At 41.6% G+C, this 57,671-nt stretch carries 59 protein-coding genes (2 of these 59 only partly in view); 41 read left to right on the top strand and 18 right to left on the bottom strand.

Going from position 1 to position 57,671, the window contains the following annotated elements; translation table 11 throughout:
- Nucleotides 1–690, bottom strand: the 5' portion of a protein-coding gene (locus tag M2369_RS06600; protein ID WP_039165221.1) for an RsfA family transcriptional regulator. Its footprint begins 111 nt before the window's first position; only the first 690 of its 801 coding nucleotides appear in the window; its start codon is at nucleotides 688–690; the stop codon falls past the left edge of the window.
- Between the two features lie 242 nt (nucleotides 691–932).
- Between M2369_RS06600 and M2369_RS06595 the strand changes: the two genes are divergently transcribed.
- The 3 genes from M2369_RS06595 (at nucleotide 933) to M2369_RS06585 (ending at nucleotide 3,157) form a co-directional block, all read left to right on the top strand.
- A complete protein-coding gene (locus M2369_RS06595; RefSeq protein WP_003215259.1) occupies nucleotides 933–1,154 on the top strand; it encodes a YuzB family protein in 222 nt (73 codons plus the stop codon).
- Between the two features lie 170 nt (nucleotides 1,155–1,324).
- Nucleotides 1,325–2,626 (top strand): HD domain-containing protein, encoded by a 1,302-nt coding sequence (locus tag M2369_RS06590; protein ID WP_007497716.1) that lies wholly within the window; start codon nucleotides 1,325–1,327, stop codon nucleotides 2,624–2,626.
- Nucleotides 2,627–2,656: 30 nt separating this feature from the next.
- Nucleotides 2,657–3,157, top strand: coding sequence for a YwgA family protein (locus M2369_RS06585; protein ID WP_024719448.1), 501 nt, complete (start codon nucleotides 2,657–2,659; stop codon nucleotides 3,155–3,157).
- Between the two features lie 104 nt (nucleotides 3,158–3,261).
- Here M2369_RS06585 and M2369_RS06580 read toward each other — a convergent pair whose 3' ends face one another.
- The 8 genes from M2369_RS06580 to ssuE are packed head-to-tail and all read right to left on the bottom strand — an operon-like array spanning nucleotide 3,262 to nucleotide 8,776.
- The gene (locus M2369_RS06580; RefSeq protein ID WP_041507922.1) at nucleotides 3,262–4,005 is read right to left on the bottom strand and encodes an amino acid ABC transporter ATP-binding protein; all 744 of its coding nucleotides are present in this window, start codon (nucleotides 4,003–4,005) and stop codon (nucleotides 3,262–3,264) included.
- On the bottom strand, nucleotides 4,002–4,712 hold the full coding sequence (locus M2369_RS06575) for an ABC transporter permease subunit (protein WP_084231781.1): 711 nt from the start codon (nucleotides 4,710–4,712) through the stop codon (nucleotides 4,002–4,004). The genes M2369_RS06580 and M2369_RS06575 overlap by 4 nt, the downstream gene beginning before the upstream one ends.
- 16 nt (nucleotides 4,713–4,728) lie before the next feature.
- Entirely contained in the window at nucleotides 4,729–5,571 is an 843-nt protein-coding gene (locus M2369_RS06570; protein ID WP_058337045.1) for a transporter substrate-binding domain-containing protein, read from the bottom strand.
- Nucleotides 5,572–5,588: 17 nt separating this feature from the next.
- Nucleotides 5,589–6,350: an amino acid ABC transporter permease gene (locus tag M2369_RS06565; RefSeq protein WP_008343545.1), complete on the bottom strand. Its 762-nt coding sequence runs from the start codon at nucleotides 6,348–6,350 to the stop codon at nucleotides 5,589–5,591.
- A 13-nt stretch (nucleotides 6,351–6,363) separates the two neighbouring features.
- Nucleotides 6,364–6,927 carry a GNAT family N-acetyltransferase gene (locus M2369_RS06560; protein WP_008343543.1) on the bottom strand — a complete coding sequence of 188 codons (564 nt, stop codon included), beginning with the start codon at nucleotides 6,925–6,927 and terminating at the stop codon, nucleotides 6,364–6,366.
- Between the two features lie 34 nt (nucleotides 6,928–6,961).
- Nucleotides 6,962–7,216 carry a glutaredoxin family protein gene (locus M2369_RS06555; protein WP_024719443.1) on the bottom strand — a complete coding sequence of 85 codons (255 nt, stop codon included), beginning with the start codon at nucleotides 7,214–7,216 and terminating at the stop codon, nucleotides 6,962–6,964.
- Nucleotides 7,216–8,241 (bottom strand): LLM class flavin-dependent oxidoreductase, encoded by a 1,026-nt coding sequence (locus M2369_RS06550; protein ID WP_039165233.1) that lies wholly within the window; start codon nucleotides 8,239–8,241, stop codon nucleotides 7,216–7,218. Before M2369_RS06550 ends, M2369_RS06555 begins: the two co-directional genes overlap by 1 nt.
- Nucleotides 8,225–8,776, bottom strand: coding sequence for an NADPH-dependent FMN reductase (ssuE, locus tag M2369_RS06545; protein ID WP_039165235.1), 552 nt, complete (start codon nucleotides 8,774–8,776; stop codon nucleotides 8,225–8,227). The genes M2369_RS06550 and ssuE overlap by 17 nt, the downstream gene beginning before the upstream one ends.
- Nucleotides 8,777–8,926: 150 nt before the next feature.
- Between ssuE and M2369_RS06540 the strand changes: the two genes are divergently transcribed.
- Nucleotides 8,927–9,811: a LysR family transcriptional regulator gene (locus M2369_RS06540; protein WP_008343536.1), complete on the top strand. Its 885-nt coding sequence runs from the start codon at nucleotides 8,927–8,929 to the stop codon at nucleotides 9,809–9,811.
- A gap of 39 nt (nucleotides 9,812–9,850) precedes the next feature.
- Here M2369_RS06540 and M2369_RS06535 read toward each other — a convergent pair whose 3' ends face one another.
- Complete coding sequence (locus M2369_RS06535; protein WP_039165237.1) at nucleotides 9,851–11,179, bottom strand: LLM class flavin-dependent oxidoreductase; 1,329 nt, start codon at nucleotides 11,177–11,179, stop codon at nucleotides 9,851–9,853.
- 374 nt (nucleotides 11,180–11,553) lie between these two features.
- Here M2369_RS06535 and M2369_RS06530 point away from each other — a divergent pair, with 374 nt between their 5' ends.
- Nucleotides 11,554–12,366, top strand: coding sequence for a zinc-dependent metalloprotease (locus M2369_RS06530; RefSeq protein ID WP_024719439.1), 813 nt, complete (start codon nucleotides 11,554–11,556; stop codon nucleotides 12,364–12,366).
- A 52-nt stretch (nucleotides 12,367–12,418) separates the two neighbouring features.
- Here the strand turns inward: M2369_RS06530 and M2369_RS06525 are convergent, their stop codons facing one another.
- Entirely contained in the window at nucleotides 12,419–12,604 is a 186-nt protein-coding gene (locus M2369_RS06525; RefSeq protein WP_003214939.1) for a 2-hydroxymuconate tautomerase, read from the bottom strand.
- Nucleotides 12,605–12,711: 107 nt separating this feature from the next.
- Here M2369_RS06525 and M2369_RS06520 point away from each other — a divergent pair, with 107 nt between their 5' ends.
- Together M2369_RS06520 and M2369_RS06515 are read left to right on the top strand one after the other, a co-directional pair.
- The gene (locus M2369_RS06520; protein ID WP_047945771.1) at nucleotides 12,712–13,374 is read left to right on the top strand and encodes a site-2 protease family protein; all 663 of its coding nucleotides are present in this window, start codon (nucleotides 12,712–12,714) and stop codon (nucleotides 13,372–13,374) included.
- Between the two features lie 12 nt (nucleotides 13,375–13,386).
- The gene (locus tag M2369_RS06515) at nucleotides 13,387–13,905 is read left to right on the top strand and encodes a YwhD family protein (protein WP_012011599.1); all 519 of its coding nucleotides are present in this window, start codon (nucleotides 13,387–13,389) and stop codon (nucleotides 13,903–13,905) included.
- Between the two features lie 125 nt (nucleotides 13,906–14,030).
- Here the strand turns inward: M2369_RS06515 and M2369_RS06510 are convergent, their stop codons facing one another.
- Nucleotides 14,031–16,100: a transglycosylase domain-containing protein gene (locus M2369_RS06510; protein ID WP_100324671.1), complete on the bottom strand. Its 2,070-nt coding sequence runs from the start codon at nucleotides 16,098–16,100 to the stop codon at nucleotides 14,031–14,033.
- 225 nt (nucleotides 16,101–16,325) lie between these two features.
- Between M2369_RS06510 and speE the strand changes: the two genes are divergently transcribed.
- The 5 genes from speE (at nucleotide 16,326) to argS (ending at nucleotide 20,739) form a co-directional block, all read left to right on the top strand.
- Entirely contained in the window at nucleotides 16,326–17,156 is an 831-nt protein-coding gene (gene speE, locus M2369_RS06505; protein ID WP_017360074.1) for a spermidine synthase, read from the top strand.
- Between the two features lie 69 nt (nucleotides 17,157–17,225).
- Entirely contained in the window at nucleotides 17,226–18,098 is an 873-nt protein-coding gene (gene speB / locus M2369_RS06500) for an agmatinase (RefSeq protein ID WP_017360073.1), read from the top strand.
- Nucleotides 18,099–18,174: 76 nt separating this feature from the next.
- On the top strand, nucleotides 18,175–18,522 hold the full coding sequence (locus tag M2369_RS06495; RefSeq protein WP_024719436.1) for a hypothetical protein: 348 nt from the start codon (nucleotides 18,175–18,177) through the stop codon (nucleotides 18,520–18,522).
- A 124-nt stretch (nucleotides 18,523–18,646) separates the two neighbouring features.
- Nucleotides 18,647–19,069, top strand: coding sequence for a YwiB family protein (locus M2369_RS06490; protein ID WP_045033910.1), 423 nt, complete (start codon nucleotides 18,647–18,649; stop codon nucleotides 19,067–19,069).
- Complete coding sequence (gene argS, locus M2369_RS06485; RefSeq protein WP_041507914.1) at nucleotides 19,066–20,739, top strand: arginine--tRNA ligase; 1,674 nt, start codon at nucleotides 19,066–19,068, stop codon at nucleotides 20,737–20,739. Before M2369_RS06490 ends, argS begins: the two co-directional genes overlap by 4 nt.
- Nucleotides 20,740–21,265: 526 nt before the next feature.
- On the opposite strand, the gene M2369_RS06480 is transcribed toward argS, so the two are convergent.
- Complete coding sequence (locus tag M2369_RS06480; protein WP_259253687.1) at nucleotides 21,266–22,234, bottom strand: S66 family peptidase; 969 nt, start codon at nucleotides 22,232–22,234, stop codon at nucleotides 21,266–21,268.
- A gap of 150 nt (nucleotides 22,235–22,384) precedes the next feature.
- Here M2369_RS06480 and cls (M2369_RS06475) point away from each other — a divergent pair, with 150 nt between their 5' ends.
- The 3 genes from cls (M2369_RS06475) (at nucleotide 22,385) to M2369_RS06465 (ending at nucleotide 26,916) form a co-directional block, all read left to right on the top strand.
- Nucleotides 22,385–23,887, top strand: coding sequence for a cardiolipin synthase (gene cls / locus M2369_RS06475; RefSeq protein WP_025208143.1), 1,503 nt, complete (start codon nucleotides 22,385–22,387; stop codon nucleotides 23,885–23,887).
- A 105-nt stretch (nucleotides 23,888–23,992) separates the two neighbouring features.
- Entirely contained in the window at nucleotides 23,993–25,708 is a 1,716-nt protein-coding gene (locus tag M2369_RS06470) for an ABC transporter ATP-binding protein (RefSeq protein ID WP_041091393.1), read from the top strand.
- 209 nt (nucleotides 25,709–25,917) lie between these two features.
- Nucleotides 25,918–26,916 (top strand): S66 family peptidase, encoded by a 999-nt coding sequence (locus tag M2369_RS06465; protein WP_008343497.1) that lies wholly within the window; start codon nucleotides 25,918–25,920, stop codon nucleotides 26,914–26,916.
- Between the two features lie 211 nt (nucleotides 26,917–27,127).
- Here M2369_RS06465 and M2369_RS06460 read toward each other — a convergent pair whose 3' ends face one another.
- From M2369_RS06460 to cls (M2369_RS06450), 3 genes are all read right to left on the bottom strand, one after another.
- The gene (locus M2369_RS06460; protein ID WP_008343494.1) at nucleotides 27,128–27,382 is read right to left on the bottom strand and encodes a hypothetical protein; all 255 of its coding nucleotides are present in this window, start codon (nucleotides 27,380–27,382) and stop codon (nucleotides 27,128–27,130) included.
- 73 nt (nucleotides 27,383–27,455) lie between these two features.
- Nucleotides 27,456–28,418, bottom strand: a complete 963-nt coding sequence (gene uvsE, locus M2369_RS06455; RefSeq protein ID WP_259253686.1) for a UV DNA damage repair endonuclease UvsE — start codon at nucleotides 28,416–28,418, stop codon at nucleotides 27,456–27,458.
- Nucleotides 28,419–28,430: 12 nt separating this feature from the next.
- Nucleotides 28,431–29,627, bottom strand: a complete 1,197-nt coding sequence (gene cls / locus M2369_RS06450) for a cardiolipin synthase (RefSeq protein WP_019743242.1) — start codon at nucleotides 29,625–29,627, stop codon at nucleotides 28,431–28,433.
- A 143-nt stretch (nucleotides 29,628–29,770) separates the two neighbouring features.
- Between cls (M2369_RS06450) and M2369_RS06445 the strand changes: the two genes are divergently transcribed.
- The 14 genes from M2369_RS06445 (at nucleotide 29,771) to pyrG (ending at nucleotide 44,293) form a co-directional block, all read left to right on the top strand.
- The gene (locus M2369_RS06445) at nucleotides 29,771–31,882 is read left to right on the top strand and encodes a (Fe-S)-binding protein (protein ID WP_024718768.1); all 2,112 of its coding nucleotides are present in this window, start codon (nucleotides 29,771–29,773) and stop codon (nucleotides 31,880–31,882) included.
- Nucleotides 31,883–31,985: 103 nt separating this feature from the next.
- Entirely contained in the window at nucleotides 31,986–33,161 is a 1,176-nt protein-coding gene (locus tag M2369_RS06440; protein ID WP_259253685.1) for an acetyl-CoA C-acetyltransferase, read from the top strand.
- 19 nt (nucleotides 33,162–33,180) lie between these two features.
- On the top strand, nucleotides 33,181–34,044 hold the full coding sequence (locus tag M2369_RS06435) for a 3-hydroxybutyryl-CoA dehydrogenase (RefSeq protein ID WP_041507905.1): 864 nt from the start codon (nucleotides 33,181–33,183) through the stop codon (nucleotides 34,042–34,044).
- An 11-nt stretch (nucleotides 34,045–34,055) separates the two neighbouring features.
- Nucleotides 34,056–35,168 carry an acyl-CoA dehydrogenase family protein gene (locus M2369_RS06430; RefSeq protein ID WP_259253684.1) on the top strand — a complete coding sequence of 371 codons (1,113 nt, stop codon included), beginning with the start codon at nucleotides 34,056–34,058 and terminating at the stop codon, nucleotides 35,166–35,168.
- 16 nt (nucleotides 35,169–35,184) lie between these two features.
- Entirely contained in the window at nucleotides 35,185–36,327 is a 1,143-nt protein-coding gene (locus tag M2369_RS06425) for an acyl-CoA dehydrogenase (RefSeq protein WP_057078933.1), read from the top strand.
- A gap of 354 nt (nucleotides 36,328–36,681) precedes the next feature.
- Nucleotides 36,682–36,870, top strand: a complete 189-nt coding sequence (locus tag M2369_RS06420; RefSeq protein ID WP_019743244.1) for a hypothetical protein — start codon at nucleotides 36,682–36,684, stop codon at nucleotides 36,868–36,870.
- Nucleotides 36,871–38,005: 1,135 nt separating this feature from the next.
- Nucleotides 38,006–38,296 carry an uberolysin/carnocyclin family circular bacteriocin gene (locus tag M2369_RS06415; protein WP_008343460.1) on the top strand — a complete coding sequence of 97 codons (291 nt, stop codon included), beginning with the start codon at nucleotides 38,006–38,008 and terminating at the stop codon, nucleotides 38,294–38,296.
- Nucleotides 38,297–38,441: 145 nt separating this feature from the next.
- On the top strand, nucleotides 38,442–38,609 hold the full coding sequence (locus M2369_RS06410; protein ID WP_008343458.1) for a hypothetical protein: 168 nt from the start codon (nucleotides 38,442–38,444) through the stop codon (nucleotides 38,607–38,609).
- 35 nt (nucleotides 38,610–38,644) lie between these two features.
- Nucleotides 38,645–39,751 (top strand): hypothetical protein, encoded by a 1,107-nt coding sequence (locus M2369_RS06405; RefSeq protein WP_259253682.1) that lies wholly within the window; start codon nucleotides 38,645–38,647, stop codon nucleotides 39,749–39,751.
- A 13-nt stretch (nucleotides 39,752–39,764) separates the two neighbouring features.
- A complete protein-coding gene (locus tag M2369_RS06400) occupies nucleotides 39,765–40,286 on the top strand; it encodes a stage II sporulation protein M (RefSeq protein ID WP_008343454.1) in 522 nt (173 codons plus the stop codon).
- 39 nt (nucleotides 40,287–40,325) lie between these two features.
- Nucleotides 40,326–40,937 (top strand): ATP-binding cassette domain-containing protein, encoded by a 612-nt coding sequence (locus M2369_RS06395; RefSeq protein ID WP_008343453.1) that lies wholly within the window; start codon nucleotides 40,326–40,328, stop codon nucleotides 40,935–40,937.
- Nucleotides 40,916–41,419, top strand: a complete 504-nt coding sequence (locus M2369_RS06390) for a hypothetical protein (protein ID WP_008354991.1) — start codon at nucleotides 40,916–40,918, stop codon at nucleotides 41,417–41,419. The genes M2369_RS06395 and M2369_RS06390 overlap by 22 nt, the downstream gene beginning before the upstream one ends.
- Nucleotides 41,420–41,910: 491 nt before the next feature.
- On the top strand, nucleotides 41,911–42,447 hold the full coding sequence (gene rpoE, locus M2369_RS06385) for a DNA-directed RNA polymerase subunit delta (protein WP_041507902.1): 537 nt from the start codon (nucleotides 41,911–41,913) through the stop codon (nucleotides 42,445–42,447).
- A 238-nt stretch (nucleotides 42,448–42,685) separates the two neighbouring features.
- Complete coding sequence (gene pyrG / locus M2369_RS06380; RefSeq protein ID WP_017360053.1) at nucleotides 42,686–44,293, top strand: glutamine hydrolyzing CTP synthase; 1,608 nt, start codon at nucleotides 42,686–42,688, stop codon at nucleotides 44,291–44,293.
- A 41-nt stretch (nucleotides 44,294–44,334) separates the two neighbouring features.
- Here pyrG and M2369_RS06375 read toward each other — a convergent pair whose 3' ends face one another.
- Nucleotides 44,335–44,865 (bottom strand): DUF2529 domain-containing protein, encoded by a 531-nt coding sequence (locus M2369_RS06375; RefSeq protein ID WP_008343445.1) that lies wholly within the window; start codon nucleotides 44,863–44,865, stop codon nucleotides 44,335–44,337.
- A 180-nt stretch (nucleotides 44,866–45,045) separates the two neighbouring features.
- Here M2369_RS06375 and M2369_RS06370 point away from each other — a divergent pair, with 180 nt between their 5' ends.
- From M2369_RS06370 to M2369_RS06325, 10 genes are all read left to right on the top strand, one after another.
- The gene (locus M2369_RS06370) at nucleotides 45,046–45,420 is read left to right on the top strand and encodes a response regulator (RefSeq protein ID WP_003214681.1); all 375 of its coding nucleotides are present in this window, start codon (nucleotides 45,046–45,048) and stop codon (nucleotides 45,418–45,420) included.
- Between the two features lie 178 nt (nucleotides 45,421–45,598).
- The gene (locus M2369_RS06365) at nucleotides 45,599–46,456 is read left to right on the top strand and encodes a class II fructose-bisphosphate aldolase (RefSeq protein ID WP_007497678.1); all 858 of its coding nucleotides are present in this window, start codon (nucleotides 45,599–45,601) and stop codon (nucleotides 46,454–46,456) included.
- A 111-nt stretch (nucleotides 46,457–46,567) separates the two neighbouring features.
- Nucleotides 46,568–47,206 carry a fructose-6-phosphate aldolase gene (gene fsa / locus M2369_RS06360; protein ID WP_003215343.1) on the top strand — a complete coding sequence of 213 codons (639 nt, stop codon included), beginning with the start codon at nucleotides 46,568–46,570 and terminating at the stop codon, nucleotides 47,204–47,206.
- A 246-nt stretch (nucleotides 47,207–47,452) separates the two neighbouring features.
- Nucleotides 47,453–48,742, top strand: a complete 1,290-nt coding sequence (locus M2369_RS06355; protein ID WP_007497673.1) for a UDP-N-acetylglucosamine 1-carboxyvinyltransferase — start codon at nucleotides 47,453–47,455, stop codon at nucleotides 48,740–48,742.
- Nucleotides 48,743–48,774: 32 nt separating this feature from the next.
- Complete coding sequence (gene glpX / locus M2369_RS06350) at nucleotides 48,775–49,740, top strand: class II fructose-bisphosphatase (RefSeq protein ID WP_007497670.1); 966 nt, start codon at nucleotides 48,775–48,777, stop codon at nucleotides 49,738–49,740.
- 364 nt (nucleotides 49,741–50,104) lie between these two features.
- Complete coding sequence (gene rho, locus M2369_RS06345) at nucleotides 50,105–51,388, top strand: transcription termination factor Rho (protein WP_007497667.1); 1,284 nt, start codon at nucleotides 50,105–50,107, stop codon at nucleotides 51,386–51,388.
- Nucleotides 51,389–51,518: 130 nt separating this feature from the next.
- Entirely contained in the window at nucleotides 51,519–51,719 is a 201-nt protein-coding gene (gene rpmE / locus M2369_RS06340; RefSeq protein ID WP_003215407.1) for a 50S ribosomal protein L31, read from the top strand.
- Between the two features lie 87 nt (nucleotides 51,720–51,806).
- The gene (locus tag M2369_RS06335) at nucleotides 51,807–52,409 is read left to right on the top strand and encodes a thymidine kinase (protein WP_007497666.1); all 603 of its coding nucleotides are present in this window, start codon (nucleotides 51,807–51,809) and stop codon (nucleotides 52,407–52,409) included.
- 279 nt (nucleotides 52,410–52,688) lie between these two features.
- Nucleotides 52,689–54,389 carry an oxaloacetate-decarboxylating malate dehydrogenase gene (gene malS, locus M2369_RS06330; protein ID WP_024718762.1) on the top strand — a complete coding sequence of 567 codons (1,701 nt, stop codon included), beginning with the start codon at nucleotides 52,689–52,691 and terminating at the stop codon, nucleotides 54,387–54,389.
- A 91-nt stretch (nucleotides 54,390–54,480) separates the two neighbouring features.
- Nucleotides 54,481–55,437, top strand: coding sequence for an AEC family transporter (locus M2369_RS06325; protein ID WP_007497662.1), 957 nt, complete (start codon nucleotides 54,481–54,483; stop codon nucleotides 55,435–55,437).
- Nucleotides 55,438–55,471: 34 nt separating this feature from the next.
- On the opposite strand, the gene racA is transcribed toward M2369_RS06325, so the two are convergent.
- Complete coding sequence (racA, locus tag M2369_RS06320; protein WP_045033922.1) at nucleotides 55,472–56,023, bottom strand: chromosome-anchoring protein RacA; 552 nt, start codon at nucleotides 56,021–56,023, stop codon at nucleotides 55,472–55,474.
- Nucleotides 56,024–56,233: 210 nt separating this feature from the next.
- Between racA and prfA the strand changes: the two genes are divergently transcribed.
- Together prfA and prmC are read left to right on the top strand one after the other, a co-directional pair.
- Nucleotides 56,234–57,301, top strand: coding sequence for a peptide chain release factor 1 (gene prfA, locus M2369_RS06315; RefSeq protein WP_008343422.1), 1,068 nt, complete (start codon nucleotides 56,234–56,236; stop codon nucleotides 57,299–57,301).
- Nucleotides 57,291–57,671 carry the 5' portion of a peptide chain release factor N(5)-glutamine methyltransferase gene (gene prmC / locus M2369_RS06310; RefSeq protein WP_045033923.1) on the top strand. 507 nt of this gene lie beyond the right edge of the window, so the window shows 381 of its 888 coding nt (coding positions 1–381); the start codon lies at nucleotides 57,291–57,293; its stop codon lies beyond the right edge, outside the window. The genes prfA and prmC overlap by 11 nt, the downstream gene beginning before the upstream one ends.

Raw genomic sequence — 57,671 nt, 5'->3', positions numbered from 1 at the left:
GAGTGTTTCATAATCTTCTTGAATCGTGAGCTGATCCTTTTCAAGCTTTTTCACTTCAGCTTCTAGCTGCGACACTTTATGTGAAAGTTCATTGTTTTCTTGTTTTAACCGGCTGTTTTCCATGCGTAAGGCAGAAGATTGCTGTCCATCGCCTTCATAGCGGCGTAAGAAATCAATGATATCTTCAATGGTTAGCTCTTGGCGCTGCCCAAATGGATTGGTTTCTGGCTTTTTCTCTGTCACTTGAGAAGCCTGTGACAATAAATGTGATAAACTAGCTAACTCTTCATTGTAGCTTTGATCCACAAACTGAAGCTGTTCGGCTGTTTCGGCTGCAGGTGCAAACGTTTCTTCTTGCGCAGGTTCCAGTTCTTGAGAGAACTCTTCCTGTGTGATCGTTTCTTCAACTTGCGGCTGATAGAGCAAACGTTTTTTCGCAGGCTGCCCATTGCCGAGTGCACGCATGCGTTGTTTACGCTGTTTTTTGGCAAGTGCCAATGCTTTTTCATATTGATGCCTCACGACAGCATTCCATCTAAATCCGCATGCCGCTGAGGTACGGTTTAGCTTGTCTCCCACTTCTTCAAATGCGTTCAGCTGTGTACTGCCCTCTCTGACGTGACGTAAGACGGTTTCTGCCAGAAGGAGATCATTTTCCTCTGACCAAGCATCTTGTCTTTGTTTTGACATGTGTTTAAACCCCCATAAGATTTGATGGTATTAGATTAGCCAAGTTGAAGAAGGTTTATACAAGTTTGCTAAAAGGATAGTGGAAAATACTAGCTTTTATGTGAATACGTCTCTGTGCTGACAATGCATCTTGCAACTCCAGTCGCTTCGATGTACAATGTTGGGTGGTATATTATTCACTCTTAGTTGTCCAACTGTTTCATATAGAATGAAGTTTCATCATTGAAAGGAAGCGTAAGAACATGGCTAATGAGTTTCGCGTATGTGACGATTGTGATGCGACGAACCTAAAAACGTTATTGCCTCGACTTAAATCGGTTGACCCTGATGCAAAAATTGAGATTGGCTGTCAATCGTATTGCGGTCCAGGACGAAAAAAGGCTTTTGCGTTTGTGAACAATCGCCCATTATCCGCACCAACAGAAGATGAGTTACTCGAAAAGGTTCAAAAAAAAGTCAAATAAATGTCACTGAATGTGTTCAGTCGACCTAAAAAGAGGTCCGTCCCTGTCAGGTCGGGCTTTTTACGTCCGTTCAATCTATGAGAACACATTCGCCAGCAAATTCAAGGATGTTTTCGGGAAAAGTTACCCGATATAATAGAAACACGTCTTAAAAAAAGAGGGACGAAACGATGGCGTATCCAAAAGGGAAATTATCCGAAGAAAAGGTATTTAAAGATCCTGTGCACCGCTATGTTCACGTACGGGATGCATTGATATGGGATTTAATCGGAACGAGAGAGTTCCAGCGCCTTAGACGAATTAAACAGCTAGGCACCACTTATTTAACGTTTCATGGGGCAGAACACAGCCGATTTAATCATTCACTCGGTGTATACGAGATTGTCAGACGAATTGTGGATGATGTGTTTAAAGGAAGACCCGAATGGGATGAAGGGGAGCGTGAGCTTGTACTGAGTGCCGCCCTGCTTCATGACCTTGGACATGGTCCGTTTTCTCATTCCTTTGAAAAGGTCTTTCATTTAGATCATGAATCGTTTACAAGAGATATCATTTTAGGGCAGACGGAAGTAAATGAAGTGCTGCGCCGGGTTAGTGACGATTTTCCAAAGCATGTAGCAGAAGTCATTGCCAAAACGTATCAAAACAAACAGGTGGTCAGTTTGATTTCAAGTCAAATTGATGCCGACCGAATGGATTACTTGCAGCGTGATGCTTACTATACAGGCGTCAGCTATGGTCACTTTGATATGGAACGTATTTTACGCGTGATGCGTCCAAGAGAAGATCAGATTGTGATGAAACAGAGCGGGATGCATGCCGTAGAGGATTATATTATGAGCCGCTATCAAATGTACTGGCAAGTCTATTTCCATCCAGTGACACGCAGTGCGGAAGTCATTTTAACAAAAATTCTCCATCGTGCAAAAGAGCTGCATGAAACGGGATATATTTTCACACATGCCCCGGTGCATTTTTATTCGATTTTTGAAGGAAATGTCACCACAGAGGACTATATTAAGCTGGATGAATCCATTGTCTTATTTTATTTTCAGGCGTGGGAAGATGAAGAAGATCACGTGCTGGCTGATTTGTGCCGCCGTTTTATGAACCGCCGTTTATTCCAATATACAGAGTTTAATCCAAATGAAGAAATGACGAAATATTTCAAGCTGACGGCTTTGTTCAAAGAAGCAGGAATTGATCCTGACTATTATTTAGTGGTCGACTCTTCCTCTGATTTGCCTTATGACTTCTATAGACCGGGCGAAGAAGAAGAACGGCTGCCGATCCATCTCTTGACGCAAAGTGGTCATATTAAAGAACTGTCGAGACAGTCAGATATTGTTGACGCCATTTCCGGTAAACGAAGAACCGATCATAAACTTTATTTCCCGATGGACTTAATTGTAGATATGTCGGAAAAAGCTGAAGAAAAGAAGGCGATCATGAAGCTGCTTGGATTGGGATAAGGAAGTACTGAAAAAGGAGATGTCGGGAATTTGTTGAAAGAGCATGCAAAGTTGATGAAGGTGTTCTCTGAATCTGGGGAAATCGTTGGACGGAAGAAGCTGCAAAAAATGATTTACATAGCAAAAAAGCTAGATTTGCCTTTTTACGAGAAATACGATTTTCATTTTTATGGCCCTTATTCAGAGGAGTTGACGCTCAGAATTGAAGAGCTGTGCAACCTTGGATTCTTGGACGAAATGAAGGAAAAAAAGGGCGGATACTTTCAATATCGCTATTCGCTGACGGACAATGGGAAAGAGTTTCTCGATCAGTGTGAAGTGGACATGCCTGACCTCAAAGTGCTGACGCAGCAGATGAATGAGCAATCGTCTCGTTTTCTAGAGCTTGTCTCAACGATTTTATACTTTGACGATCTGCCAAAAGATGAGGTAAAGGAAAAGGTCTTCACCATTAAAAGCAAGCAGCGCTATACGGACGAAGAATTTGAGGCAGCCCTTGCGTATATTGATCAGTTGAAGGAATTGAACTAACGATAAGAACCAGTATGTAATAGCCAATGGCTAGAACAGACTGGTTTTTATTTTGCACGCATATAGAAACAGAAACAAGTCGACCTCATGGATCGACTTGTTTTTTAGGAATGATGATAAGAAAATCTCGCTAAAAATTGTTTTGTCCGTTCTTCCTTCGTCTGTTCAAAGACTTCTACTGGGGTGCCTGATTCAACAATGACCCCATCCTCCATGAAAATCACCCTGTCGGCAATATCATAGGCAAAGCTCATCTCGTGGGTGACGATGATCATGGTGACCCCGGTTTGTGCCACTTGTTTAATGACGTCAAGTGTTTCACCTACAAGCTCGGGATCTAAAGCGGAGGTCGGCTCATCAAACAAAATGACTTCCGGATTCAATGCAAGTGCTCTTGCAATGCCTACTCGCTGCTGCTGTCCGCCAGATAATTGATGCGGATAGGCATCTTTTTTCTCTAGTAACCCTACTTTTTTGAGCAATTGGAGTGCTGTGTCATAGGCCTGGTCTTTCGGTTGTTTACGGGCAATGACTAAGCCTTCCATGACATTCTCAAGTGCTGTCTTATGAATAAACAGGTCGTATTGCTGAAAGACCATGGCTGTTTTTCGGCGAATTGCTAGAATGTCTTTCGGTTTTGCTTGATTGAATGTGACAGTGGTGTGATCAATGCTGATCTCGCCTTGATCCGCACGCTCAAGAAAATTTAAGCATCTGAGAAATGTTGATTTCCCAGAGCCGCTCGGTCCTAAAATGACTACGACTTCGCCTTTTTCTACCGTTAAATCCATTCCCTTTAGAATCTGGTTTTGACCGAATGCTTTATGCACTTGTTTGATGTGAATCATGCCAATCGCCTCCTTTTGTTTTTGTGTCCATATTTCTCATATCCGGCTGTAATGGCTTCAATAGAGGCACACAGCGCCCAGTAAATAAGGGCAACAGCAATGTAGGCTTCAAGATAACGATAGTTCACATTGGCTTTGATTAAAGCGCCGTTTAAAATATCGACCACAGATACCATAGAGACGAGAGAAGAGGCTTTGATTAAACTGATGAGCATGTTGTTCAGTAAAGGAAGAGAGATGGGAAAGACTTGTGGAATGATCACTCTTCGCAACACCTGTCTGCCTGTGAAACCAACGGATAGAGCGGCATCAAATTGGCCCTTTGGGATGGACGCAAGAGAGCTTCGAAATATCTCTGATAACCCGCTGACGGCATATAAAGAAAGGGCGAAAATGGCAATCCATCTTCTATCTAAATCGCTAAAACGGATGGGCAGCGAAAGAGATACAGCCAATTGATCGAGCGAATCGGAAAAAATAAGATAAGATACGAGCAAGATTAATACAACAGGAATGGCTTTAAAAATCGCCACAAACCATTTGAACAATGGAGACAATATAGGCACTTGATAAAAACGAATAAGGGCAATGCCAAAGCCAAAGATGGAGCCGAATAATAGCGGGAGAAAACCTAATAGCAGCGTCGTTGGCAAATAATGAAGTGCGGCTAGAAAGGCCTGAAACATAAAAGCAACGTCAAAATCCACTCAGATCGCTCCTTTCTTATGATGTAGTAAAGTCTCCGCCCAATATTTTTTTAGACAATTCAGCGAGCTTGCCGTTATCGATCAGTTTTTGCAGGGCTTGATCAATGTCTTTTTGAAGTTTTGTATTGTTTTTTTGATATAGATAATACGTTTTAGATACGTTTACAGGCTTTCCGGATGTCACAAGATTGGCATTGAACTGTTTGTTTAGCTTATTGACGTCATACTTTGTGAGTAAGGCAGCATCGACCGTGCCATTCTGCAGGTTTTTGACTAAAATTTCGTTCCCGCCATCCCCGTAGACAATGTCAATTTTCCGATCATGCTTTGCGTTATATTGCTCTAGAAGATAAGCGAAATTACTTCCTGTAGAGGTGTGCACTTTGTGTCCAGCTAAATCGTCCAGGCTTTGAAAGTCATGACCGGATGCTTTATTCACCACAACATAGCTTGTATAATCTGTGTAGCCAACTTTTCCAAATAGATATTTCTTCTGACGCTCGTCATTGATTTCATATTGGTGGGCAGCGAGATCAACTTTACCTGCATCTAAAGCAGGCAGAATATTTTTAAACTCAAAGGATTCATATTTAAACTTATATTGTGGAAGCAGCTGATCCACTTCATCTAATACAGCCTTCTCGTAGCCTGTTAATTTGCCGTTTTCATCTAAGTAAACGAAAGGCTGATAGGCGTTCCCTGTCCCAATGACGATTTCTTTTGCATCTGGGTCATTATTGTTCGCTTCTGCTTTGACTTCATCCGATTGCTCATTATTTCCGCAGGCGGCAAGCAGCAATGAACCAAGTAGAAGCAGACCGATGATATAATTATTACTGAATATTCTGTTATTTTTCATGTAAATTCCTCCCCAGTTTATTTTGCACGTTTTTCTACAGTGAAGGCCGCTTCAGCTCTTTTTAAGGGAAGCAATGCCGTCTGACGCTGTTTTTTTGTTTTCGGTGTATTGATCCGTTTTTCCAATAGGTCAAATGATTTTTCTAACACCATACTTAAAATGATAAATATAACGGCAGCAATAAAGTATCCTTCTAATACGCGATAGTATAAAGCCCCTAATGTTTGAACCTTTCCGATCATGTCCATCACACCTAATGTAAAGGCGAGGGAGGTATTTTGTAATAAGTTGACAATGGCCACGCCGATATTAGGAAGGGCGATTCTCCCTGCTTGAGGAATAAGCGTTCTTCTATAAATCTGCCATTTCGTCAGTCCAATCGAGGCGGCCGCTTCATATTGAGATGCTGGGACACTCGATAGGGCAGATCGGAATATTTCTGAAAAATACCCAGCTGTATTGAGTCCATATGTAATATACAGAAAGATCAATTTGTTCCACATGGAGATATCAAGCCCAATTGTTGCAAGCACACCAGGCAGGCCATAAAACACAATAAACATTTGCACAAGGATAGGTGTTCCACGAATAAATGAGACATAAATTGCACTGAGCTGATGCAGGATGGGAATACGCTCAATTCGGAAATAAGCAAGAATGAATCCAAGAAAACTGCCAATCAAAGTGGCAAATAAAACGATCAGTAAGGTTGTTGGAAGGGCTGACAATACTTTAGGGAAGAGTGTGACGACATACTCCCATTTGAAAAACTCCCCCATGTTGAATCACCTCCTATGTTGAAGTCGTTTGGACTTTTTCTTCTGAGGGCGGTGCGCCTAATATGGCGGCATCAAACCGTTCAGGGATGAGGACTTTATACATTAATACACCTAAGTCGCCATTATCGGCTTCACGTTCAATATATGCTGTATAGCCTTTTCGTTCGTACATCTCTAGAAGCCAGGGGTGCTTTCGGCCAGAAGTGCCCAGTGTGTATGCTGGTGCTTTAAATGTCTGCCGGAGCAAGGTGTTTTCTACATAATCGAGCAGCTTATTTCCGATCCCTTGACCGGCTAAATCAGGAGCTGTGGCAAACCACCAAACAAATGGATAGCCTGAGACCGGTTGAGTACTCTCCCACGGAAAACGTATGGTGATGGTTGATATGAGCCGCCCGTCTCGTTCTAACACAACAGCAACGGATTGTTTGATGTTTTCTGTGACCATTTCAAGTGTGGCGTTCGTGGATGGCCAATCAATGCCCATTTCTCCAAGCGGTTTAAATGCACTGGACAGCAATTCTAGAAAAGCCGGTGCATCTTCTTCGGTAGCGATGCGAAAAATATCTCGACTCATGACAAACCTCCAATCAAAAGGGTAGTGTGTAATGTCAGCTCAACGCTTTTCGTAAAGTATCGATATCTGGATTCAGCAATGCTTGATACACGTGGGTATCACGGCTGATTTCTACTACTGGCACATAACGGACGCCGTATTTTTCTTCTAAAATATTTCTGTAATGATCATGCTCTGTTACATCAATGGTTGAATAAGTAATGTGCTGTTCGTTGAAATAGGACTGAATGTCCTGACAATAGCTGCATCCATTTTTGCTCCATAAAATGATTTTTTGTTTATTTGACATTAGACGCTCACCTCTTGGTTTATTTGGTTTTTGGCTGTTAGTTCATGATCAAATGCTTCTTTTAATAATGTGATAGACGCTATTCTTGCCTCAATGTCTACAATCGGAGATAGCACAATGAACTCGTTGATATCATATGTCTCGGCTAGTTCAGTCAGCCGGCGATGAACGGTTTCTTTTGTGCCAGCGGTATAACCGGTTTTTTGAACGTGAATGTTGTAGTGTTCTTTTTTTGTTCCTTTCACCAGCTTTTCTGCATCTTCTAGTGACGTCACATTCAGCTTTCTTCCATCGGAAAAGGAGACCTTTACTGTTTCCTTTTGCTTGATGTACGAGAGGGCTTGTTTGTGGTCTTCCGCTACAGATACGGTGATGGCGAGAAGAAATTGCTGGTGCGTGTTCTGTGTCTTGAATTTTTGAAAAGTCTCTCTTGCTTCTTTTAATAATGCGTCATCCCCGTTAATAAAATAGGCAAACACAAAGGATATCCCAAGTTTCGCTGCGAATTCCGCGCTCTCAATACTGCCGCCTAGAAGGAACATGTCGGGTGATACGCTGGGAATTGGCTGAGCATTTAATTCATTTGCTTGTTCAGTTAGATACGTTTTGAGATCCACTAATTTTTGAGAAAAGTCTTTCCGTGACGCTTGATAATCTTCCTGAAGCGCTTGTGTTGAGAGGTTCAACCCTCCCGGTGCTTTCCCAACGCCTAAATCGACTCTGCCAGGCGCTAGAGATGCCAGTACATGAAATGTTTCAGCCACCTTAAACGGGCTGTAATGCTGAAGCATGACACCGCCAGACCCAATTCGCAAATGGTTCGTTTTTGCTAAAAGATAACCAGCGAGGGCTTCAGGGGATGATCCTGCCACTTGAGAATTATTGTGATGTTCAGACACCCAAAACCTGTGATAACCAAGCTGATCTGCTGCTTCAGCCAATCTGACAGTATGCTGAATACCCGTCTCTGCTTTCTCGTTTTCACTGACGAGGCTTTGATCAAGAATACTAAGGGTGAGCGACATTGGCTGTTCCTCCTATTAGACTTTGATATTGAGATAGTGCGAGGTTTAATCTGTCTGTGGCATCTGGATCAAGCACATAGCTATTTGAATCCTGCTTTGTGACCTGTTGATCCACAACATACACGCCAGATTGAACGACAGTTGCACCGAGTTGATGAATGATCGGTTTAAGTGCATATTCAATGACGAGCAAATGCCCGTATGTTCCTCCTAAAACACAAGGAAGGACGGGTTTATCTTGTAATGCTTTCTGGGGAAGTAGATCTAAAAAAGTTTTTAAAATACCGGAAAAAGACGCTTTGTAGACAGGTGTTAACACAATGACACCGTCGCTCTCTTTCACAAGCTCAATGGCTTTGATAATGTCTTCGTTTGAAAAATCTGCTCCTATTAAGGCGCCGCTAGGAAGCTGGTGGACTTGAATGACATGAGCATCAATCCCATGGAACGCCAAACGATGATGGATATGCTGCAGGACACCGGTTAACCGAGATTGGACAGAATGCCCACCTGCTATAATCGTTACTTTTGCCAATTCGTCTCCTCCATTTCTGATAATTCCTTCTAAACAACTTGGAATAGTTGATAATATAAATTATAATAAGGCAAACCAATAGAAAAGTATAATTAGTAATCATAAATACACGATTCAGATATTTAAAATACAGGGAGAAGAGGGGTTTTCATGGAGATTCGAGCGATACGCACCTTTGCCACGATCGTGAAATACGGAAATTTTTTAAAAGCAGCAGAAGCGCTGAATTATTCTCAGCCAACCATCACTTTACACATCAAACATTTAGAAGAGGAAATTGGAGAGAAGCTTCTAGAAAGAGGGAAGACCTTAAAGTTAACAGCATCAGGACAGCTTTTTTATGAAAGAGCCAATTCTTTACTCAATGAATATGAGAAATTGACGAAAACACTCCAAGATTTAGAAGTGGGCATTGCGGGGTTCATTCGCATCGGTGTTTCTGAGCCCACTGCCAGCTTAGAATTTCCTGCCCTTATTGCAGAATTCAAGGAAAGGTTTCCGAATGTAGAATTTTCTGTGCAAGTAGCGGATGCGAATACGTTGAGTTCCTTACTTTCGCATGATGAGATTGATTTTGCGATTTGCGGAGCACCAGAAGCTTCGATGGAGAATAGCTATAAGCCTCTTTTTCAAGATGATATCGTGCTGCTCGTCCCGTCTTCCCATCGATTAGCGGAAAAAGGGGTAGTGGAGGTGACAGATTTAAAGGATGAGACCATTTTATTCACGCCACACAATTGCCCCATCCGTATTCAAATCGAACAACAAATCGTCGATGTCATTGGGACCAATTACAATAAGTTAGAGATTACGAGCAGCATGTCCCATAAACATTATGTTCAGGCTGGATTAGGTGTCTCTCTTTTTACACGAACTGCTCATTCCTTTACTCTTCCAGGCACCAAGGTATTAGAAATAAAGGGCATTCATGTTTCCCCGCCAGTTGGTCTATTGAGGAAAACAAATGATTCGCCAGGAAGAGCCGTACTTCAATTCATTGATCTCATCGAAAATCGACTGCATCAACCAACATGAAAAGAGGGGTAGCCTTTGAGCTAACCCCTCTTTTCATGTTTATTTCACTGTTTGTTTAAGAAACTGATTCTTCTTGATAGGCAGACCCAAATTTTCACGAAGGGTATGAGCTGGATAATTCGGGTCGTAATATCCTCTTTCTACCAATATCGGAATGACGTGCTCCGTCCATTCAGATAAACCGCTTGCTAGAATAGGTGCGCCAAAAATAAACCCATCTGCGGCATCTTCTTCGATCCATTGGATCAGCTGGTCTGCCACTTGTTCATAAGTTCCGAAAAAAGCACTTTTGGGAGTGGTTACTCGTAGAGCGACTTCTCTTAAGGTCAAGCTTTGTTCTTTCGCCATTTTTTTAATCGATTCAGTTGTGGATTGAAAGCTGTTTGAACCGGCATCACCGATATCAGGAAATGGCTCATCAAGTGGAAATTGACTGAAGTCCAAGTGATCAAAGAACCTGCCCAGGTAGTGAAGGGCTTCTTCAATAGAGACCAGATGTTGAATGGCTTCATATTTTTCTTCTGCTTCTTCTACTGTTCGCCCTGTAATCGGGTGGATACCGGGGAAAATTTTGATGTCAGATGGATTTCTGCCCAGCGCTGCGGCTCTATTTTTCACGTCGCGGTAATATGCTTTCGCTTTCTCAAGTGAGTCTGCATTCGTAAATACTGCGTCCGCTTCTTTTGCGGCTAGATCCTTTCCTGCCTCTGACGCACCTGCCTGGAAAATTACCGGTTGCCCTTGTTCAGATCGTTCGATATTCAAAGGACCTTTGACAGAAAAGTGTTTGCCATGATGGTTTAATGTGTGCAGTTTATCCCGATCGAAGAAAACCCCTGTTGATCGATCCCTTAAAAAAGCATCTTCTTCCCATGAGCTCCAAAGGCCGTTCACTACTTTTAAGTATTCTTCTGCAATTTCATATCGAAGTGAATGGCTTGGATGCGGACGAATGATGTGATTTTCAGCAGAGCCTTCAAGTGGGGAAGTCACAACATTCCATCCGGCCCGGCCTTTGCTTAATTTATCTAGGGATGCAAATTGCCGTGCAATGGTAAAGGGCTCACTGTAAGAAGTGGATACGGTGCCCACAAGTCCAATTTGTTTCGTGACCGCTGCAAGAGCGGATAAGATGGTTAATGGTTCAAATCGGTTCAAGAAATGAGGAATTGAATGTTCATGAATATATAAGCCATCTGCGACAAAGACAAAACGGAAACCCGCTGCTTCTGCCTTTTTTGTCATTGCTTGATAATAATCAATGTTCACACTTGCATCTGCTGGAACGGATTCATCCTTCCATGCATTCATATGACCTCCTGGACCATGTAACATCAATCCAAATTGTATGTGCTTTTTTTCAGACATGTGGATCGTCCCTTCTGTTTTGAAATAGCATTGTTTTTATGTTCTTCATCATAAGGGAGAATCGCAAAGAAGTATAATTCGTATCAGTAAAGTCTGAATTTATCTTTTCTAATATCAATTTTTGCTTCTTTATATGGTGTGGCTGGGTCTATAACAGCACTTTAGAAAAAGATGGATGTTTACTAAGCGAATGTCCCGGATCAAAAGTTCTGCTTTTTGATAAAATGTGTGTCAAAATATCCGAAAAATTAGTGAAAATGACATGTTTCGACTTTCTTCCTGTATATCCAATTCCCTGTTTTTGACTGAATAGAAGGAAAATGGTGAATTTTCAGTGAATATATAACCTTGTGAAAAACAAAGGAGGGATAGGAATGAAAAAGCGTTCAGTCTTTTTGTCATTTTTATTGGTAGGTAGTTTGTTACCGGGGGTAAGTTCAGCTTCTGCACCAGTTGCAAGTGCAGGTCATGGGCATGATCATGGTCATGCGCCGTTTGAAACACATATTAGTGAAGGGTTGCCAAAGGCAAACGATTTTAAAGATTTGACGAAGGCACCTCCTATTGAAAGAGATGTGACAACAAAGATTTTAGATGAGTCTGGTAAACAGGTAGGGTCTAGAACCTTTAAAGCAAATACAGGAGATTCGATTTCAACAAAAGCTAGTACAGGCAGTCAGAAAGTGACCGTCTATGCAGTAGCTGATGCGCAGTATCGTGCGAAATATAGCGATTGGCAGACGCGCATTGTCAGCATCATTGAGCAAGCGGATGTGACATTTAACCGTGATCATGATGTGGACTTTGTCGTACAAGCCGTAGGGTCTTGGACGTCTTCAGGATCAAATGCATCACAAATTTTGTCTAACCTTCAGCGCAGCTTTGATGGCAGAGGATACGATTTTGTCACAGGATTTACAGCAAATCCAAACTTTGATGCTGGCGGAATCGCTTATGTCTACAATAGTGCACCAAGCGGAAGTGCATTCGCCGTTAACCTTGACCAAGGAACAGCGAATACAGCAAAAGCGGCTACGCATGAATACGGCCATAACTTTGGTTTGCCGCATGATCCTCAAGGAAGCGGAATTGTCTGCTTAATGAATTATGATTATTCTTACACTGTCGATTTCTTCGATGCGGCTCATAAAAATCAAGTGAACCGTAATAAAGCTTGGTACAGATAAGGTAAGAGAAAAAAGGACAAACACCGAAAAAGTGTTTGTCCTTTTTATATGCTTACAGGTCGCTCATTCGCTTTCCTGCTACAGCATAATGTTCTTTTTTCATTTCTTCAATAATGACAGAGACTTTTTCTGCACCTGCGCCTGTTGTTTCAACAACGGCATCAGTGACTTTCTCCACAAGAGCTCTTTTCTGCTCATCTGTTCTTCCTTCAAGCATTTGAACGGTGACAATTGGCATGGCGAAAACCTCCTTTTTCCTTTCATGCTACGCTTCCCTTTAGTTTAAGGGACTTCTTATAGTATACTGAATGAAGTAAATCATTGTATAGAAAGAAAGAGGGATTCATGCCTTTGGACCAATTTCTTGTTTATCCATTAGAACTGATTCCATATGTCGCCATTACGCTTGTTGTGGCTTTTACGATGCACGAGCTGGCGCATGCATATGTTGCGTATCGTTTTGGAGATCCGACAGCTAAAAATCAAGGCAGACTGACGCTCAATCCATTGAAGCACCTTGATATTTTCGGGACGATCTTGATCTTTGTGGCTGGGTTTGGCTGGGCGAGGCCTGTACCTGTGAATCGGTACCATTTCAAAAACCCACGTCTCGCAGGGATATGTGTGTCAATCGCAGGACCTTTAAGCAATTTGGTTTTGGCATTTTTGGGCTTTTGTGTGTATGCGCTTCTTCAGAAATTTGGCGGGGAGTCGCTCATGCGCTTTGAGCCGGGGATCGATTATTTCTTCCAAATCTTTATTAACTTGAACGTGATTTTGTTCCTATTTAACTTATTACCGATCCCGCCGCTGGATGGATATCGTATTATTGAGGATGTTGTCAGTCCCGGCATCCGTGCGAAGATGACGCAGTTCGAACAGTATGGAATCATCATTTTCCTCATCTTCGTCATCACACCGCTAGGTCAGTTTGTTTTTGTTCCATTGATCGGAATGCGGGATCAAATCATATACTGGTTTAATCTTATTTTGAAGCCGCTGCTTTAGGAGGTTTAATGAATGGAAGGTAAAAAGAAGAAACCAATTGGTTTTAATATCATTAAAAAAACAGATGCCACGGATGGACATGGAGGCTTTGGTGCAGGTGCTCTCAGCCTTGATAATATCTCGCCGGTGATCATTGATGTGGAGGAAAAGGAAGCCGTCATTGATATTGGTGCGATGCATGCAAGAAGTGCCGTCGAAAAAGGAATTAAATTTTTAAAAACCAAAGAAGAGGTACCTAACGGAAAACCGTATTGGCTCGTATGGGTGACGATTGACCGCAGAGAAGAGGGGCCATATTATGCAGGAGTCACAGCTTGTGAAATGACAGTTGACCGCTCGATCCGCAGAGGATATAAGTCACTTCCTGAGCATGTGAATTTAATGGATAAATCCATGAAGCGTAAAATCGTTGTCAGTCATATGGATGATGTATCGAAAAAGGTGCTCGCTGATTTCTTGAAGAGTCACAATGAAGCGTTATGGGAAGCATCCACAGATGAATTAAAAGAAGGATTGGCTGTTCCTGAGTAATTGTGAAATTTTTGTGAAGAATGATGAATGGATACCAATTCCAAGCGTTTTTTCAGTAAACTGGTGTTAAAGCTAGGACATGGAGAATCCCGAGATGCAGATCTCGGGGTTTTTCATGTCCATTTTTAACGTTTCAGCCACTTTTCCCACCATTTCTTAGGCTGTTGATCTTGAGCTTTGTCTTGCTCAGAAGCTTTGTTCTCGGCACCATAGCAGACACCGGTCGGCTCCGTTCCTTCTATAAAATAGGTAAATACCTTTGATTCGCATCCTGGGCCTGCGAGATCACCGGTTTTTGGATTGATATATACGCCTTTTACACCGTCTGGCGGCATGAAGGAGGAGGCTGGCTGGTTTGAGAGGGCTGATTCCATAAAGGAAGCCCATATCTTTTTCGCATAGGCGGTTTCTTTGACCGAGTCAATGGTGCGTCCTTTATCATAGCCGGTCCACACACCTGTGACGAGCTGGGGAGAGAAGCCGATCATCCAGCTGTCAGCACCTGTCGTCCCCGATTTCCCTCCATACGTTCTGGTAAGATCTTTTGAAATGGTACGACCTGTGACACTTGTATAGCCATTTAATTGATGATTGAACATCCCTGACATCATGTCAGTGGTGACAAATGCTGCTTTTTCATCTAGTACTTGCTCTCGTTTTTGTTTCTCCTCAAAGAGTACGTTGCCCTTTGCGTCCGTTACTTTCGTAATAAAGGTTGGCTTGACACGTTTTCCTCCATTGACCAGCATCGCGTAAGCATTGGTCATTTCGATTGGTTTGACAGGTGAAGTACCTAGCGCAAGTGAAGGCACTTGATCTAGTTTTTCGTGAATCCCGAACGTTTTGCCTGCACGTACAAGCTGTTCCATTCCTAAAAATAGATGGGTTTTGACCGCATAAATGTTATCAGATAGAGCCAAAGCCTGAAGCATCGTAATACCGTCATTGGCGTAATAGCCGTGATAGTTGCTTGGTGAATAAGCGGCGCCGCTTCCTTGCTCATCGAGTTCAAAAACAGTTTCTTCACTGCGCATCACGGTTGCTGGTGTAAACCCATTTTGCAAAGCCATGTAATAGAGAAGTGGTTTCATTGTTGAACCCGGCTGTCTTTTTGCTTGTGTGACCCGATTGAATGGGCTTTTCTCGTAATCTCTTCCGCCTATGAGGGCGAGTACATGACCTGTTTGGGGATGGATGGCAGCAAAGCCAATTTGGATACCTGTTTCAGAATCCATGATGTTGGTTAAAGTCTTTTCAGCGATTTTTTGTAATTCAGGTTGTAAGGTCGTTTCGATATGAAGACCATACGTTTCAATTTGTTCCTCGGTTAAGCCCAGCGTTTGTTTCAGTTCACGAATCACATCATCATAAAAATACGGGGCCTGCTTTGCTTGCAGCTGCTTTTGTTTGAGCGGGCGATAGGACAGCTTTTCCTTGCTGGCATCAGTAGCCGCTTTTTTCGTAATCATGCCATCCTCTTGCATTTGCCTCAGAATCATATTCTTTCTTGCGCTGGCTTTCTCCTCATTCACATAAGGGGAGTAGAGAGAAGGCCCCTTTGGAATACCGGCAAGCAAGGCAGACTCAGCTAAAGTTAAGTTCTTCGCTTTTTTTCCAAAGTAAAGGCGGGATGCCGCTTCCACACCGTATGCGCCGTGGCCATAATAAATGGTGTTCAAGTATCCTTCCAATATCTCATCTTTTGTATAGTTTTGTTCTAAGCGGATGGTGTAAAAGGCTTCATTCCACTTCCGCTTCCATGTTTTATCATGATCTAAATATAAATTTCGTGCGTATTGCTGGGTGATCGTGCTGGCGCCTTGTACCTTTGCCATTGCACGAATATCTGCCACAGCAGCACCTGCCATTCGTTTCACATCAAAGCCGTGATGCTGATAAAAGGTTTTATCCTCAACTGCGACCACTGCCTGCTGTATATGAGGGGACATGTCCTTTAACGGAACCCAGTATCTCTTTTCTCCAAAGCTCGATTCGCCAAGTTTAGACCCATCGGCTGCATAAATGGTCGTGGATTGGGGAACTTGAACAGAGGGAGCGCCTTGCCACTTAGCTAGTAAAAGAATCGTCAAAAAGACTGTGCCAGCAAATAGAAAAGCGAGCAAGCCGATAAAAAAACAGGCCCGAATCGTTTTCACGGTCATGCGGATTTTTTTATTACTCATGATTGTGTCCATGCAAAGCCCCCATTTTGACGGTTTTTTATCAGTATGGGACAAAGAAAACCGTTTTAAACAGGCGACTGCAAGGGTGTGCTTTAAAAATGAAGTTATCTCATGCGGTTCTTTACAATTTGATATGAATCCACTATACTTTTTTCTTGGACAATCGATATAGTCATAGCCGATAAAAGGCGCTAACAATAGATGTTTGTTTATTATTGGATGAGAGGAAGATGAACAATGAGCGAACTTTGGTATACAGAGAAGCAAACGAAGAATTTTGGCATTACATTGAAGGTGAACAAAACCCTTCACACAGAACAAACAGATTTTCAGCATTTAGAAATGGTGGAAACAGAAGAGTTTGGTAATATGCTGTTTTTAGACGGTATGGTGATGACATCAGAGAAAGATGAGTTTGTATACCACGAAATGGTGGCACATGTTCCTCTTTTCACTCATCCAAACCCGGAAAATGTTCTTGTCGTAGGCGGAGGAGACGGTGGTGTCATTCGTGAAATCCTGAAGCATCCAAGTGTGAAAAAAGCGACACTTGTTGATATTGATGGCAAGGTCATTGAATACTCGAAGAAGTTCCTTCCTTCAATTGCTGGGAAACTAGACGATCCTCGTGTAGAGGTGAAAGTCGGAGACGGCTTTATGCACATTGCGGAAGCCGACAACGAATATGACGTGATCATGGTTGACTCAACTGAGCCAGTTGGACCAGCTGTGAACCTGTTCTCTAAAGGTTTCTATGCAGGAATCTCAAAAGCACTCAAAGAAGACGGTATTTTCGTTGCACAGACGGACAACCCTTGGTTCACACCTGAGTTAATTACAAATGTACAGCGTGATGTAAAAGAAATTTTCCCGATTACCAAGTTATATACAGCGAATATCCCAACATATCCAAGCGGTCTTTGGACATTTACTATCGGTTCTAAGAAGTATGATCCACTTGCTGTAGAAGACAGCCGCTTCTTTGATATCGATACGAAATATTACACAAAAGAATTGCACAAAGCGGCATTCGTTCTGCCGAAATTTGTGAGCGACTTAATCAAATAAATCAAGCGAAGTGGAAATGCGCAAATGACCGTTTGCGCATTTTTTGAAGCGTAAAAGGAGGAATCTTGTATGAGATTCGACGAGGCTTACTCAGGAAAAGTGTTTATTGGAAGTCATCCGACATGGGAAGATGCAAAAGTCATTTTATACGGGATGCCGATGGATTGGACCGTCAGTTACCGTCCGGGTTCTCGTTTTGGCCCGAACCGTATTCGTGAAGTATCCATTGGATTAGAGGAATACAGTCCTTATTTAGATCGTGAACTGCACGAGGTGCCATTCTTTGATGCTGGCGACATCCCGCTTCCATTTGGCAATGCACAGAAAAGCTTAGATTTAATTGAAGAGTATGTCGACAGCATTTTAGAAAAAGGGAAGTTTCCATTAGGAATGGGCGGCGAGCATCTTGTGTCTTGGCCGGTTTTCCGTGCGATGTATAAGAAATACCCTGATTTGGCAATCATCCATATGGACGCACATACAGATCTTCGTGAGGAATATGAGGGTGAGCCGCTTTCACATTCGACACCGATTCGTAAAGTTGCAGGACTTATTGGACCTGAAAATGTATACTCTTTCGGCATCCGTTCTGGGATGAAAGAAGAATTTGAATGGGCAAAAGAAGCAGGCATGCACATTTCTAAATTTGAAGTACTCGAGCCATTGAAACAAGTATTACCAAAGCTGAAAGGCCGCCCAGTTTATGTGACAATTGACATCGATGTACTTGACCCAGCTCATGCACCTGGTACAGGAACTGTAGATGCTGGCGGTATTACGTCAAAAGAACTGCTGGCATCTATTCATGCCATTGCTGGTTCTGATGTGCATGTCGTCGGTGCAGACCTTGTAGAGGTAGCGCCTGTATATGATCATTCCGATCAAACGGCGAATACAGCAAGCAAACTTTTACGTGAAATGCTGCTTGGTTTTGTGAAATAACATTGATAGAGGAGCTTGTCATCTCATATGGACAAGCTCTTTTTTTACATTGGTGACATGATAAAGGAGGCAGGTCGTGTTTTCTTCTGTATTGATGGTATTACTCGCTTTATGTGTGTTAGCGGCAGGCTTTCTTACGCTGAAAAGAGAGCTTGCAGCGAGTCCGCCCACGTTCACCTCAAAAAAAGAGACAAAAGATGAGATGGTTCATCTGTTTCAGGATCGAGGCTTTTTCTATCTTACTGGCATAGCGCTGTTGATGCAGTTTGTTTATAAGCAAGGGCATCTTCTTCCATTTGATTTCTTTCAGGCATTTTTGGCAAGTTCAGGCATCCAAGCACTGTTTTATCTCATCAATCGAAAAAGCGCAGGGCTCAAGACTGGACTCGTGATAGGGGTGAGCTTCATTTTTCTTTTTTTCTAAAGAGACATGTGAAGATCAAAAAGGGGGTTTCATCCACACGAAGATGAGAAATGATGGGATGATAGGCAATCGGGATTATGGTATACTATTTTAGTTAAACGGGTCTTAGCAAAGGAAGTGCAAAATGACACAAAACCGAATTTCAATTCATGTAAAGTCAGTGATGAAACCAGAGACGGAACCGGCTGAAACGATCGAATTCCGAACAACTGGAACGTATCAAGAGAAGAATGACAAAACGTATCTCACTTACCATGAAGAACATGAAATGGGTCAAGTAAAAACTGTTGTCAAAATAAGTGAAAAAGAAATTTTTGTCATGAGATCAGGTGCAATTCAAATGAAGCAGCGCTTTCTCACTGGAGAAACGACCGTGACACATTACACGATGCCATTTGGCACACTTCAGCTCGATGTGCACACACATGGTATTGATCTTGATGTAGACAATGGGCTTCTACACATTACGTACGATATGCTGACAGGTGAAGATCAAAAGCATTTACATACATTATCGATTTCATATAAGGAGGATTTACGTTCATGAATATCGCAGAACAGGTCAAAGATGCGTTAAAAGAAGAAATCATTGCGGCAGTCGTCAAAGCAGGACTTGCTGATGAAAGCCAGGTGCCGGATGTTCTTTTGGAAGTGCCAAAAGACAAAACTCACGGTGATTATTCCACCAATATGGCGATGCAGCTTGCCCGCATTGTGAAAAAAGCACCTCGTCAAATCGCCGAGGACATTGTGAATGCATTTGACAAAGGCAAAGCGTCAATTGAAAAACTGGATATTGCAGGTCCAGGATTCATCAACTTTTATATGAACAATCAATATTTAACGAAACTGATTCCGGCAGTTCTTGAAGCAAAAGAGGCTTATGGCGAAACGAATACAGGCGGCGGTCAAAAAGTACAAGTCGAATTCGTCTCAGCCAACCCAACAGGTGACCTTCACCTTGGACATGCCCGCGGCGCAGCTGTAGGAGATTCTCTTTGCAACATCCTTGATAAAGCAGGCTTCGACGTGAGCCGTGAATACTATATCAACGATGCAGGCAATCAGATCAATAACCTTGCTCTATCTGTAGAAGTACGTTACTTTGAGGCGCTCGGTCTTGAAAAAGAAATGCCAGAGGACGGGTACAGAGGAGAAGACATCAAAGGCATCGGGCAGAAACTTGCGGATGAATTTGGTGACCGTTTCGTGCATGAATCAGAAGAAGAGCGTATGAAATTTTTCCGTGAGTACGGTTTAAAATATGAACTAGAAAAACTACGTGTCGACCTAGAGAATTTCCGTGTCCCATTTGATGTGTGGTATTCTGAAACGTCTTTATATGAAAACGGAAAAATCGAACCAGCGCTAGAAACACTTCGCGCTAAAGGCTATGTCTTTGAAGAAGACGGCGCAACATGGTTACGTTCAACTGATTTTGGTGATGACAAGGACCGTGTCCTGATTAAAAAAGATGGCAGCTTTACGTACTTGCTTCCAGATATCGCATATCATAAAGACAAATTAGACAGAGGTTTTGACCAGCTCATCAATATTTGGGGGGCCGACCATCACGGCTACATTCCTCGAATGAAAGCGGCGATCCAAGCACTCGGATATCCAGCGGACAAACTGGAGGTCGAAATCATTCAACTCGTTCACCTTTACAAAAACGGTGAAAAGATGAAGATGAGTAAACGTACAGGTAAAGCCGTCACAATGCGTGACTTGATTGAAGAAGTGGGCTTAGATGCTACTCGTTATTTCTTTGCGATGAGAAGTGCGGCGACACATATGGACTTTGACCTAGACTTAGCGATTTCTACGTCTAACGAAAACCCTGTGTACTATGCACAATATGCACATGCGAGAATTTGCAGCATGCTTCGTCAAGGGGAAGAAAAAGGCTACGAGCCAAACCTTGAAAAAGCAGATTTCTCTCACATTCAGTCGGATAAAGAATACGATCTTCTGAAAATCATCGGCAGCTTCCCAGAAGTTGTAGCAGAAGCAGCAGAAAAACGTATTCCGCACCGCGTTACAAACTATATCTATGATCTAGCATCAGCCCTTCACAGCTTCTACAATGCCGAAAAGGTCATTGATGTTGAAAATGAAACAAAAACAACAGCACGTCTATCGCTCATGAAAGCAACACAAATCACGCTTGCGAATGCATTAAAACTTATCGGCGTATCTGCGCCAGAGAAGATGTAGTGGAATGAAGGAAAGCCCCGCTCTATTTTATGAGCGGGGCTTCTTTATATAAAAAACCCGCTATTCTCGAGAGATAGCGGGTTTTGAACATTAACCAAGCGTATTAATAATGTTAGAAATAGAATCGAATAATTGACTAAGTACATCAGAGAACATGAGCGTATCCTCCTTTCAGAAAGCATGTAGTATGTGCGTGTCATAGGAATTACCCAAGTGTGTTAATGATGTTAGAAATAGAATCGAATAATTGGCTAAGTACATCAGAGAACATGAGCGTATCCTCCCTTCGGCAAGCATGTAGTATGTGTGCGTTAATGGGATTATCCAAGTGTATTAATAATGTTAGAGATAGAATCGAATAATTGGCTAAGTACATCAGAGAACATGTTTTTGCCTCCTCTCTTTTCTTTTTACATCTACTTAACGAAGGGGATGAAGGGTTGGATCACTTTTTTAAAAAAAATTTTAAAAAGAAATGATGGCATAGAAAAAGCACCCGCATATGAGGGTGCTTTTTAGGTTTTATTTATGCATGAACACGCCATTGGATTTGTCCGCCGTCGCAGGAGAGCTCGGAACTCCCGCCAATCGGCAAGGTGAAGACCGGCTGTGTATGTCCGATATCGACATCGTAAATCACTGGAATGTGTTGAAGCATTGGGTGCTTATCTAGGATGAACCTCAAATGTTCCTCTGTCATCTTGGATTTCTTTTGAAAACGTCCGATGATTAACCCTTTAATGGATTCGGCATGCTGCAAGAGCGAGGCAAGGTCTCTGGCGAACATTTCAGGAAAGACCAAGTCATCATCTTCTACAAATAAGATGGCATCCTTGATGCGAGGCATAAAGGGTGTCCCTTGCAGTAAGTTCAGTGTACAAAGATTTCCGCCATACAAGGTGCCTTCAGCTGTTCCTTCCTGATAAATCCCCCATGTTGTCGGATGAAACTGCCTATTTACTTGATCAAGATACCACGCATCATCACTCCACTTTGTAGAAGGGGTGACATCAAATGGCTCGCTGCTCATCACGCACGCTTGAAACATGGCTGTCTGCTCCTCTTGTCCTTGTTCCATTTGGAAACTGGAGAAATGAGGACCTGAGTACGTAACCATGTCACATTTGGCGGTAATGGCGTTTGCAAGTGCGGTAATATCACTGTAGCCGCAAAGAACTTTTGGGTGCTGACGAATCAAATCATAATCTATATAAGGCAAAAGCTCATTGCAGTTAAAGCCGCCGATTGCTGTCAAAATGCCGTCGACTTCATCATTTGAGAATGCCTCATGTAGATCAGATAAACGGTGTTCAATAGAAGAAGAGGAATGCAGATCACATTCAAACACGTGTTGTCCAAAAGAAACAGTGAACCCTAATGCCTCTAAACGTTTTTTCGCCTGAGCTATTCCTTCTTCTGATAAAATGCTGGCACTTCGGCTTGGAGCAATTACCCGAATGTGGCTTCCCTTTTTTAAAGCAGATGGTGTACGCATAAGTCATTCGTCCTTTCCTTCACATATTTTCCATTATATCGGATCAAAACGCTCCAGTCTGTAAAAGCTAAAAGAAAGCAGCAAACCGTGCGTTTCAGACGAGCTGTGCAAAGGGTATGGAAAAGAAAAAGACAGAATGAGGCGGAGAATGTGAAAAAGAGGAGACTGGAATTTCTATTTTTATATTTCATGATATTTGGGGCATATGTGGTGTTTTGGTGGCCGGTTCCAGCGTGGGGTTTTCAGCTTTACGCAGCTAGTTACATCGCCATCATTTTATTTAGTATTATTTCGCTTATGCTAGAGAACCGGACATCACAGCACACGCTGTTATGGATGTATGTACTGATCTTTTTCCCGATCATCGGCTATATGTTTTATTTGTTCTCGGGGCAGCTTTATGTCAAAGGACATTTGTTTAAATCAAAGAGAATGTATAACCGAGAAAAATTACGCAGAATATCAGAGCTTGAGAGTAAGCCGGATGAGACGCGTTTAACCGATAATCAGCGTGCTTTTTTTCATTACACAGAAAAAGCAACGGGTATGCATGTAAATACAAATAGTGATATGGAGATTTTAAAGAATGGAGAGGAAACCTTTCCTCGTATTTTTGAAGAATTAAAAAAGGCAAAAACGTTCATCCATATAGAATATTACATGTTCAAATCTGATTTCCTCGGTCACCGGATGATGGAGATCCTGATTGAAAAAGTGAAAGAAGGAGTAGAGGTCCGCTTCATCTATGATGCGGCTGGCAGCATTCGCTTCTCACGAAAAGATATTAAACGATTGAAGCAGGCGGGGATAAAGGTCGCTCCTTTTCTACCATTAAAATACGGATTCTTTAATCAAAAATTCAATTTCCGAAATCATCGAAAAATCGTGATTATTGATGGAGAAACAGGATTTGTTGGCGGGCTCAATGTCGGGAAGGAATATGTAGGACGCGATGAAAACATCGGCTTTTGGCGTGATACGCATACGATGTTAAAGGGTGAAGCCGTTCAGACACTTCACTCCATATTTATGCTGGACTGGGAGTATGTATCAGATGAAGTGTTAATTGATGATCCGAAGTATCACACCCCGCATCCGGTGACAGGAGAAGATGTCATTCAGGTCGTGCCGACTGGACCTGATATGAAGGAAAGTATGAGTGATTTATATGACGCACTCATTTCGAATGCACAGCAATTTGTCTGGATTGCGACACCTTATTTTGTCCCAAATGAATCCATTCGCACAGCGTTAAAAATTGCGGCCACAAGAGGGGTGGATGTGCGTGTGATGGTGCCTGAGATTAATGATGGATTTCTCACGCAATACGCCACACGATCTTATTTTTCTGAGCTTTTGAAAGAGGGCATCAAGGTGTATCACTATCAAAAAGGGTTCATGCATCAAAAGGTCATGATTGCAGATGGAGAACTTGCCTCTGTCGGAACGGCCAATGTTGATATGAGAAGCTTCCAACTCAATTTTGAGGTCAATGTCTTTACAGCGGCAAAGAAACCGATCGAGCAATTGATGGCTCATTATGAGGAAGATATGAAAGAATGTGAGCAAATGGGGCCGGTTCATTTTTATAAAAGGGGCTTAAAGGAACGTTTAAAGGAATCGTTTGCGCGATTGTTTTCAGGTGTATTGTGAGGGTTTCCAGGGAAAGAAATCATTTCCTGATCTAGTATTTCGATAATGATTCCTCTATAATTGAAAATTATTATCAATTATAGAGGAAGTGAGGTTCTTTTACATATGCTAAAACGCTTTTTTGCCTATTACAGGCCCTATCGTGGTCTGTTCTTTTTAGATTTCTTTTGTGCTGTGGCCGTCGGACTCATGGAACTAGGTTTCCCGCTGATCGTGAACTACTTCATTGATACATTATTACCAACAGGGAACTGGACGGTCATTGCCTGGACCGCACTTGCGCTGTTTGTCATTTACGCACTCAGCTCAGTGATGCAATTTATCGTGTCGTATTGGGGGCACATGCTTGGCATTAACATTGAGACCGATATGAGAAAAAAGCTATTTGATCATTTTCAGCGTCTCTCATTTAAGTTCTTTGATAACAACAAAACGGGTAAGCTTATGTCTCGAATGACCAATGACCTCATGTACATTGGTGAGGTGGCTCATCACGGACCTGAGGATTTGTTTATTGCGATTATGACCATTCTTGGCGCCTTTGCCGTCATGCTCATGATTAACTGGCAGCTTGCCATTTTAACCTTCTTGATTATGCCAGTCATCATCTGGTTAGCCCTTCATTTTAATAAAAAAATGACGCAGGCGATTACACAACTCAACAATGACATTGGAGATTTTCATGCAAGGGTTGAAAACAATATTGGCGGTATTCGTCTTGTTCAAGCCTTTGCAAACGAACATTTCGAGAAAAAGCGCTTTGCTGAAAATAACAACCGCTTTCGAAAAGCGAAACTTCTTTCCTATAAAATTATGTCGGTTAACGGATCAATCAGCTATATTCTCACAAGGCTTGTGACGCTGTTTGTCCTTCTGGCAGGTACATGGTTTGTTCTTCAAGGTCAATTAACGGCAGGCGGATTTATCGCCTTTGTCTTGATCACAAATGTGTTATTCAGACCCATTGATAAGATCAACACGGTGATTGAAATGTATCCAAAAGGCATTGCCGGTTTTAAAAGCTATGTTGATTTGCTTGAAACAGAGCCAGATGTGAAGGATACAGAAGGAGCACGTGATATTTACGGATTGAAAGGTGAAATTGAGTATCGAAACGTGACATTTGGCTACGATGAGCACAGTCATGTATTGAAGGATATCAACTTAAAGATCAAACAAGGGGAAACTGTTGCGTTTGTCGGGCCATCAGGAGCGGGGAAATCGACCATTTGCAGTCTGCTGCCTCGTTTTTATGATGTGGACGAAGGAGACATCACCATTGATGGTGTGAGCACAAAATCGATGACCCTGTCCTCTTTAAGACAGCAGATTGGCATTGTGCAGCAGGATGTCTTTTTATTCTCAGGCACCATTCGTGAGAATATTGCGTACGGCAACCTAGAAGCGAGTGATGCAGACATTTGGGAGGCGGTGCGACGTGCTCATTTAGAGGAGCTCGTTCAGCGTTTCCCAGAAGGGTTGAATACGGTCATTGGTGAACGCGGCGTTAAGCTATCCGGCGGTCAAAAGCAACGCTTGTCAATTGCACGGATGTTTTTGAAAAACCCGTCTATTCTTATTTTGGATGAAGCGACGTCAGCACTTGATACAGAAACAGAAAAAGCAATCCAAGACGCACTAAGCGAACTGGCAGTCGGCCGGACGACACTCGTCATTGCACACCGCCTTGCGACAATTAAACATGCAGACCGAATCATCGTCGTGACAGAGGAAGGCATTGAAGAACAAGGCCGCCATCAAGATTTAATCCAAATGGGCGGCGTCTATAGCAGACTGCACGAAGCGCAGTTTGGTCATTGAAGAGAAGTGATTGAATGAGTCCAGTTATTAAGCTGGGCTCTTTTTCGTATTGAGATATTTGCGACGCTGGTCATCAGTTTTACTGTCATCATATTTGGCCTGTTTAAGCTGTTAAATTGAAGTGTACTTTATTTTTAAATCGAGGCCCTTTTGAAAAAGGGCTTTTTTTGCTAGGATAGTAAAAACTCGTGTAGGAAGGATCTGATGGAATGAAGGGGCTTCGGCATTTACAGAAGGGCGATAAAATAGGTATTTATTCTCCCTCAAGTCCGGCATCTGCCACCTCGCCTCTTAGGTATGAGCGGGCGAAGGAATGGCTTGAACAAAAAGGATTCATTGTGGTACCAGGATCATTAACAGGGAAAGAGGATCACTATCGTTCGGGAACGATTCAAGAACGAGCAGCTGAGCTGAATGAGCTGATGGCGAGAGAAGATTTGTCCTGTATCATGTCGATGATTGGGGGGACGAACTCGAATAGTTTGCTGCCTTATCTCGATTTTGAGCTGCTGAAGAAGTATCCGAAAATCATGATTGGTTATTCAGATGCGACGGCGATTCTTTTAGCGGTTTATGAAAAAACGGGTCTGCCTGTTTTTTACGGGCCTGCACTTGTGCCGTCTTTTGGAGAGTTTGAACCATTTGTCGATCATACATATCAATCTTTCGAGGACATTCTCATTCATCCGCAGCCCATCCCATATCAGGTGAAAAAACCGCCCTTCTGGACGGACGAACGGATCAACTGGGAAGAGAAAATACGAGAAAAAGAAAAACGTCCAAACGATTGGATGTGCGTCATTGAAGGGCAGGCAGAAGGCAGACTGATCGGCGGGAACCTAAATGCCATGTATGGCATATGGGGAAGTGAATTCATGCCTCAAATCCAAAAAGGCGATATCCTTCTCATTGAAGATTGTATGAAAACCGCCTCCACCGTCGAAAAGAACTTCTCTCTGTTAAAGATAAATGGTGTGTTTGAACGGGTATCTGGTATCCTCTTAGGGAAACATGAGCTGTTTGATGATGAAGGAACGGGCAAAAGGCCGCACGATCTTTTACTTGAAGTACTGGGAGATACAAAGAGGCCGCTCATCGCGGAATTTGACAGTGCCCATACGCATCCGATGCTCACGATGCCAATCGGTACACAGGTAAAAATGAATGCATCGTCAGGTGAGGTTTGGCTGACAGAAGCATGGATATAAGAAAAAGAGCAGCCCTAAGGCTGCCTCAGCGTGTAGACAAACCCTCGCATTCGGTGTCAGTCCTGCGTGCCGGTACTCACGAATGTGACATTCGCTCCGCGCCGGTACTCGTCCTTCCTAGACTGCAAAGGTTTTCAACTACGCTGAAAAGAAGACAAAGGGATAAAATAAGGTTCATTTTATCCCTTTGTCAGCCTAAGGCTGCCTTTCTTTATGAAGCATTCTCTTTTTCAAACGGCTGAAGAAGGTCTTGTGCCTCTTTTCCTTCTACCACGATTAAATAGTCTGATTCTAAATGAGTAAGCCTAAAGGTTTCTAGCTCTACGATGTTCTTAATGTTGCACATTGTTTTTTTAGAATATACATATAAACGATGCTGAGCGTGCTGGCACTTTTCGTATAGAGAAATAAGCTTATGTAAATTCAATGCTTTCGCAGCAATTCGGATTGAATAGATTTGTGACATCTTCATATCCTCCTGTTAAATACTTTCTCACAATAGCTTTTTTACCCCCGTTGTGATAGAGGTAAACCTTTCTCTACGATTTCCACTCAATGGTGCCTCCGCCCGTCCGCCGATTGCCTCTGATCGCTGACAGTTCTTCAACAAGGCGGAGCAAGGCCTGATCCTTTTTCTTTGCCTCAATCATAAAATCCACATCACGACCATACGACTTTAAAGCTTGAAAAAGTGGCAATACAAAGGACATCTCTACTCCATCCGCATGGCTTCGTATCGCCTTTTCTGATTTTGGTGAGGATAAGTGGATTTTAGGCGGTATGCCAGTGTTTGCCCACGTGTCAAACACTCTTGGCAAAATGTCATCAAGTGCCGCATCATCATCTTTGTTTGCAATGTGATGGTGGTAATCAAATACAAACGGGATGCCATGCTTTTCACAAACATCAAGCGTTTCTAATGACGTATAGGTTTTGTCATCATTTTCAAGCGTCATTCTCGCCTTGATATGTGCAGGAAGCTGCTTTATATTTTCATCAAAACGCTGTAAAGCAGATGCCTTGTCGCCATATGCACCTCCGACATGAATGTTCACATAGCCTTCCTTTTCAAGCTTCATGGCCTCAAGCATTTCATAATGATAGGTCATATCAATGACGGCGTTTTCTGTAATGGATGGCTTTGGACTTGTGAACAAAGTAAATTGGTTGGGGTGAAAGCTCACTCGTAATCCATGCCGCTTTACGAGTTGACCAATCTCTAGAAATTCTTTGCGAAAGGGTGTCACAAAGTCCCACCGCACCTCAGGATGGGTGGCGAGCGGGACAATCGAGCTTGAAAAACGGTAAAGCGGAATATCATGGGCAATCGCAAAATAAAGCGTTCTTAATGTATTGACGAGGTTGGCTTTCGTCGTTCGCAATAGAGCCTCTGTCCTCTCTTCCTTTGAGAGCTTACTGTATCTTGCAAAGGTCAGCGACTTGGCAGGTGAAGCTTCCCATAAAGTGACGGCGTTGGATACATAACCAAATCGATAACGCATAGGTCAACTCCTTTATAAAAAATACGAGAACAGGGCGCCTATCCACTCAATTGGTCGCGTGAGAAGTGGGCGTTGTTTGTATTTTTCTTCAGTCATCAGTTCTGACACTTCCATGTGTTCACGAATCTTTTCCTCTACATGTGCGGTGAAGGCGGGATCATCAATGGCCACATCCACTTCTTCGTTGAAAAACAAACTTCGTTTATCAAAGTTCGCTGTACTGATCATACAACGGCTATGATCGATGAGAATGGCTTTCGCATGATAAAACCCTTTATAAAAACGATACACAAGACATCCAGCAGCAATCAGATCTTTCAAATAATGAAATCCAGCTTCTTTCACAAGCGGGTGATCTGCCTTCATTGGGATGATGATGTCTACAGTCACGCCTCGCTTCCGTGCGTCAAGAAGGGCGCTTAGAAGAGGAGCGGATGGAATAAAATAGGGCGTGCAGATGGTGATTTGCTTTTTCGCCTGTTGAATATCGTGAAGAAATAAGGCTTCTAAAGAAAAACCTGCCGTCGCACGTGTAGTGCACTGTAATGTTCCCGGTTCCAGTGTAGGAAAAACCTCGTATTGCAGCTGGTGAATACCAGATGACCGGTACAAATCATTCAGAAACACGTGCTGGAGGTCTGCGACAACCTGTCCTGTCATGCGCAGGTGATAGTCTTTCCAAATGCCAAACCTGCCGTTTTTCCCTACATATTCATCGCCGATATTAAACCCGCCAATGTAGCCGATCTTCCCATCGATCACCGTGATCTTCCGGTGATTTCTCATGTTCAAGCGATAAATGAAAAAAGGAAAACGTGGTTTGTTTAAAAAGTAAAATTGAATGCCGCTTTTTTCGAGCATCTGAATGGATGTTTGATCAAATGGATAGGAGCCTAACCGATCAGTGAGCAAAAAAACCGAAACACCTTGTTCTGCTTTCGCTTTAAGTGCTTGCAGAATCCTTTGCCCAATCTTGTCGTTCTTTACAATAAAGAACATCATATGAATAGAAGAAGAGGCTTGCTGTATATCCGTAAGCAGCTGATCAAACAGTGGTTCGCCATCATGATAAAAAACTGCATCGCCGCTTGTTTGGTCAAAAGACCGTTCAAAAGCATGGGTAGAAAAATATTTTCTCCCTATATAAAGATCTAGCCTGACGAGTAGAACAATGACGAAGACGACGAGTAGAATGATCCATGCGATCATGAAGGTTCCTCCTTTTTTACATATGACGATAGTGTACCCAAATGGGCAAAAAATATTGACTGAATACTCATTCATTATTTATGATAGAGGTACAACATGGAAACGGAACAAAGTGGGTCTTGGGGAATGAAAGGGGGAGCAAGATGAATAGCCTTTTAATTGTTAACTTGATTGCATTTGCGGCAGTGACCGCTTACGCTGTGTATTTGTTTATTTATCTCATTCGAACACGAGCCGCGTATATTCGTCTTGGCAAAAAAGAAGAATTTCAGAAAGACATGAAAAAACGCTTAGAACGTGTTTGGGTGAATGTGTTTGGGCAAAAGAAACTGCTGAAGGACAAGAAGAGCGGCATCATTCATGTGCTGTTTTTCTATGGATTTATTTTAGTGCAGTTCGGAGCCCTTGATTTTATTATGAAGGGACTTGTTCCAGACAGCGGGCTACCATTAGGTCCGCTTTACGGTGTCTTTACGTTCTTCCAAGAGGTAGTCACACTTCTCATTTTAGTGGCGGTGGTTTGGGCGTTCCATAGAAGATATGTCGAGAAGTTAGTCCGTTTAAAAAGGGGCTTTAAGTCAGGGCTTGTCCTTTTGTTTATTGGCGGATTGATGCTGACCGTATTACTGGGAAACGGAATGAACATCATTTGGCATGGGCACTCACTATCAGCAACTGAGCCAATTGCTTCCGGCATTGCTTTCTTGCTGGGCTGGCTTTCACCACTTGCGGCAACAATTGTGTTCTATGTCGCATGGTGGGTGCATCTTCTCATTTTACTGACGTTCTTAGTGTACGTCCCGCAGTCTAAGCACGCCCATCTCATCGCTGGCCCGGTCAACGTATTTGTCAGCAGATTGGACCCGCCAGGCAAACTGCAAAAAATTGATTTTGAAGATGAGACACAAGAAACGTTCGGCGTTGGGAAAATTGAAGACTTCCGTCAATCTCAGCTGATTGATCTTTACGCTTGTGTGGAATGTGGGCGCTGTACGAATATGTGTCCGGCGACAGGGACGGGGAAAATGCTGTCTCCAATGGATTTGATTTTACGATTAAGAGATCATTTAACAAATAAAGGGGCTGCCATTACTTCAAAGACACCGTGGGTTCCGCAGCTTGCTTTCAAACAGACGACAGGAAATCAACTGGCATTACAGGCAAGGGGAGCTGGAGCGGAAGAATCTGCGGCGAGCGCAATGTATCATCCTTCTCTCATTGGTGAGGTCATTACAGAAGAAGAAATCTGGGCATGCACGACATGCCGAAACTGTGAAGATCAGTGTCCTGTCATGAACGAACACGTCGACAAAATCATTGATATGCGCAGATACTTAGTACTGACAGAAGGAAAAATGGATGCAGATGCACAGCGTGCGATGACAAGCATCGAGCGACAAGGGAACCCATGGGGATTGAATCGAAAAGAAAGAGAAAACTGGCGTGATCTAAGAGAAGATGTGCACGTACCGACAGTGAAAGAACTGAAAAAAGCAGATCAGACCTTCGACTATTTATTCTGGGTTGGATCGATGGGTGCATATGACAATAGGAGCCAAAAGATTGCTCTTGCCTTTGCAAAACTGCTCAATGAAGCAGGGGTTTCTTTTGCCATCCTAGGCAATAAAGAGAAAAACTCAGGTGATACACCGAGAAGACTTGGGAATGAATTTTTGTTCCAAGAGCTTGCTGCAAAAAACATCGAAGAATTTCAAAAAAATGACGTAACCAAAATCGTCACGATCGATCCGCATGCTTACAATTTATTTAAAAATGAATACCCAGACTTTGGACTTGAGGCAGAGGTGTATCATCATACAGAATTGCTGGCAGAGCTAGTAAAAGAGGGGAAATTAACGCCTATTCATGAAGTGAACGAAGTCATTACTTTCCACGATTCTTGCTACCTAGGCAGATATAACGAGGTCTATGATCCGCCAAGAGATATTTTAAAAGCCATTCCTGGTGTGACACTGAAAGAAATGGAACGGAATCGTGAATCGGGGATGTGCTGTGGTGCCGGCGGTGGCTTAATGTGGATGGAAGAAGAGACAGGTACTCGAATTAACACAGCGAGGACGGAGCAGGCCTTACAGGTACAGCCGTCCATCATCAGCTCAGGGTGCCCATATTGTTTAACCATGCTTGGGGATGGGACGAAAGCGAAGGAAGTAGAAGAGCAGGTCGGCACATTTGATGTCGCAGAACTTCTTGAAAAATCAGTGTTTGGCGAAACGAGAACGCAGGCTTCATAAAGGTGTCAGGCCGATGGATCGACTGTTCATCGGCCAGTGGACACCGATATTTTATGAACTGTCTAGCATTTATGTATGCGGTAACAAATAGGAGGGGAAAGAAATGAGCACGACGGTCATTGTATCTGGGGCGAGAACACCATTTGGAAAACTAGGTGGAACTTTAAGTCGTTTGACTGCTGCAGAATTAGGCGGGATGACGATAAAAGCTGCGCTGGAAAGAGCCTCAAATGTTCATGAAGTGGATGAAGTCATCATGGGCAGTGTCCTTCAAGGAGGACAAGGTCAAATTCCTTCAAGACAGGCAGCTAGACATGCAGATCTCCCTTGGTCGGTTCCGACGCAAACCATCAACAAAGTCTGTGCTTCAGGAATGCGCAGTGTCACGACAGCCGATCAAATCATTCGAGCGGGAGATGCCAAGGTGATCGTGGCAGGCGGCATGGAATCCATGTCTCATGCTCCTTATCTTCTGAAAAAAGCACGATGGGGTTACAAAATGGGAGATGGTGCTGTACAAGATGCCATGATTTTAGATGGATTAACCTGTTCGTTTACAGGTGTTCATATGGGTGAGTATGGAAGCATGGCGGCGAAAGAGCTTGGCATTACACGAGAAGAACAAGACCTTTGGGCGTTAAGAAGTCATGAACGAGCCATTGAGGCGCAAAAAAGCGGCTTTTTTAAAAATGAGATCATCCCCGTTACCGTCAAGAATAAAAAAGGAGATCAGCTGATTTCAGAAGATGAGGCCCCGCGGCGTGATACGTCATATGAACGTTTGTCAAAACTGATGCCCGTTTTCGATCAGGCAGGTACGATTACCGCTGGCAATGCACCGGGTGTCAATGATGGTGCAAGTGCGCTTCTATTAATGAAAGACACATACGCCATGCAGCAAGGTGAAAAACCTCTGGCAGTTGTGCTTGGGCATGCGCAAGTAGCAGTAGAGGCAAAGGATTTTCCGAAAACACCAGCCTATGCCATCGAAAAAGTGTTAAAGAAAACAGGGAAGCAAGTAGAGGATATCGATTTGTTTGAAATCAATGAGGCTTTTTCAGCGGTTGCATTGGCATGCGAAAAAATTCTTGGACTGGATCGGCGGAAAATGAATGTGAACGGAGGGGCAGTCGCGATTGGTCACCCGATTGGAGCAAGCGGAACACGTATTATACTGACCTTGATTCATGCACTCAGACAAAGAGGCGGCGGGATCGGCATTGCGGCAATTTGCAGCGGCGGGGGTCAAGGTGATGCGATCATGATCAAGGTGGATTAAAAGGGAGGCGTTCATTGTCATGAGTATAGAAGAGACCGTCATGGTCGTTGGGGCTGGGCAAATGGGCTCGGGTATTGCCCAAGTATTTGCACAGTCAGGTTATACCGTCCTGCTCCATGATACGGCAGAGGAGCAGATTCATCGAGCCATTTCCTCTATGACCAAACAACTGACGAAACGAGCAGAAAAAGGAAAGCTGGCACATCAGGCAGTCCGTGATATTACACAGCGATTGGCTGTTTCAACAGATTTAAAGGATGTACAGCAGACGCATTTAGTGATTGAAGCCGCATCTGAACAAATGAAGATCAAAAAACAAATCTTTGAAACCCTCGATCAATTTGCACCTGATGACACGATATTTGCGACAAATACGTCTTCCTTGTCGATCACAGAATTAGCAGCCGTGACGAAGCGGCCTGAGAAAGTGATCGGTATGCATTTTATGAATCCAGTTCCCGTGATGAAACTTGTGGAAGTAATCCGTGCGCTACAAACGGATGATGCCACGTACCAATTTGTTTTTGACACCGCAAAGACATTAGACAAAACCCCAATAGAAGTGGAAGACTTCCCTGGGTTTGTGTCAAACCGTATTTTGATGCCGATGATCAATGAAGCCATTTATACCCTTTATGAAGGCGTGGCAGATGTAGAAAGTATTGACGGCATCATGACGCTTGGAATGAACCATCCAATGGGCCCGCTTCGTCTCGCCGACCTCATCGGGCTCGATACTTGTTTATTTATTATGAATACCCTTCACGAGGGTCTTGGAGATAGCAAATATCGACCTTGTCCTCTTTTGAAAAAATACGTGAACGCAGGCTGGCTGGGCAAAAAGACAAAGAGAGGTTTTTACACTTACCACGACCACTCATAGGGGGAGTCAAGATGGATGTGTTGCTGACAGAAAAACAACGTCTTTGGAGAAAACGAGTAGCAGAATTTGCACGCCAGCATGTATTCCCTGAAACAGAAGCGATGGAACAGGGCGTGTTCCCGAAAACGCTTTTAGCTGAAATGGGTCGGCAAGGCTTTTTAGGCATTCCGATCCCAGATAAGTATCACGGATTAGGGGCAGATTTCACAACCTATATCATGGCGATTCATGAATTTTCCAAAGTAAGTGCAACCATCGGTGTCATTGTATCCGTTCATACATCCGTTGTGACGATGCCGATTTTGGCGTTTGGAACGACTGAACAAAAAGAATCCTACGTTCCCAAGCTTGCGTCCGGGCAGAAGCTGGGCGCCTTTTGTCTAACTGAACCGAAGGCAGGATCAGATGCCTCTAGTATTCAGTTGAAAGCAGAGCGCACAGACGATCACTATGTGTTAAATGGAACGAAAATTTTTATCACAAGCGGCGGTGAAGCAGAAGTCTATCTTGTATTTGCGGTGACAGACCCGGCTTCTGCTAAGAAAAATATATCAGCATTCATTGTGGAGAAGGGGACACCAGGATTTACGATCGGAAAAGATGAGAAGAAAATGGGCCTGCATGGATCAAAAACAGTCACACTTCATTTTGACGGTGTTCGAATTCCAAAAAAACAGCTGCTCGGCGCAGAAGGAGAAGGCTTTCGGATTGCCATGTCTAGCTTAAATGCGGGGAGAATTGGCATTGCGGCTCAAAGCCTTGGTATTGCAGAAGCCGCATTAGCTGAGGCGGTCACGTATTTAAAGCATCATCCAGCTGGCCTTGAAACGACCATTCGGTTGGGCGATCTGGGCACCAAGCTGGAAGCGGCAAAACTTCTTGTCTATCAAGCGGCTTCTTATAAAGAGGCCAATCGCCCTGTCACGAAGGAAGCGTCGATGGCGAAGTTATTTGCATCTAAAACAGCGGTTGATATTAGTACTGAAGTCATCCATTTGCTTGGTCTAGCCGGTTACACGAAGCAATACCGAGCAGAGCGGTACTTTCGTGATGCGAAAATTTGTGAGATTTATGAAGGAACAAGTGAAATACAAAGGCTGGTTATTTGTAAACAGCTAATATGAAGTGAGGTGGCTCATGATGCAGTTCCAATTAAGTGACGAACACGAAATGATACAAAAAATGGTGAGAGACTTTGCGAAAAATGAAGTGGAGCCAACAGCAGCAGAGCGAGATGAAACAGAATCGTATGATCCCGCTATTTTTCGTCAAATGGCGGAGCTTGGTTTAACGGGAATCCCTTGGCCAGAAGAAAATGGGGGGATTGGTAGTGATTATTTGGCCTATGTCATAGCGGTTGAAGAGCTCTCACGAGTGTGCGCCTCAACAGGCGTCACCCTATCTGCTCACACATCACTCGCCTCATGGCCAATCTATACATTCGGAACAGATGAGCAAAAGGAGATGTATTTAAAGCCGCTTGCAGAGGGACAGAAGATCGGCGCATACGCACTGACCGAGAGCGGCTCGGGCTCAGATGCCGGCGGAATGAAAACAACAGCAGTAAAAGCAGGGAATGAATACGTCTTGAACGGGGCAAAGATTTTTATTACCAATGGAGGCATTGCGGATTATTATATTGTGTTTGCCGTTACCGACCAAGATCCTTCATCCCGTAATACAACCGCTTTTATTGTAGAAAAAGAGACGCAAGGCTTCTCAATCGGCAAAAAAGAAAGCAAACTGGGCATCCGCTCATCGCCAACGACAGAAATCATCTTTGAAGACTGTCGTATACCCGAAAGGAACCGGCTTGGTCAAGAAGGCGAAGGTTTTAAGATAGCGATGATGACACTTGACGGCGGCAGAAACGGTATTGCCGCACAAGCTGTTGGTATTGCTCAAGGTGCTCTGGATGCAGCAGTCAATTATGCAAAGGAGCGCAAACAATTCGGCAAACCAATCATTCAGCAGCAAGGCATTGCTTTTAAGTTAGCGGATATGGCAACGGCAATTGAGGCCTCAAGACTGCTCACCTATCAGGCAGCATGGCTTGAAACGAAAGGGCTTCCGTATGGGAAAGAATCAGCTATGTCCAAGCTCTTTGCCGGTGATACAGCCATGAAGGTGACGACAGAAGCCGTACAAATCTTCGGCGGATACGGCTATACAAAGGATTACCCAGTCGAACGATACATGCGTGATGCGAAAATCACTCAAATCTATGAAGGGACACAAGAAATCCAGCGGCTGGTCATCTCACGGAAACTGCTAGATATGTAGAAACCAAGTAAAGACCACCTGATGTGAGGGGGTCTTTTTTGGTACGGTTCAATTAGTTTTAAAATTTTAAAACAGTAACAAAATCTAAAGGTTTTTTTAGGGTGGAAAAGGATTGTATAGTAATATAACCAGCTTTAACTTAAGAGTGATCTGTCACCGATGATGTAGAGAGTATTGATTCATATGAACTGGCAACAAACCTACTAAAGTATTAGACACTAAATAAAGGAGTAACTAAATCTGTACAAAAGGTAATAGCCGTTTTTTCCTGAATTTAAGATAATTTCCAGTATCGACCCATTTTATCATGGGGTTATGTTAAAATTGAAGAAATATAAATATTTGGAGGTTATTATGACCACTACTACCATCTTAGGAATCGTAACAATGGTTATATGGATTTTGGTTTCGACAGAACTTTCTAAGAATTCAAAAAAGGACAGTGATCAAAAAGAAAACAGTCGTAGAAAATTAATTGTATTAATGTTTGCAGGAATTGTATTGACCATAGCTGTAGTAATTTCATTATTTCAAAAACTTTAGATTAAGATAAATAAAAGTGTATAGCTATAAAGTTTTCATCATTTAATTTTTAAACATATTTATAAGTGAGGCGATCGTCTCACAGACATTACATATTTAAAGCAAATCTCAATGTTTGAGAAATATATAACAAATCAATAATTAGCTTATTTCTAAAAGAGAATGAATTTCTAAAATGCTGGATATTATTCAAACATAGATGAGGAAAAAATTTTATTTGTCCGAAATTGAAAAGATCTCCGTGAGGTATTTAATACAAAATAGCCAAAATTAATACTAGTAACCTTTAAAATGAAAATAAAACCTTTATTAAAGTACCTTTATTCTGTTATCAACCTAAATCGGGACATCTCATAATGAGTGTCTCGATTTTTTGGAATACTAGAAATTGGTACAATTTCATTGGTTGACTTCATCCGTTCCAGTCTTTTTCAACATCCATATACAGGGACTTATGTTGGGTTTTTAAGAGTAGCATGTTTATCGTATTTTCTAATATTTTTCAACTTTTTGAAGACTTTCATAGGAATTGCGATGTATAAAGATACTGACATGTTCGATCATACTAATATAATTTTAAAAAATTATAAAGATCTTGTCTTTACAAGGTTCAAGGGGGTAGGATTAGTACTGCCAATTCAATTCATTGATTCGATTAATGCCCAAGAACGCCCTTTTTATTCTACATCCGTGAGCAGTTTATAGAAAATAAAATGAGAGAGATCTAATCATTAAATTTGGCTCTGCCTCTGTCTTTAGTGAAGATGGACTTATTTTATTAAGAACATTATATTAATAAATTCAAGAAATAAAGGAGCTAATCATATCTTAAAAATATAAATGCCATAATTATCTCAGTCATGATAAAAGTTACCTACCTCTAAGACTAAAGATATGAGATGAATTGATTTTTAATAGTGTTTTATTAGAAATTTTGACTAGAGTTTGGCGAATTAGAGTGTTTTATGCCATTACATAAGTAACCTGTAAAATGGAAAAAGAGCTTAATCCCTAAAAAATTGATTATAAATACCTCTATATAAATAATTATTACAAATTTTCCAAAAAAATATTGAAATGTAATTTAATTCTTGTTAGACTAAAGGAGTAGTAAATAATCGAAGGAGGTCAAATTATGACGAAAGCAACAGATTCTAGGTTTTATGTTTTATTATCGCTGTCACTTCTGGCGGTAACATCAGTAGCTTTAGTGATTGGTAATGGTTCTTTGATTGCAGCAAATCTTGGTGTTAGTACTGGAACCGCATTTACAATAGTTAATTTCTTAGATACTTGGTCCTCGGTAGCAACTGTCATTACTATCGTTGGCATGTTCACTGGCGTCGGAACAATTAGTGCAGGTGTAGCTGCTTCTATTTTGGCTATCCTCAAGAAAAAAGGAAAAGCTAAAGCTGCTGCTTTTTAATCTCAGAAAAAATCATCTCAATCTTTATTGAGATGATTTTTTCCAATATTATTGTATGGTCAATAAATGGTAACTTTAAAGATAATTTAACATTGTATGCCCATTTTGGATTATTATAAAACATCAATTAGGAGGTATTTTTTTGATGATAAAACCCAAAAAAACTTACTTATTCTCATCATTGTTATTTGCAGTTACAATGGCAGCTTTTTTTGGTGGTAGAGGTTCTTTGATTGAAGTAAAGTTGGGTGTTAGTAATGGGAATGCTGGTATTTTGGCTGTGCATGGGAAAGCCAAAGCTACTGCTTGTTAAAGTGACTTATGTACAAACTAAATAAGTTATTTAAAATGTATGATCGAAGTATAATGGGGTACCTCAATTATATTGGGACGATCCTTTTTTCTTTTATTGTCATGGTAGGGATTATTTTCTATCGTGGCATGATTCCTAACTCTTACCTGAACAGCTTTATTTTTACTTCAATATATATTGTGGCTACAGCTAATATCAATCGTTGTGTATTACCATACAGAAGACAACAACCAGGCTTGGTCTTTATCTCTAAACAATTGTTGATGAAACATTTATTCTTTACTATGAAAAAAGGATATGCAGTTCAACTACTTCTTGCTTGTTTAATCTCTTCAATCTTTTTGTTAGTAGAAAAGGAATATTTAATTATTATACTATCTATTGTTGCTATAATACTTTCATTTGCATCTCAATTATTGTCGGGTTTATTCAATATTATGAATAGAGTACTTCTTTTGTTGCAATTTTGGTATATTATAACATCTATTCTTGAAGCAGTTATTATACTGCAGATAGTACAATCTCTTCTTATTTATATTTACATAAGTAATTCTCATAGAATACCGATGACAATTGGACTTTCATTTTTAAAAAGTGCTAATAAGAAATATAGATCTGGTAATATTCTGCATCTATTTTTATCCTATATGAATAGCAATAAAATATTAATAGTCTTAATAGGTACCCTAGCTTCAGTGCTTACTTATTTTGCCCAATCTCTTTTAACAAAAGTAGAAAACCTGCCTGCGCTAATTCTAGTCTATATAAACTTTATAACGATCTTAGAAATTTTAATAGGGTCAAAAAAGGAAGAGATCATGCTTGATAAGGCCAGAGTTGAGATGTTACAAGCATCTTTGATTGTAGGTCCATATGAGAGATTTAAATCTAGTACGATTTATTTACTATGCCTTGTGCTCATTTTTATAAGTGCGTGTGGAATAGTCGGAGTAATGATAAACACTTCTGATATCTCAATTAATCTTAAAAATATGTTGTCGATTCCTATAATAATCTTTATTGGGGTTGTATATTTCAGAAAAACCGAACTATTAATCAACGATTATGAACATACATTGCTGAAACTTTCTTTGCCTATTTTATTACTAATATGCATTACAATATTTACTATTACTTCATGAAAAGAGGAGGAAAATGATAAATAAAAGATTTAAATGTTTTCTTTGGTACTATTCTAGCTACTGTATATTACTGATTAGTATAGGAATTTATTTTGGAAACATAGTCAACAAAGAATTATTTGAAGCAGCACCGCCAACTTCGGGTCAAGATTTTATGTCTGTAGTGCTGATGCATAACTTAACGAATTTTGGAATGTATTTATTGGGTTTTTTATTTTCGCCATTATTTCAAATAATGGATTTCGGAGGTTCGTCCTTCGTTATTACAATGGGTTTTAGGACGTTAGGAGCGCAAGAAGCTTTAGATAAATTAATTCCTCATGGTTTATTAGAATTCCCAAATATGCTGCTGTATCAAGGAATAAGCCAGTATGTGCTTTTCACATTAATCTATACGAAGTCAATTAAAGCTGCTCTAGGTGTCATGAAAAAAATGATTCCTTATTATGTCCTATCGTTAGTCATCCTAATAATAGCTGCCTTTATTGAAGGGTATGATTCCTTATTATTTTCTATCATTATCAACATTAGCTGATTTTATTGAAGACTCTATATTACAGAGAAGGGGATTCAAGTGGGATTAGAATTTGTAGAATGTACAAAGAAATTCAAAAATAATATGATACTGGATAAAGTGAATTTTTCAATTCCATCGGGTCTCTTTCATTTAGTAGGCCGAAATGGTGCAGGTAAAAGTACTCTCCTTAGAATGATATCTGGTTTAGATAAAAGATACTCTGGGGTTATTGAGATAAACAAAGAATCGACTCTTTATTTAAATGTGGACTCTATTGGTATTCACCCATTTACGATTAGAGAAAATCTAGAGATCTTGTGGAATACGTTTAATATTACACCTAATGAAGAACAAATGTGTAATGTGAATGATTTTTTTGATGGCAACCTAGATGGTTCGTATAGTAGAGCATCTACGGGTATGAAAGCGAAGGTAGGGTTATCTTTAGTGTTCGTAAAAGATTGGGAAACAATACTAATTGATGAAACCATGTCATCGCTCGATTCAGAAAGTATAGATATGCTATCTGAAAGGTTAGTGAAAATTTCTAAAAAAAATGCAACCATTATTTATGTTTCCCATAGCATGGTCAATAAACGCTTAAATGATAATTCAAGCATTTTTAGTATAGGAGATGGGATGCTTTTATGGAACAACGTCCAAGAATAACATCACTGATATCATTGGTCATTTTTATTTTTGTCAATTATTATTTTGTAACTTTTGCTATTGAGTTGAATGGCTACATTTCTAAACTAGATGATTTGAAAGCTTTGTTAGAGGATATCTCCTATGAAACAATGCTGAATCTAATTGTTGTCATCACTACAACTTTAACAACAATAAGCCTTTTAGTGCAGTATCTAATTGGTAAATTCTTATTGATGATCTTTGCTCCTGAAGTTAAGAGTAAGTTGTTTTATGCTCTGATTCCTAAGATTCTCATTATGTTTATCAATGTAATATGCATGGGGATTTTGCAGATAGATAACTTATTGTTGTACATGTTGACAGCGCTTATAGGGTCTGTTCTCATTTTGCTCTTTTTCCAGTACAAAAAAGAGAACTGGAAAGCATCAATTCTCTTTGCTGCGCCGTTTATCATTGATGCATTAATCTCCTTAGGGAAAGAAATTGTCTCTATACTGTGATGTATGATAAGTAGAGCATGAACTTGCACTTATAGGTAGTTTATAAACAAGGTCTGTGAAAAAGGGGAAGCATATTAATGCAAGTTAAGAAAAGATGCATCTAAAAAATGTACAAGAAGTTTTATAAAAAGGTACACGTAGACTTAAACCCGTTTATGTGTACCTTTTTATAAAATGGATAATCGCTTCGTTCAATCGATAGCCGATCAGGTGCATTGTCTTTATTGTATTCATTCCTAACATTGCCTTTCATAGAAGGGACACTTGCAAAAAGTATATCACACACAGGAATAACGCCAATTTAACGCAAATGACTGGATTTTAACGCTCTTCATACGAAAAAATCAAAAATTAACATCAATAAAGGTGGCATAAACTCCCCTAATTTGTTTATAATGAGAGGTATGGTTTGTCGTAAGAATAAGGTATAAATACTTATTATTTCACTGATAAATGGATACATACATGTAATAGAAAGGGAGTGTCTGACCTTGAGTTTGAAAGAATACTCACAGGAACAGCTCAAACAAATGTCTTTAGTTGAACTTGCTTATGAAATTTTCAGAGACAGCAAAACGCCGATTACGTTTTCCGAGTTAATAGATGAAATGGTCCGTTTGCAAGGGATACAAAAATCTGAACTTGATGATCGACTTGCTCAATTTTATACAGACTTAAATATAGATGGCCGCTTTATTTCGTTAGGTGATCAGAGATGGGGACTTCGCAGCTGGTATCCAGTTGATCAAATCGAAGAAGAAGTTCAGCCAGCTGTGAAAACAAAAGCGAAAAAGAAAAAAACAAAAGCTGCTGTCGTTGAAGAAGACTTCGATGATATTGAAGAGGAAGAAGAAATCGACGAGCTTGAAGAAGATCTTGATCTTGTTGAAGACGACGAGGACCTTGACCTAGATGATGAAGAAATCGATGAAGAGATAGAAGAGTTCGACGAAGATGATGATGAAGATGATGACGGCTTAACGGAAATTGATGAAGACGATTTAGACGATGATGAGGAAGACAAATAACCCTCACAAACCGGTCCTGAAAACAGGACAAAACCGTCTTGACTTTCCAGAGCGAACTATGTAGTATGTATTTTGGGCTCTCTAAAAAAGAGTACGTAAAGATACGTTCATTTACGCTCCCTTTCATTTATTTGAAAGGGAGCTTTCTTATTTTTCAAGAGATTTAGGGATACACTCTAAAAGGATGAAGCTGTGCATGTCTAGTCATGCAAGGGTAAAAAAGAGAGGAGCATACGAAATGACAAAGTATATTTTTGTAACAGGAGGAGTTGTTTCCTCACTTGGAAAAGGGATCACGGCTGCATCGTTAGGCCGCCTTCTGAAAAATAGAGGGATGGATGTCACCATTCAAAAGTTTGATCCATATATCAACGTAGACCCAGGGACAATGAGTCCATACCAGCACGGTGAGGTATTTGTCACAGACGACGGTGCTGAAACAGATCTTGACTTAGGTCACTACGAGCGCTTCATTGACATTAACTTGAATAAATACAGCAACGTCACAACTGGTAAAATCTATTCTACAGTCCTGAAAAAAGAGCGCCGCGGCGACTATTTAGGTGGAACCGTACAGGTCATTCCCCATATTACAAATGAAATCAAAGACCGTGTGTACCGTGCAGGGAAAGAAACGGGTGCAGATGTGGTCATTACAGAAATCGGTGGAACAGTTGGAGATATCGAATCCCTTCCATTCCTAGAAGCGATTCGTCAAATGAAGAGTGACATCGGCCGTGAAAACGTGATGTACATTCATTGTACCCTTGTTCCTTACATCCGTGCTGCAGGCGAACTGAAAACAAAACCAACACAGCATAGTGTAAAAGAACTTCGTAGTCTAGGTATTCAGCCAAACGTCATTGTGGTCAGAACTGAAATGCCATTGGCACAAGACATGAAGGACAAAATTGCGCTATTCTGTGATATTGATACGAAAGCAGTCATCGAATGTCAGGATGCGGATACCCTTTATTCGATTCCGCTTGATTTACAAAAACAAGGATTAGACAAGCTTGTATGTGAGCACATGAAGCTTGACTGTCAAGATGCGGACATGACGGAGTGGACGGCGCTTGTTGATAAAGTGCAAAACCTTTCAAAACAAGTCACAATTGGTCTTGTAGGGAAATATGTTGAGCTGCAAGATGCATACATTTCTGTCGTTGAATCACTTCGTCATGCGGGCTATGCATTTGATGCGGATGTTCAAATCAAATGGATCAACGCAGAAGAAGTCACAGCAGAAAATATGGCTGATTTCGCTCAAGATGTAGACGGCATTATTGTTCCTGGAGGCTTCGGAGACCGCGGAGTAGAAGGGAAAATCATTGCAACACAATATGCGCGCGAAAACAAAGTGCCATTCTTCGGAATTTGCTTAGGTATGCAAGTCGCATCTATCGAATATGCGAGAAACGTACTAGGTTTAGAGGGAGCGCATTCCGCTGAAATTGATCCAGAAACAGCATTCCCAATCATCGACCTTCTTCCAGAACAGAAGGATGTTGATGACTTAGGTGGAACACTTCGCCTCGGCCTATACCCTTGTAAATTAAACGAAGACTCAAAAGCATTTGCTGCATACAATGACGAAGTCGTGTACGAACGCCACCGTCATCGCTATGAGTTTAATAACGAATTCAGACAGCAAATGGAAGCAGCAGGTTTTGTCTTCTCTGGTACAAGCCCAGACGGACGCCTTGTTGAAATCATTGAACTGAAGGATCACCCATGGTTCCTTGCTTCTCAGTTCCACCCAGAATTCATTTCAAGACCGACAAGACCACAGCCGTTATTTAGAGATTTCGTTGGTGCTTCACTACAGGCATCTGAATCAAAATAAAACAAAAAACTGCCGAGAATATCATCTTCTCGGCAGTTTTTTTATTCATATTCCTCAACGATTTCTTTCACAGTAAACGATAGAGCATGGTAGACATATAAGCAGGTCATCAGTGCAGGATAGCCGAACCTTGTTCCATCTTCAGCAGGCACAAGTGGTTTTTTGAGCTGAAAATCAATGTGGACATCACAATGCTCTTCAATGAATGATGTCTCCTTTTGTGCAGGACCGACCCCGACAATAGGTGTACCTTGTTCGTGAAGCTCTTTGACAAGGGATTGAATCTCTTGATCTTCTGGATCTGAATAAAATAAAAGCACCCTGTCACTTGGATGAAGTAAGCTACGCTCCTTTTGATCCAGCGGCAGAACCTTCGCACCCGGAAACGGCTCCTTGCTCTCAGATGCTTCTAAGGCTACAGCCGCCAGTTCATTCTTGCCATGAAAATACACGGCATGTCCACTGACAACGGCCTGAGCAAGAAGGCGTGCACCGTCTTCGATCGCTTCGGCCTGCTTATCTCCAATACGTGAAAAAATACCTGATAATTGGGTAGTGAAAATTTTTAACAAGACTCATTTCCTCCTTCTGTCAGATCATTTTATAATAGAATATAAAGAGAATATTAGGAAAAATGCTCAGAAAATGTCGTAAAGTAAACTATTATAATTAAAGGAAATGTGAAAATCAAACAGAATTATTTAACAACAGCTCTTTTTATGGCGAAAAATGAAAGCAATGGGGTGTAACAGATGAATGAGAAAATTTTAATTGTCGATGATCAGTACGGTATTAGAATATTGCTGAATGAAGTGTTTCATAAAGAAGGCTATCAAACCTTTCAAGCCGCTAATGGACTACAGGCATTAGATATTGTGAAAAACCATAGACCAAACCTCGTCCTGCTTGATATGAAGATTCCCGGAATGGATGGCATTGAGATTTTAAAACGCATGAAATTAATTGATGAAGACATCCGCGTGATCATTATGACAGCTTATGGCGAACTAGATATGATTCAAGAGTCTAAAGAGCTCGGTGCATTAACGCATTTTGCTAAACCATTTGATATTGATGAAATCCGTGATGCAGTCAAAGAATACTTGCCGCTCGAAACAAATGGCTAGATGGAAATGATTGAATCAAGTCATTCTGTTGCCGATTTGTCGAATAATTGGTATTCTAGATAAGAAGAAGAAAGCGATCTGACTTTGAAAGTTTACATATGGCGAGAAATTCTGGTCATGCTAGGGTGGAGAGCTTTTTTTAGTAAGCAAATTAGCTACATAGGGAGGATTTTTCATCATGCCTTTAGTTTCAATGACAGAAATGTTGAAAGACGCAAAGGAAAAAGGTTACGCTGTTGGACAGTTTAACTTAAATAACTTAGAATTCACGCAAGCGATTTTACAAGCTGCTGAAGAAGAGAAATCTCCAGTTATCTTAGGAGTATCTGAAGGAGCAGGACGCTACATGGGCGGCTTCAAAACAGTTGTCGCAATGGTAAAAGCGTTAATCGAAGAATATAATGTAACAGTTCCTGTTGCGATTCATTTAGATCACGGTTCAAGTTTTGAATCTTGTGCAAAAGCTATTCATGCAGGATTTACTTCTGTGATGATTGATGCTTCTCACCATCCATTTGATGAGAACGTAGCGACAACTGCAAAAGTGGTTGAGCTTGCACATTTCCACGGTGTATCTGTAGAAGCTGAGCTTGGAACTGTTGGTGGACAAGAAGACGACGTCATCGCTGAGGGCGTTATTTATGCTGATCCAAAAGAGTGCCAAGAGCTTGTAGAACGTACTGGTATTGACTGCCTTGCGCCTGCACTAGGTTCAGTTCATGGTCCATACAAAGGTGAACCAAACCTTGGTTTCGCTGAAATGGAAGAAATTGGTAAAACAACTGGACTTCCACTTGTTCTTCACGGCGGAACAGGTATCCCAACTGCTGACATCAAGCGTGCGATTTCACTTGGTACAGCAAAAATCAATGTAAACACTGAAAACCAAATTGCTTCTGCGAAAGCAGTGCGCGAAACACTTGCTGCAAAAACAGAAGAGTATGATCCACGTAAATATCTTGGACCAGCTCGTGACGCAATTAAAGCGACTGTTATCGGCAAAATGCGTGAATTTGGTTCTTCTAACCAAGCATAATTTGATGAGAACCGAAAGCCGCCTGAGTCACAGGCGGTTTTCTCCATATCTTGAGAAAGCGCAATCAAATTTACATTTCAGACAATTTATTGATAGGAGAGTGGCACAGTTATGTTATTTTTCGTAGACACAGCGAATATCGCAGACATCAAAGAGGCACACGAGCTTGGCATTTTAGCAGGCGTGACAACAAACCCTAGTTTAGTAGCGAAAGAAAAGGACGTATCGTTCCACGACCGCCTTCGTGAAATCACTGACGTGGTATCAGGTTCAGTTAGTGCGGAAGTCATTTCTCTCAAAGCAGAAGAAATGATCGAAGAAGGAAAAGAGCTGGCTGCTATTGCACCAAATATCACAGTGAAAATTCCAATGACAACAGACGGTCTTAAAGCGGTCAAAGCGTTAACTGACCTTGGAATTAAAACAAACGTCACGTTGATTTTTAGTGCAAACCAGGCACTTCTTGCAGCTAGAGCTGGTGCGACGTATGTCTCTCCATTCCTCGGCCGCTTAGATGACATTGGCCAAAATGGTCTTGATCTCATTAGTGAAGTGAAAACCATTTTTGATGTTCATGGATTAGATACACAAATCATTGCTGCATCCATTCGTCACCCGCAGCATGTGACAGAAGCTGCGCTTAGAGGTGCTCATATCGGCACAATGCCGCTGAAAGTCATCAAGCAGCTGACAAAACACCCATTAACGGATGCAGGCATTGAGCAATTTTTAGCAGACTGGAATAAATAAGTGATTGTGGCAGACGGATACGCATCCGTTTGCCGCAGTTTTCCTTAAATACGCTAAGAAATGTTTTGTGCAAAGAAGAGAACATCACAGCCTCGCAAAGCTTCGATTATTTTTCTTCCGACAAATTTTGTTTAACCTGTATTCTTTCTCTTGATATTGGCTAAATTTTGGACAAGACCTTTTAAAGCGCGACATCCACAAACAGTATAACTCCAACAGTGATCTTCTTTAAGAAGGGAGACAAATATGGAAAAGTTAAACATTGCCGGCGGTGACCCCTTGCGCGGGACCGTACATATTAGTGGTGCGAAAAATAGTGCTGTGGCACTGATTCCTGCCACGATTCTCGCTGATTCTCCAGTAACCATTGAAGGCCTTCCGCATATTTCAGATATTGACACATTACGAGATCTGTTAGAAGAGATTGGCGGAAAGGTCACGTTTGAAAAAGGTGAGATGGTTGTCAATCCTGCTTCCATGATCAGTATGCCGCTTCCTAATGGGAAAGTGAAGAAACTACGGGCATCCTATTATTTAATGGGTGCTATGCTCGGTAGATTCAAGCAGGCTGTCATTGGATTGCCAGGGGGATGTCACTTAGGACCTAGACCGATCGATCAGCATATCAAAGGCTTTGAAGCACTTGGAGCCGAGGTGACAAACGAACAGGGTGCGATTTATTTGCGCGCTGAAAAATTAGTCGGAGCCCGTATTTATCTTGATGTTGTCAGTGTAGGTGCGACCATCAACATCATGCTGGCAGCCGTGCTGGCTGAAGGGAAAACAGTGATTGAAAATGCCGCAAAAGAACCCGAAATTATTGATGTAGCGACACTGCTTGCAAGCATGGGAGCTAAAATCAAAGGTGCGGGGACGGATGTGATTCGGATCGAAGGTGTGGAATCTCTCCATGGTTGCAGGCATTCCATCATCCCTGACCGCATAGAAGCAGGTACATTTTTAATTGCAGGTGCAGCGATGGGGGATGAAGTTGTGCTTGATAATGTGATCCCAACTCATTTAGAATCAATTACGGCGAAACTTAGAGAGATGGGATTCACAATTGAAACAAGCAACGATCAAATGCTGATCGTTGGCAGAAATGAAGGACTCAAGCCTGTCGATATCAAAACCCTTGTGTATCCGGGCTTTCCGACCGATCTTCAACAGCCGATGACGGCTTTGTTAACAAAGGCGAAAGGCACGAGTGTCGTGACAGATACCATTTACTCTGCCCGTTTTAAACATATTGACGAATTGCGTCGAATGGGTGCTAATATGAAGGTGGAAGGAAGATCTGCCATTATTACAGGTCAAACGCAGCTTCAAGGTGCAAAGGTCAAAGCAAGTGATCTGCGAGCAGGTGCTTGTCTCGTTGTTGCAGGGTTAATGGCAGACGGTGTGACCGAAATCACAGGGCTTGAACATATAGACAGAGGATATAGTATGCTTGAGGAGAAGCTTGAAGGCTTGGGTGCAACCATCTGGCGTGAAAAGCTGAATGACCAAGAAATAGAAGAACTTCAAAATTCATAAGGCTTTGACTGTGAGAGGAGATTTGGACAAAAATGGAAAGAAGTTTATCGATGGAACTAGTACGGGTGACAGAAGCAGCTGCATTAAAATCTGCTCGTTGGATGGGTAGAGGTTTAAAAGACGAAGCGGATGATGCTGCAACAAGTGCCATGCGTGATGTATTTGATACGATTCCGATGAAGGGAACTGTGGTCATCGGCGAGGGAGAAATGGACGAAGCACCAATGCTTTATATTGGGGAAAAGCTTGGAAACGGATATGGACCTCGCGTGGATGTCGCTGTTGATCCATTGGAAGGAACAAATATTGTGGCAAGCGGCGGCTGGAATGCTTTAGCTGTTATCGCTGTTGCAGATCATGGCAACTTGCTGAATGCACCTGATATGTACATGGATAAGATCGCAGTAGGTCCAGAAGCGGTAGGCTGCATCGACATTGAAGCGCCTGTCATTGACAATCTTCGTGCTGTTGCAAAAGCGAAAAACAAAGATATTGAAGATGTTGTTGCGACAATTTTAAACAGAGAGCGACATGAAAAGATCATTGCTGAGCTGAGAGAAGCTGGAGCAAGAATCAAGCTGATCGATGATGGTGACGTTGCAGGAGCCATTAATACAGCATTTGATCACACAGGTGTTGATATTCTATTTGGTTCAGGTGGAGCGCCTGAAGGTGTCCTTTCTGCTGTTGCGTTAAAAGCACTTGGTGGAGAAATCCACGGTAAGCTTCTTCCACAAAGTGAAGAAGAGCTGAGACGCTGTGAGAAAATGGGACTGGATGTTGGAAAAGTCCTCAGAATGGAAGACCTCGTGAAAGGCGATGACGCCATTTTTGCAGCGACAGGTGTAACTGATGGCGAGTTATTAAAAGGTGTTCAATTTAAAGGCTCTGTTGGAACAACACATAGTGTTGTCATGCGTGCGAAATCAGGTACTGTTCGATTCGTCGATGGCAGACACAGTTTAAAGAAAAAACCGAATCTTGTCATTCGTCCGTAATCTGAAAGCGGGTATTCTTTACCCGCTTTTCATATAGGTGTCAAATATATATCATTTTCTTTTTAAAGTTGAATATTCCCTGCAAATGAGGTAAAACTAAAGAGTGCTGCGAAATTTTCTGCGAATTTACTTCTTTTAAGCTTCAACAAGTTTAAATACTGCCGCATCATGACGATATACTCATTATCCTTCTCTATGTTGACAAAGCTCAATTTCACATTGTTCCTATCTTTACGATAAAACGAGTGGGAGCGTTACCATGAGAGCGAGGTCATTCCAACAAAAACGGAATTAAAAGCTAATCAAATACAATGGTCATGCATTTGTAATGAAATACATTGACTAGAAAAGTGTGGTGTCCATATTGAAAGATGTTTCGATTTCATCTTTGGAAAATATGAAATTAAAAGAGCTGTATGAGTTAGCAAAAAAGTACAAAATCTCTTATTACAGCAAACTAACAAAAAAAGAATTAATTTTTGCCATCTTAAAGGCGAATGCTGAGCAAGAGGATCTCTTATTTATGGAAGGGGTTCTAGAAATTATTCAGTCAGAGGGATTTGGTTTCTTAAGACCAATTAACTACTCCCCAAGTTCTGAAGACATTTATATTTCAGCTTCACAAATCAGACGCTTTGATTTAAGAAATGGTGATAAGGTGTCTGGAAAGGTACGACCTCCAAAAGAGAATGAACGCTACTATGGCCTCCTTCATGTCGAAGCGGTAAATGGGGACGACCCAGAATCAGCTAAGGAACGTGTTCACTTTCCTGCACTCACGCCGCTATTCCCTGATCGTCAAATGATTCTTGAAACACAGCCTAATCACCTGTCTACTAGAATTATGGATATGATGGCGCCAGTTGGGTTTGGGCAACGTGGTTTAATTGTTGCACCGCCTAAGGCTGGGAAAACCATTTTGCTCAAAGAAATTGCCAACAGCATCTCTGAAAATCATCCAGAGGCAGAACTGATTGTTCTTCTTATTGACGAACGTCCAGAGGAAGTAACAGATATCGAACGTTCTGTTGCAGGGGATGTCGTTAGCTCAACCTTTGACGAAGTACCGGAAAACCACATTAAAGTAGCAGAGCTTGTATTAGAGCGTGCGATGCGTCTAGTTGAACATAAAAAAGATGTCATCATCTTAATGGACAGCATCACAAGGCTTGCTCGTGCATACAACCTTGTCATCCCGCCAAGCGGCCGAACGCTTTCCGGCGGTATTGATCCAGCGGCTTTCCACCGTCCAAAACGCTTCTTTGGTGCTGCGCGTAACATCGAAGAAGGTGGGAGCTTGACCATTTTAGCTACTGCACTTGTTGATACGGGATCGCGTATGGATGATGTGATTTATGAAGAGTTTAAAGGAACAGGAAACATGGAGCTCCATTTAGATCGTTCTCTTGCAGAAAGAAGAATTTTCCCAGCCATCGACATTCGTCGTTCCGGTACAAGAAAAGAAGAACTGCTTGTGCCTAAAGAACATCTTGATCGTCTATGGGCGATGAGAAAATCAATGTCAGATACACCTGATTTCGCTGAGAAATTCATGCGCAAAATGAGAAAAACAAAGACAAACCAAGAATTTTTCGATATTTTAACGCAAGAGTGGAAACAAGCAAATATGTCTGCATCAAGAAGATAGCTTCCTGAAAAAATACATTTGCAATCATAGACTCACACTGTTATAATTTTATCATGTGCGTTTCAGAATTTATTCTGAGATATTAACTCTGTTTCCGAATTGGATTCAGGGCGGAAGGAGATGACAGTAGATGAAAACAGGAATTCATCCTAACTACAAAAAAGCTACAGTCAAATGCGCTTGTGGAAATGAGTTTGAAACTGGATCAGTAAAAGAAGAGGTACGCATCGAGATTTGCTCTGAGTGCCATCCTTTCTATACAGGCCGTCAAAAATTCGCTTCTGCTGATGGACGTGTTGACCGCTTTAACAAAAAATACGGTCTTAAGTAATAATAGATACAATAAACAGGCAGGAATCCGTTCTTGCCTGTTTTTTTACGTGGATTGATGGAACTTTAAAACGGGGGAGAAGACCTTATGTATGTGATGAAACAAAGCGGTTGGCTTGAAGTCATCTGCGGAAGTATGTTTTCTGGAAAGTCGGAAGAATTGATTCGGAGAGCCAAAAGAGCCACCTTTGCCAAACAAGAAGTAAAAATATTCAAACCAGCGATTGATAACCGGTATAGCACAAGCTCAGTTGTGTCACATAACGGTTCATCCGTCGATGGGATTGCAGTAACCTCACCAAAAGACATAATAACGCACATATCAGAACGAACCGATGTCATTGGCATTGATGAGGTGCAATTTTTTGATGAGACAATCATTGATATTGTCACTCAATTGGCTGATAAAGGCTACCGAGTCATTGTTGCAGGCCTTGATCAAGACTTCAGAGGAGAGCCATTTGGTGTTGTTCCGCATTTAATGGCATGTGCAGAGCTTGTAACAAAACTTCAAGCAGTTTGTTCGGTATGCGGCTCCCCAGCGAGTAGAACACAACGCTTGATCGACGGTAAACCCGCATCTTATGATGATCCCATTATTTTAGTAGGTGCGCAGGAATCATACGAAGCACGATGCAGACATCACCATGAAGTACCAAAACTGGATGTTGGTACAACACTTGACAATTAAAAAAATAGCAAATGCCGCTGTGTTTCGTTTTTCGAGTTTTTGGCTGAACACCCATCATTTGTACTTAAATAAATTAAATAACGCTACGAAAAAATTATCTAATTTTCAACGCTTGCGTTTTGGTATAAGCAGGCATAAAATGACTAACTGTAGTGTAAAGCATTTAAACGAAAAGTTCGATTTCTTGTCATAATTTTTTTGATTAAGGATTTTCCTCCTTGATCGTTCTTTGTATTAATAGTTCACTTTATTTATATTTTAGAAAGAGGGTAGTTTTTGATGAACAACGTGAAGAAAACAAAAGAAGGGTACCTCGAAACCACTTTGACAGGTAAAGATGTATTATCGATTCCAACGTTGAACAAAGGCGTTGCTTTCTCTGAAGAAGAAAGACAAGAGCTTGGACTAGAAGGATTACTTCCTCCAACTGTTCTGACTTTAGAACAGCAAGCAGAGAGAGCATACAAGCAATTTCTAGCTCAGCCAGATCGTCTTCGTCAAAACGTATACTTAAGTGATTTGCAAAACCGTAACGAAGTATTATTCTATAAGCTTCTAACGGACAAGCTTCGTGAAATGCTTCCTGTTGTTTACACACCAACTGTTGGTGAAGCGATTCAAGAATACAGCCATGAATACAGAAGACCTCATGGTGTCTACCTTTCAATCGACAACATTGACGGCATTGAGAAAGCATTTGAAAACTTACATGCAACAGCAGGCGACATCGACCTCATCGTAGCAACTGACTCTGAGAGTATTCTTGGAATTGGTGACTGGGGTGTTGGTGGTATCAACATCGCAATTGGTAAACTAGCTGTTTACACGGCTGCAGCAGGAATTGATCCAAGTCGCGTGATTCCAGTTGTATTAGATGTTGGAACTAACAATGAAAAATTATTAAATGATCCATTGTACATTGGGAACCATCACAAACGTGTACAAGGTGAAAAATACGAAGAGTTCATTGATGCGTATGTCAAAGCAGCACTTAAATTCTTCCCGAAAGCATTGCTTCACTGGGAAGACCTTGGAAACAAAAATGCGCGTAACATCATGAAAAAATACAACGACAACATCTTAACATTTAATGATGATATCCAAGGTACTGGTGCCATTACTTTAGCGGGTGTTCTTGCAGCTGTCAAGAAAACTGGTACTCAATTGAAAGATCACCGTGTGATGATTTTCGGAGCTGGATCAGCTGGAATCGGAATCGCCGATCAAATGCGTGACACAATGGTTCTTGAAGGTCTAAGTGAAGAAGAAGCAAACAATGCATTCTGGACGTTAGACTACAGAGGATTGCTAACAGATCAGTTTGAAGATGAAGTGCTTGATTTCCAAAAACCATACCTTCGTTCTTCTGATGAAGTAGAAGGTTGGGCTCGTGATGAAAAAGGACAAATCTCATTTGCTGAAGCTGTTCGCAAGGTGAAGCCAACTATTCTTATTGGTACATCAGGTCAAGGCGGCGCATTCACTGAAGAAATTATTAAAGAAATCGCAGCTCATACAGAGCGTCCAGTGATCATGCCGATGTCTAACCCAACTCCACTTGCTGAAGCAGTACCGGAAGATCTATTCAAATGGACAGACGGTCGTGCGCTTGTTGCAACTGGAAGCCCATTCGAAAATGTCGAGTATAACGGAATTGAACATGAAATCGGACAATCAAACAATGCGTTCGTTTTCCCTGGACTTGGTCTTGGTTCAATCGTAACGGAATCAAAAATTATCACAAAAGGCATGTTCGTTGCTTCTGCAAATGCGATCGCTGAAATGGTTGATCATGAAAAACCAGGCGCTGGACTGCTTCCAAGCATTGATAAATTGCAAGAAGTATCAATCAAGGTAGCTGTTGAAGTAGCAAAAGCAGCAATTAAAGATGGTGTCGCAAGAAGAACACCTGACAACATCGAACAAGCTGTGAAAGATGCTATGTGGATTCCTGAATATAAAAAAATTGTAAGAGCATAATAAAATGTGTAACGCGGCATTGTTTCGGGTAATGTAAGCAATGCCGCTATAAAATAAGAAACATGTAAAGGATTCAAGGAGGAATAGTAAGATGGACTTTTTAAATATTTTGATCCTCCTAGCACCGATTTTTTTCGTTATCGCGCTGGGTTGGTTCGCAGGGAACTTCGGCAGCTATGACGCTAAATCTGCAAAAGGTGTAAGTACACTTGTTACAAAGTATGCTTTACCAGCGCACTTTATCGCCAGCATTCTGTCAACACCAAAAGATAAATTCTATAGTCAAATTCCATTTTTCGTTGCATTGATTCTCGGAATCGTAGGCTTTTATATCATTATCCTTTTAGTTACGAAATTTGCTTTTAAATATGATTTAACAGATTCATCTGTTTTCTCATTAAACTCAGCACAACCGACCTTTGCATTTATGGGGATTCCGGTCTTGGGCAGTTTATTTGGGGCTCAAGAAGTTGCAATTCCGATTGCTATTACCGGAATAGTTGTAAATGCATTGCTTGATCCAATTGCTATTATTGTGTCAACTGTCGGTGAAAAAACAAAAGGAAAAGCCAAAGACGGCGAAAGTTTCCTAAAAATGACGACGAAAGCGATTTTGCACGGTTTATCTGAGCCGCTTGCGCTTGCACCGTTAGCAAGTATCATTCTTGTTCTTTTAGGATTTAAACTTCCTGAAATCGGACATGAAATGCTAGAGGAAATTGGAAGTGTGACATCAGGGGTTGCGCTCTTTGCAGTCGGTGTCACAGTCGGTATCCGCAAAATTAAACTGAGCTTACCAGCTTTCAGTATCGCATTGCTCAAAGTAGCTGTACAACCGTTACTTATGTATTTTATCGCCATTCTTATGGGTCTTTCGGCGGATGAAATTACAAAAGCTGTATTGCTTGTTGCCTTCCCAGGTTCAGCTGTTGCGGCCATGATCGCCACTCGATTTGAGAAACAGGAAGCAGAAACAGCATCGGCATTTGTGATCAGTGCGATCATGTCACTCATTACATTACCGATCATTATTGCACTTACCGTATAATATAGTAGAAAGGCTGCCTTATAGGCAGCCTTTCTTAGCGAAATGAATGAAACAGAGGGAAGAGCACGCGCTTTTTTTTCATGTCGGGGTGTGCCTTTTCCTTTTCTTCTTCTTTTGATGGTTTTGGTTTTGTCAATGTGGTTGTGAGGCGTTCTAATTTTGCAGTTAATTCTTCAATTTCTCTTCTGTGCTGGAGGAGCTGGTAGGAAACGCCTTCATCTGCTTTCTTAGCGAGTTTCCGTTCTATTTCTTGGAAACGGGCTTCAATATGACTGACATGTGATTGCTCTTGAAGGAGCTGTTTCACTTGTTCTTCTAAGGCTTCTATCCGTTTTGATGAGTCAGAAGTTTCTACAGCAGGTGATAATTGCTGGGCGGTTTCTTCATGGATCGGCAGTCTAATGTCATGGAGAATCACACCTTCGTTCATTTGGTGTTGGACCTCTTTGAGCAGCTGGACAATGTCATCATGAAATTCGTAATGTCCAAGTTCATTCCGGGCGACAGGGATGTTGAGCTGTTTAACCCAGCGCTGAATGGTTTTTGAAGATACACCAATTTCCTTTGCAACCTCATTTGTATTCAAACCAAATGCCCTCCCTTTTTTCAATTACAAGTACCATTCTCTTTCGTGAGCATCCGTTCCTTCACGTTAGACAAAACAAGTAACCAATCGCCAAAGATCGTGTTTTCTAGTGAAAAATTGCAGAAAATCAATTGTTTTGGAAATTTTTTTGACTGTCATACCCCGCTATACTATAATTAGACTGTTACGCACAAAACAGAGGTGAAGACCATGTTAGACCGTTTAAAATCAATTGAAGAACGCTATGAAAAGCTAAATGAATATTTAAGTGACCCTGAAGTGGTGAACGACCCTAAGAAGCTTCGTGAATATTCGAAGGAACAATCTGATATTCAAGAAACTGTTGAGGTATATAGACAATATCGTGCGGCATATGATCAGCTAAGTGATGCGAAAGCCATGCTGGAAGATAAGCTCGATGCCGATATGCGCGACATGGTCAAAGAAGAAATTTCAGAGCTCACAGAGGAAACAGAACGTTTAGAAGACGAGCTGAAAATCTTGCTCATCCCGAAAGATCCGAATGACGATAAGAACGTTATTGTGGAGGTTCGTGGTGCAGCGGGCGGAGAAGAGGCTGCGCTGTTTGCAGGAAACCTGTACCGTATGTACAGCCGTTATGCTGAAATGCAAGGCTGGAAAACGGAAGTCATGGAAGCGAGTGTCACTGGAACTGGCGGTTATAAGGAGATCATCTTTATGATTAGCGGTAAAGGTGCATATTCTAAACTAAAGTTTGAAAACGGTGCACACCGCGTGCAGCGTGTTCCTGAAACTGAGTCAGGCGGCCGTATTCATACATCAACAGCGACAGTTGCTGTATTACCAGAGGCGGAGGAAGTTGAAATTGATATCCACGAAAAAGATATTCGTGTGGATACATTCGCATCAAGCGGACCAGGGGGACAAAGTGTTAATACCACAATGTCTGCTGTTCGTTTGACTCACCTTCCAACAGGTGTAGTGGTTTCCTGTCAGGATGAGAAATCACAAATCAAAAACAAAGAAAAAGCGATGAAAGTTTTGCGTGCGAGAATTTATGATAAATTCCAGCGTGAAGCACAAGCTGAATATGATCAAACCCGTAAATCTGCTGTTGGAACAGGGGATCGTTCAGAGCGTATCCGTACGTACAATTTCCCGCAAAACCGTGTGACGGACCACCGTATCGGATTGACGATTCAAAAGCTTGATCAAATTTTAGAAGGAAAACTTGACGAGGTCATTGATGCATTAATTATGGAAGACCAAGCAAGAAAACTTCAAAATGCAAAATAAAGAGCGAACGATCTTTGAAGCCCTTAAATGGGCTTCTTCTTTGTTAACGGAAGCGGGCAGAGACCAAAACGCAGCAGAGTTAATGTTGATGCATGTGCTTGGATGGAGCAGAAGTGAACTTCTTGCCCGTTTTCATGATCCACTGCCAGAGGAGCAAGATTCACAATTCAGCAAGTTCGTCGCACAGCACAAGCGTGGAGTGCCTGTGCAGCATTTAACGGGTGTTGAATTTTTTTATGGGCGTCCTTTTGAGGTAAACAAACACGTTCTGATTCCTCGTCCTGAAACGGAGGAAGTGGTGCTGGCGGCATTGAATATGATGAATCGTGTGTTTCCTAATGATCAGCCGCTCAAAGCTGTTGATGTAGGA

The organism is Bacillus sp. JUb11 (assembly GCF_024807925.1).
In the GTDB taxonomy this organism is placed as follows: Bacteria; Bacillota; Bacilli; order Bacillales; family Bacillaceae; genus Bacillus; species Bacillus altitudinis.
This window is presented reverse-complemented; position numbering and strand designations above follow the sequence as displayed.

Bases quoted from the DNA above. Each gene is read 5' to 3' on its own strand.
- M2369_RS06595 (WP_003215259.1), top strand. From the start codon at position 933: ATGGCTAATGAGTTTCGCGTATGTGACGATTGTGATGCGACGAACCTA.
- M2369_RS06590 (WP_007497716.1), top strand. From the start codon at position 1,325: ATGGCGTATCCAAAAGGGAAATTATCCGAAGAAAAGGTATTTAAAGAT.
- M2369_RS06580 (WP_041507922.1), bottom strand. From the start codon at position 4,005: ATGATTCACATCAAACAAGTGCATAAAGCATTCGGTCAAAACCAGATT.
- M2369_RS06570 (WP_058337045.1), bottom strand. From the start codon at position 5,571: ATGAAAAATAACAGAATATTCAGTAATAATTATATCATCGGTCTGCTT.
- M2369_RS06565 (WP_008343545.1), bottom strand. From the start codon at position 6,350: ATGGGGGAGTTTTTCAAATGGGAGTATGTCGTCACACTCTTCCCTAAA.
- M2369_RS06560 (WP_008343543.1), bottom strand. From the start codon at position 6,927: ATGAGTCGAGATATTTTTCGCATCGCTACCGAAGAAGATGCACCGGCT.
- M2369_RS06555 (WP_024719443.1), bottom strand. From the start codon at position 7,216: ATGTCAAATAAACAAAAAATCATTTTATGGAGCAAAAATGGATGCAGC.
- M2369_RS06550 (WP_039165233.1), bottom strand. From the start codon at position 8,241: ATGTCGCTCACCCTTAGTATTCTTGATCAAAGCCTCGTCAGTGAAAAC.
- M2369_RS06540 (WP_008343536.1), top strand. From the start codon at position 8,927: ATGGAGATTCGAGCGATACGCACCTTTGCCACGATCGTGAAATACGGA.
- M2369_RS06535 (WP_039165237.1), bottom strand. From the start codon at position 11,179: ATGTCTGAAAAAAAGCACATACAATTTGGATTGATGTTACATGGTCCA.
- M2369_RS06530 (WP_024719439.1), top strand. From the start codon at position 11,554: ATGAAAAAGCGTTCAGTCTTTTTGTCATTTTTATTGGTAGGTAGTTTG.
- M2369_RS06525 (WP_003214939.1), bottom strand. From the start codon at position 12,604: ATGCCAATTGTCACCGTTCAAATGCTTGAAGGAAGAACAGATGAGCAG.
- M2369_RS06520 (WP_047945771.1), top strand. From the start codon at position 12,712: ATGCCTTTGGACCAATTTCTTGTTTATCCATTAGAACTGATTCCATAT.
- M2369_RS06515 (WP_012011599.1), top strand. From the start codon at position 13,387: ATGGAAGGTAAAAAGAAGAAACCAATTGGTTTTAATATCATTAAAAAA.
- M2369_RS06510 (WP_100324671.1), bottom strand. From the start codon at position 16,100: ATGGACACAATCATGAGTAATAAAAAAATCCGCATGACCGTGAAAACG.
- speE (WP_017360074.1), top strand. From the start codon at position 16,326: ATGAGCGAACTTTGGTATACAGAGAAGCAAACGAAGAATTTTGGCATT.
- speB (WP_017360073.1), top strand. From the start codon at position 17,226: ATGAGATTCGACGAGGCTTACTCAGGAAAAGTGTTTATTGGAAGTCAT.
- M2369_RS06490 (WP_045033910.1), top strand. From the start codon at position 18,647: ATGACACAAAACCGAATTTCAATTCATGTAAAGTCAGTGATGAAACCA.
- argS (WP_041507914.1), top strand. From the start codon at position 19,066: ATGAATATCGCAGAACAGGTCAAAGATGCGTTAAAAGAAGAAATCATT.
- M2369_RS06480 (WP_259253687.1), bottom strand. From the start codon at position 22,234: ATGCGTACACCATCTGCTTTAAAAAAGGGAAGCCACATTCGGGTAATT.
- M2369_RS06470 (WP_041091393.1), top strand. From the start codon at position 23,993: ATGCTAAAACGCTTTTTTGCCTATTACAGGCCCTATCGTGGTCTGTTC.
- M2369_RS06465 (WP_008343497.1), top strand. From the start codon at position 25,918: ATGAAGGGGCTTCGGCATTTACAGAAGGGCGATAAAATAGGTATTTAT.
- M2369_RS06460 (WP_008343494.1), bottom strand. From the start codon at position 27,382: ATGTCACAAATCTATTCAATCCGAATTGCTGCGAAAGCATTGAATTTA.
- uvsE (WP_259253686.1), bottom strand. From the start codon at position 28,418: ATGCGTTATCGATTTGGTTATGTATCCAACGCCGTCACTTTATGGGAA.
- cls (WP_019743242.1), bottom strand. From the start codon at position 29,627: ATGATCGCATGGATCATTCTACTCGTCGTCTTCGTCATTGTTCTACTC.
- M2369_RS06445 (WP_024718768.1), top strand. From the start codon at position 29,771: ATGAATAGCCTTTTAATTGTTAACTTGATTGCATTTGCGGCAGTGACC.
- M2369_RS06440 (WP_259253685.1), top strand. From the start codon at position 31,986: ATGAGCACGACGGTCATTGTATCTGGGGCGAGAACACCATTTGGAAAA.
- M2369_RS06435 (WP_041507905.1), top strand. From the start codon at position 33,181: ATGAGTATAGAAGAGACCGTCATGGTCGTTGGGGCTGGGCAAATGGGC.
- M2369_RS06430 (WP_259253684.1), top strand. From the start codon at position 34,056: ATGGATGTGTTGCTGACAGAAAAACAACGTCTTTGGAGAAAACGAGTA.
- M2369_RS06425 (WP_057078933.1), top strand. From the start codon at position 35,185: ATGCAGTTCCAATTAAGTGACGAACACGAAATGATACAAAAAATGGTG.
- M2369_RS06420 (WP_019743244.1), top strand. From the start codon at position 36,682: ATGACCACTACTACCATCTTAGGAATCGTAACAATGGTTATATGGATT.
- M2369_RS06415 (WP_008343460.1), top strand. From the start codon at position 38,006: ATGACGAAAGCAACAGATTCTAGGTTTTATGTTTTATTATCGCTGTCA.
- M2369_RS06410 (WP_008343458.1), top strand. From the start codon at position 38,442: ATGATAAAACCCAAAAAAACTTACTTATTCTCATCATTGTTATTTGCA.
- M2369_RS06405 (WP_259253682.1), top strand. From the start codon at position 38,645: ATGTATGATCGAAGTATAATGGGGTACCTCAATTATATTGGGACGATC.
- M2369_RS06400 (WP_008343454.1), top strand. From the start codon at position 39,765: ATGATAAATAAAAGATTTAAATGTTTTCTTTGGTACTATTCTAGCTAC.
- M2369_RS06390 (WP_008354991.1), top strand. From the start codon at position 40,916: ATGGAACAACGTCCAAGAATAACATCACTGATATCATTGGTCATTTTT.
- pyrG (WP_017360053.1), top strand. From the start codon at position 42,686: ATGACAAAGTATATTTTTGTAACAGGAGGAGTTGTTTCCTCACTTGGA.
- M2369_RS06370 (WP_003214681.1), top strand. From the start codon at position 45,046: ATGAATGAGAAAATTTTAATTGTCGATGATCAGTACGGTATTAGAATA.
- M2369_RS06365 (WP_007497678.1), top strand. From the start codon at position 45,599: ATGCCTTTAGTTTCAATGACAGAAATGTTGAAAGACGCAAAGGAAAAA.
- fsa (WP_003215343.1), top strand. From the start codon at position 46,568: ATGTTATTTTTCGTAGACACAGCGAATATCGCAGACATCAAAGAGGCA.
- M2369_RS06355 (WP_007497673.1), top strand. From the start codon at position 47,453: ATGGAAAAGTTAAACATTGCCGGCGGTGACCCCTTGCGCGGGACCGTA.
- glpX (WP_007497670.1), top strand. From the start codon at position 48,775: ATGGAAAGAAGTTTATCGATGGAACTAGTACGGGTGACAGAAGCAGCT.
- rpmE (WP_003215407.1), top strand. From the start codon at position 51,519: ATGAAAACAGGAATTCATCCTAACTACAAAAAAGCTACAGTCAAATGC.
- M2369_RS06335 (WP_007497666.1), top strand. From the start codon at position 51,807: ATGTATGTGATGAAACAAAGCGGTTGGCTTGAAGTCATCTGCGGAAGT.
- malS (WP_024718762.1), top strand. From the start codon at position 52,689: ATGAACAACGTGAAGAAAACAAAAGAAGGGTACCTCGAAACCACTTTG.
- M2369_RS06325 (WP_007497662.1), top strand. From the start codon at position 54,481: ATGGACTTTTTAAATATTTTGATCCTCCTAGCACCGATTTTTTTCGTT.
- prfA (WP_008343422.1), top strand. From the start codon at position 56,234: ATGTTAGACCGTTTAAAATCAATTGAAGAACGCTATGAAAAGCTAAAT.